Origin of the sequence: Chryseobacterium soldanellicola, assembly GCF_900100115.1 — a bacterium.
In the GTDB taxonomy this organism is placed as follows: domain Bacteria; phylum Bacteroidota; class Bacteroidia; order Flavobacteriales; family Weeksellaceae; genus Chryseobacterium; species Chryseobacterium soldanellicola.
On the sequence record NZ_FNKL01000001.1, the window covers coordinates 173,015 to 230,685 of the forward strand.

Sequence of the window (57,671 nt, forward strand, 5' to 3'; positions counted from 1 at the left end):
AAAAACAGAATTATAATCTTTTTTATTTTTATTCTCACCATTAATTACTTTAATTTCCTCTTTATTGGGTGATCTCCAGTCTCTTTTGGGCAAATGAGCTTCGGGCTCGTATTTTTGTATAAATTTTAAATCTTTAAAAATAATTTCATTTGGAGACTGATGTGAATGATGAATCGTTCCCGAATTGATTTTCACTATATTATCAAGCTTCTCCGAATATATTTTAATACCTGATTTTAATTGCATAGCCTTTTAATATTGATTAAACATTCCGACATATACCATTGTAATATCAAAATTTTTATTTCCCAGCGTGCTTCCGTCATGAATGAAATTATCCGTTGGGGCAATATAATATTGATAAGGTTTGATTTCCAGCTTTATCACAGGATAATGAGGATAGAGTGCAAAAAACTTTTCGACAATATTCTCTGATGTAATCTTTTCAGAATCTAACCTTTGGACATATCCGTAAATTTGTTTTAATGTAAGATTCACAAAGTATAAATGCCGAGGTTCCTGACTGATATTTATAGATATTCTGTTATCTGATTTATAGGCAGTATGTGGTGTAAAATAAGTACTTTTATCTATATGCAGCCCTGTATATCTGATATGCTCATGATTCAGAAAATGAAAAGTCGTCGTATGCATATCCGGCATACATCTCGTAATCCGGTGAAATTTATAATTCTGATCCGGTGATTTTTGATTTAAAAATTTATTGATCTCGTTATTAATTTTCAGAGTTAATTTTTCATTTTCCTTGAATTTTGGCTGTACATCAAATAAAGACTGACATTCTCCGAGATTAAGTTGTTTAAATAAGGCTTTAAGGCTTTCGGGTATTTCACCAACTCCAAGTGTATTAAATATTTTGCTTTCAGCTTTAGCTGTTGATATTTTTTTATATTCTGAATCTGTAAGCTCGCGCCAATTTGTATCTGGCAAATAGGCATTGCTGTAATATTCTACCTCTGTTTTTACCTGATCTATAGGAATAATACCTGTGTTTATTTTTATCTGATTTTTCAAATCTCTGATATTATGATCAAAGATTTTGATACCTTCCTTTAAATTCATACCAGACTATAAGCTTTTAGTTTATTTTTTACAGTTTCCTTGATCGCAATCTCACTTGACATTTCCAATTCGCCAACAATTTCATCATAAGAAACTTTTGTAAGACCCATTTCTGCACATGCTTCTTCCGAAAGACTGTCTATAAGGTCATTCTGAAGAAATGTTACCAGTTTGATAATATCATGGCAATAGATCGTAGGATTATCAAAACCATTGTCGTTGGAAAATCTGTTTCCTAAGAAACCGCCTCCACAAATATCATAAACAGGGCAATTCAGACACTTTTCCGCTACCATTTCATGAGAATTTATATAAATCTGAAAAAGCGTATCGTTGAAGATATCCCCAATATTATTGGTGTGAATATTAATATTATTTCTTGTGATTCCTTCATAGCATGCCCTGATAGAATCTGCCACTTCAAGATTACCATTGGTTTCCAGAACAGCTACTCCATTCAATCTTCTCCCAAGCATCTGATCACCTTCATCTTCTCCTGCAATTAACTGGATAAGTGTTTTGAAAAATCTGATGTTCGGCCTGTTACTGTCCTGTTTCCAAATAGTGAATAATTCTATGAGCCAGTCGGCATATAGTGTGTATTGGTAAGTATTAATCTTATCTTTTTCTAGACCATCCGGGAGCTTATCAAAATGACCGTCCGGAAGGAGTATATTAAAACTATTTACGTCTAAACTCTTTATCTCATCATAAAGCTCGCGAGGAGAAATTTTCAAATTAACCACCGACAATATGCCGTGTAATCCGTTATTAATTCCCAGCTGAATAGCTTCCCTCACTTCATTATAAGAACCTTTCCCGTTGTGGAAAACACGATATTCATCATGATATTTCTGAGGGCCGTCCATACTGATCCCAACTCTTATATTAAGATTGTTAAAAAGCTGATACCATTCATTATTCAAGCCAACACCATTGGTCTGAATCACAAAATCAAAGTACACATCTTTTACAATATCTGTAAAAATCCGTATGCTTTCTCTATAAAAATCTTTGGATAAAAGTAAAGGCTCACCTCCGTGAAAGACTATCTGTAAATAGTTTAATTTATTTTCTTTACAATATGTATATAATTTCTCAGCAAAAACAGTTATTGTATCGACTGACATGAATTTAGGCTGTTTCAGATAAGTTTTATCTCCTAAATTATACATATAACAATACGAGCAGTTTAGATTGCATCTGCTCGCAACTTTCAGAACAAAAGAAGTAACCATATCTATATCAATAAATTAAAAGTTCTCCGTTATTAGCTAACGAAGAACTATAAATTTTAAAATCAGTAAATCTAAGCTCTTAAGAATTGATCAACCTTATTATAAGCTGCAGAAGCACCTGAAATTGCAACAACGTCACAATTGTTCGGTTTTGGACTGATAATTACCGGCCCGCCTCCAATACCAGTATTAGTGGTACCTCCGAAGATTGCTTTGTAAAGATCTACATTTTCTTTTTCAGATGACTGAATAGATTTTTTTAGAATACTCTTTTGTTCGAGATTACTCGTGATTTTGAATTTCTTTTTCATAAAAATAGTATTTGGTTATTAATTTACTTAACTCACCAAATATAGATAATTTATTTTACAATAAAAAATAAAATCACTTATTAATTTACTAATTTATTGGTTTAATTGATACAGCGAAACCACCACTTCTTACCATTTTAAAATTAATTTTGGATTTGCTTGTAATCTCTTTTTTGTAAATATTATAACTCTGAGGATTATTAATATAATCGGCGTCTTTTCCATCTTCATAAATCGTTGCTTCATATTTTTTGCCTTTATCCAGGAAAGAGAAATCTACGGTATAATCACGCTTGTTTTCGTCTGTAATTCCGCCAACGAACCAATTTTCTGTTCCTTTTGCCTTTCTCGCAGTGATTACATAATCTCCCGGTTCAGCAGATAAAATTTTCGTATCATCCCAATCTGCTGCTACATCCTTGATAAACTGGAAAGCATCCATATGTTTTTTGTAGTTTTCAGGTAAATCTGCAGCCATCTGAAGAGGCATATACATCGTCACATATAAAGCCAGCTGTTTTGCCAGCGTAGTTTTCACAAAACGTTTATCGCCCGGGAAATAATAATCCAATTTAGTCTGGAAAATTCCCGGCGTGTAGTCCATAGAACCGCCCATCCATCTTGTAAACGGCAAAATCGTCTGATGGTCAGGATTATTTCCTCCGAATGCCTCATATTCCGTTCCACGAGCGGCTTCTGCAGAAATGTAGTTCGGATACGTACGGCTCTCGCCTGTCGGACGAACAGATTCATGAGAATTGACCATGATTTTATATTCATTGGCTTTTTCAGCAATCCTGTAGAAATGATTGATCGTCCATTGAGAATAATGATGCTCTCCTCTTGGAATAATATCGCCGACATAACCGGTTTTCACGGCATCATAACCATATTTGTTCATCAATTGGTAAGCTTTGTCTGCCCATCTTTCATAATTTGTTGCCGAACCCGAAGTTTCGTGGTGCATGATTAGCTTAATTCCCTTAGAATGAGCATATTCATTCAACATTTTAATATCAAAATCCGGGTAAGGTGTGATAAAATCGAAAACAAATTCTTTTGAATGACCGAACCAGTCTTCCCAACCGATGTTCCAGCCTTCGATCAATAAGCCCTGAAATCCGTTTTCAGCTGCAAAATCAATATATTCTTTAACTTTTGTATTGTTGGCGGCGTGTTTTCCGGTTGGTGTTAATTTTGAAAAATCAGTTTGCCCGATACGTACATTTGACTCAGGTTGTGCGTATGCCCATTGCGATTTTCCGATGATCATTTCCCACCAGACACCCATATATTTTGTAGGATGAATGTAAGAAGTGTCTTTGTATTTTGTCGGCTCATTAAGATTAAAAATCATCTTTGAAGCCATTACTTCTTCTGCTTTTGGGGCAACAATAATCGTTCTCCAAGGCGTCACAGACGGGGTCTGAATATATCCTTTTGCGCCTTGTCTGTCAGCTGTCAAATGAGTTTTAAATTTAAAATTCTGAGCATCAACTTCCAGGTGAGAAGCGGGATAATCCAAAACGGCAGCTTCCGCAACATTGATATATAAAGGCTCTTTTCCTTCTTTTTTCAACATTAATGGAGATTGTACTGCATTTTTAACTAAAGATTGAGAAGCATTGGCATCAAAAGCTTTGTCCCATCTTGCGGGAATTTCAGAAATCTTTGTTTCCTGATATTGATATTCCTGAGAATCATAATCTGCAACGATCCACCAGGCTTTCATGTCTGTCGGGAAATCGATTTCAGAATCTTCCTCACGAATGGTGAAATAATTGAGGTTTTTCTGCTGCGGAAATTCATATCTGAATCCCAGTCCATCATTAAACAATCTGAATTTTACAATAATACTTCTGTCAGCCGACGTCTGGCTAAGTGTAACTGCCAATTCGTTGTAATTGTTGATATAACTTTTCTTTTCACCAAGAACAGGCTGCCAGGTTTCATTTTTGGAATCTCTTTTTTCGTCTGTTTTCGTAAAACCATTGTTCAGATCAAATTTTGCATCTTCAGGCTTTGCAATTTCGGAAGCGAATTTTATAGAGGTATCTTTGAAAAGTCTTAACCCTAATTTAGAATCTTCAACTACTACATTGCCGTTGTATTTCAGGTTGTAATAAGGTACTCCCTGTTTCAGCTGGAAATTCATTTCAAACTTCCCGTCCGGCGATTTTAAAGATTGTGCATTTACACCTACAAACATCATTGCGAGCAAAAGCGCTCCACCTGTAATTTTCTTCATATTGACAATTTATAAACTTTAAAAATAAAGAAAGTGCTGCCGAAAAGCAACACTTTGCTAAGTAAATTCGTTAAATTTTACAGTTTTGTAACTGTTAACTTATAATTTGCTGAATTATGTATATCTAATTCGATTTTATAATTTCCTGCAACATCAACTTTATAGTTTGGATCTCCGGTAACTGTATTTTCAGAGCTTAAATAAGTAACAACACCTGTCCCTGAAGTCAAAGTCTGATCCGAGGCCTGAGGCTGAAATTTAATTGTCCAGTCGTCATTTGCTCTTAATTTGAACAATCCTGTCGTATTCAAAGCAATTGAATTAATTACATATTTTTTCGTAGCTGGATTGTAAACAAAATCTGTATCTGATCCCCAACCTGTAGGCGTTGCATCACCGATAATCCCGAAGTTGGCAACTATGTCAGAATAAGTATTGGCGGCCCAATCAACTTTTATATAATGAGTTCCTACTACAGTTGCTGCTATATCTGCTCCATCAACAGCTAACTTACCTGTTAATGTACCATCATCTCCTTTATTTCCCGGCCAGTCTTCATTGATTGTAAATTTGTGTTTACTTGCATCACCAAGACTTGTAATATAAATAAATCCTCTATACTTTCCATCTTTTTCAGGAGAAAATAAGTTTGGAGAATTATTTGGAGTCCAGTCTGCGTAACCCGCTGCTCCGGCGTATCCTCCAGGTACATTAATTTTAGGGTATACCAAATCAGGATTTGGCGTGTAGGGAGTTGCTGCCAAACTGATCACATTAGAATAAAAGAAGGCGGAACCAACCTTTGTTTTTAGCCTGGCTTCAATTTGATTAACTGTATCCGGTGTAGCACCTAAACTATACAAAACTGCATTTAGCTCAGCGTGAGTTATTGATTTATTAAGGTCAGTTCCTGCATCGACTCCAATACTGTTTTTAAAATTGGTTCCTTTAATTCCAAACTCTATTTGCTGCGTCGGAACTACTGCAATATTAAATACGGGTTTTACCCAAGTGAAGCTTATCGCTGCATTGCCTCCTATAATCTCACTTAATACGACTGTTGTTTTATCAGAAGAAACTTTAGCTTGAGTTACTTCGTTTAAAATAGCCTGATCTTCATCTTTTTCGCAAGAAATAACCAGAAGACCTATGAAAGCTATTGTTAAAATTCTAAATAATTGTTTCATTTTAATGGCGTTTTTTTATTAATACCCAGGATTTTGGATCAGATTAGGGTTGGCTACAATATCTTTTGCAGGAATCGGATAAAGATTTCTATAGTTTTCTACAGCTTTACCATCTTTTATATTTCCTTTCCAAGGCCATAGATAATCTCCTGTCGTATATTTGCCAAATCTGATCAAATCAGTTCTTCTGGTCATTTCCCAAGATAATTCTCTAGCTCTTTCATCTAAAATGAAATCTAAATTAATTGAGCTTACATTTCCGTTTGTATTCCCGTAAGCTCTTTGTCTTAAGTTATTTACATACGTAATAGCCGTTGCAATATTTCCGTTCCCTCCCCTAAGAGTTGCTTCTGCGTACATTAAATAAATATCTGCTAAACGATATAAAGGAATATCTGCTTCTACCCAATTACTATTTGATCCTGCAGTTCCATCACTTTTAATATTTTTAAATTTAATGAAAGCATATCCGTCATTAAATGATCCTAAATCATTGATTTCAAGATTTTGTCCGCTTGTATAGAAATTACCTCTTTTGTCACTTCCATTTGTCGGGAACTTATCTACAAAAGCTTTTGTAGTTCTAATACCACTCCATCCTCCATTGATACCGAAATCGGCAGCAGGCATTGTACCGCCAACAGAAGCATGAACTAAATAAGTCGTCCCACCGTTTGTCTGAGTATTAACTCCATCAAAATTAACAGTGAAGATCGCTTCAGGGTTATTAACATTATTATCTGCTAAAAATAAAGAGCTATAGCTTGGTTTTAAAGAATATCCCGCTCCAATCACTTTATTACAATAAGTAATAACGTCATTATTCCTTTGTGTTCCCGTATATACAGCGGCATTTAAATATAATCTGGCTAACAATGACCACGCAGCTGCTTTATCAGCTCTGCCGTAAGCATTGGTTTTTGGATCTTTTAAATCATTTGAACAAGCCAATAGCTCCTGCTCAACATAATTAAATAAAGCCGCTCTTTCTATTCTCTGAGGCGGATTAACAGATCCCGGAAGATATTTTTCATCAACAAATGGGACATTCCCAAATAAATCTAGTGCATGATAGTAAGATTGGGCTCTTAAAAATCTTGCTTCTGCACGCATATATTTAGCTTCAGTAAGATTATCACCTGTGATATTATTTGAAGCTAATTTTTCATCGCTTACATTTCTAAGAAATTCATTACAAAAAGCAATTTCCGTATAAATTCTGTAATATAAAGCTGCGATAAATTCGTTTGAAGAATCCCATGTCATTTTATGAATTGTATGCAGGTTTCCATCATTCCAGCCAATAACTGCTTCGTCTGTAGAAATCACCTGCATGGTGTACATTAATCTTGTGTATTGAGAAAATCCCCCATTGATTCCATTGATGTCACTATCGGGATAATTACCTCCATCACCGCTTACTTGCCCACCCATTGCCAAGCCACCATATAGTTTTGCCAAAGCATTAGGATAATTTTTAAAATCTGTGAAAACACTTGCAGAAGTAACATCTGTAATTGGTTCTCTTTCAAGATCCTTAACACATGAAGCCACAGATAACAACCCTACAATACCAGCTGTTAAAATTATATTTCTTGTTATTTTATTTGATATCATCTTACTTACTAATTAAAATTGAAAATTAAAACCTAATGAATAAATTCTTGGCATTTGATAATATCCATTATCAATTCCTCCGAAAACTTCAGGATCGATACCTGAATATTTTGTGATAACAAAGACATTCTGAGCCATTGCATACACCTTTAAGTTACTTCCTTTAGTAAATATTTCACCAAAATTATAACCTATATTTACATTATCCAATCTCAAAAAAGATGCATTTTCTACATATAAATCTGAAAAATACTGAGGAACCGCAAATTGATAAACCGGTGCTGTTGCGTGAACGTTCTGTAAATATTCATTTGTAGATGCAGATTGTAATGAGCTATTGGAAGCGGCATTATTATATACATAATTACCTAATATTGCTCTTGCGCTTAATCCAAAATCCCAATCTTTTACAGAAAGTTTGGTTGAAAATCCTAAAATAGCATCCGGCGTTGTAGATTTATAATAATATTTATCAAAAGTATCTATTTTACCATCCCCGTTTCTGTCAACATATGCTCCATCTACAGGCTTTCCGTTGGTATCATAAACTTGTTGATACACCCAGAATGCATTAGGAGCATATCCCACTGCATGAGCCTGAATGGTATTTCCGGAGCCCCCTTCAATTCCACCAATAGGAATATTGAATGTTGCATCTGCTCTTTCTAATAGTTTAGTTATTTCCGGTTTATAATGAGTTGCATTAAAATTCAGCTCCCAGGTTGTTCTTTCATTTTTTACAGGAATTACAGTAATACTACCTTCAATTCCTTTATTTTTCATATTTCCTACATTCAGTAAGTTTTGATTACTTAAATCTCCGGCTGCAATAGGAGAAACTACCAACAAGTTTTTAGTATCTTTTTGAAAGACATCTATTGAACCTAAAATTCTGTTGTTCATAAAACCATAATCTATCCCTAGGTTTTTCGTTGTTGTGGTTTCCCATGTAAGATTTGGATTATAAATATTAGGTCGGTACATGAAGTAATATTCATTGCCGAATTGATAATTAGCGCCTGGCGAGCTTGGGTTATAAGCTGCGTACGCAGGATAGTTGTTCGGCCTGTTTCCATCTAAGCCCGGAAGTTCCTGTTGACCGGTCTTACCCCAACCTGCTCTTAATTTTAATGTACTTATTGTAGAAATGTTTTTAATAAAGCTTTCTTCATTCAATTTCCATGCAACTGAAACACCTGGGAAATTACCCCATAAGTTATCTCTTGTTCCATTAAAAAATCTTGAAGAACCATCTCTTCTCAATGATCCTGAAATGATATATCGATCAGCAATTGTAAAAATTGCTCTTCCGTAGAAAGAGATCAATGTATTCTGAGACTCAAAATCATTACTTATTTGTGTAGGCGCGTTTCCTTTATAATTAATAGTACCTGGAATAACTGTTTTAAAATCCTGATAAGAATAACCAGCAGTAATATCTACCCCCGTACTAATTGCAGAAATATTTTTAACATAATTAAAATAGGTTTCTAGCAATTTATTTTTTTTCTCCATGCTATAGCTGTTGGAGCTTCCCTTATCATTAAAACCAGATTTATATTGTGCATCAATGGTTTTCTGCCCGTCACTTTTAGTATAATCATATCCGGCATTTACATTAAAATGTAATTCAGGAAGGAAATGGAATTTATAATCTAATTGTACATTTCCCAAGCCTCTTGTTACCGATGACACATCATGAATTGCCATTAAAGAAGCCAATGGATTGGCGTTGGCATTTACATTCAAACCTCCGTTCAATAACCATTCATAATACCCTCCGTAATTTGAATTGCCAGAATATACCGATTGGGTAGGGTCAAAATACGTTGCAGATTTAATAACTCCCGCATCTGCAAACCTGTTGTCTGTAAACGTTCCTTTTGCGCTTACATTCACAGATAAATGATTATCAAAAAACTTTGGATTTAAATTTAAGCCTACAGAAGTTCTTTTAAAGGAGTTTGTTCTTACGATACCATTTTGTTCGTTATAACCAACTGATAATCTATAAGGTAAATTCTTGATTCCGCCTGAAAAAGCAACATTATTATCCGTTCCCCAAGCATCCTGATAAATCAGATCTTGCCAATTTGTATTTGCAGTTCCTAATTTTGCTTTATAAGCATTAGAAGCATATGTGTTAACAAAATTTCTAAATTCATCAGCATCAAGAACATCTACATTGCCCATTTTACTGGAAATAGAAGCTACTGTTGAAAAATTGACTTTAAACCTGCCTGCGCTTCCTTTTTTTGTTGTAATCAAAATAACCCCGTTGGTTGCTCTGTTACCATAAATTGCAGTAGCAGAAGCATCTTTTAAAATATCAAATGTTTCAATATCATTCGGGTTAATTAGTGATAAGGGATCAGACGCTCCGTTTACCCCGACAAAATCCTGTGGCACACCATCAATTACGATTAATGGAGAATTATTACCATTCAAAGAAGCGGTTCCTCTAATTCTTATAGCAGTTCCGGATCCCGGAGCACCACTATTATTAGTAATCTGCACACCTGGTGTTTTCCCCTGGATTAATTGTCCGGCAGAAGTTGCACCCCCATTGAAGTCTTTTGCAGAAACAGAAGTAATAGATCCTGTAACATCCGACTTTTTCTGCTTCCCATACCCAATCAGTACAACCTCTTCTATTTTTTTCTCTTTTGTTGTAGAGTCTTGTGTTTGCGCGTGTATCATTGTACTTGCCAATAAAAATGCAGGCGCAATTTTTAATACCGTTGTAAAATTTTTCACAATATCGTTTTTTATATAGTTTCGTTTTTTTAAAAATATTTGGCGATAAGCCAGTCTTGCAATTTATAAAAAAATTATAATTATCATAAAATTATTATAATTTAAGATAAATTTATGTACATTAAACGTTCATTTTTCATTAAAAACCTTACTTTCAGTAATTTATGTTAAATTATGCAAAACATAACAGTGCAGGACATTTAACAAAAAGTTAAACATTCGTTTAACTAAATGTAATATTACTTAGTTCAATAATCATTATAAGGTTTTTAAAATCGGGAGAAAGAGGGGTTTTCAGGAGAATTCCTTATCTTTGCAGTTAAAACTTTACTATAAATGTCAAACAGAAAGATGATTACGGCAGCTTTGCCTTACGCAAACGGACCGGTTCATATAGGGCATTTGGCAGGTGTCTATATTCCTGCGGATGTTTACGCAAGATTTCAGAGAAGATCAGGAAAAGATGTAGCGTTTATCTGTGGGTCGGATGAGCACGGAATTCCTATTACCATAAGAGCAAAAAAAGAAGGAGTTACTCCACAACATATTGTAGATCAATATCATGAAGTCATTAAAAAGTCTTTTTCAGATTTGGGAATTTCTTTTGATGAATATTCAAGAACGACTTCTAAAAAGCATTATCAGACGAGTCAGGATTTCTTCAGAACCCTGCATGATAAAGGGAAATTTACGGAAGAAGTTTCTGAACAGTATTTTGATGAACAGGCTAATGAATTTTTAGCCGACAGATATATTGTAGGAACTTGCCCGAATTGCGGTAACGAAAACGCTTACGGAGATCAGTGCGAGAGATGTGGTTCTACCCTTTCTCCGTCAGAATTGATTAATCCAAAATCAATGTTGAGCGGAAATGTCCCTATTTTAAAAGAAACAAAAAACTGGTATTTACCATTAAATGAATACGAAGATTTCCTTAATGAATGGATCATTGAAGGCCATAAAGACGACTGGAAACCCAACGTTTACGGACAGGTTAAATCTTGGTTAAATGACGGTTTAAAGCCTCGAGCCATGACCAGAGATCTGAACTGGGGCGTTCCTGTTCCGCTTCCGAATGCAGAAGGAAAAGTGCTTTATGTTTGGTTTGATGCACCGATCGGATATATTTCTTTCACCAAAGAATGGGCTGAGAAAAACGGAAAAGACTGGAAAGATTACTGGCAAAGTGAAGAAAGTGACTTAGTTCATTTTATCGGAAAGGATAATATCGTGTTCCACTGTATCATTTTCCCTGCCATGATGAAGGCGCACGGAGATTATATCATGCCGAAAAACGTTCCTGCTTTTGAATTTTTGAATCTTGAAAACGATAAAATTTCAACATCAAGAAACTGGGCAGTTTGGGCGCACGAATATGTTGAAGATTTCCCTGGACAGCAAGATGTTTTAAGATATGCTTTATTGTCTTCCGCTCCGGAAACAAAGGATAATAATTTTACATGGAAAGATTTTCAGACGAAAAATAATTCTGAATTGGTTGGAATCTTCGGAAACTTCATTAACAGAGTTGCGGTTTTAGTTCATAAATATTATGATGGAATAATTCCACAAGGAGATGTAAATTCACCTGAATTAAAGGAAATCAATAAGTCTGCAAAAGAAATTTCAGGATTCTTAGAAAATTATGAATTCAGAAATTCTTTAACATCTTTAATGAATTTGGCGCGTTTCGGAAATCAATATCTTCAAACAGAAGAACCTTGGAAAACTATTAAAGATAACCCAGAAAAAGCAGCACAATCTTTATTTGTCGGAGCCCAGATTGCTGTTGCTTTAGCTCAATTATGTGAACCGTTTATGCCTTTCAGCTCTGAGAAGCTATTGAATATGTTCAATGTTGAAAAAGCAAGCTGGAGTGATGTTGAAACGAAATCTGTTTTAATTGAAACGGGTCATAAGATCAACGAATCATCTCTTCTTTTCTCAAAAATAGAAGACGATGTCATTGAAGCGCAGATTCAAAAACTAGAAAATACAAAACAAAACAATAAAAAAACAAACCCTAACGCAAATCCTATGAAAGACGAAATTTCTTTTGATGATTTTACGAAAATCGATCTAAGAACGGCTACCATTTTAGAAGCTGAAAAAGTAGAAAAAGCGGATAAACTGTTGAAACTTAAAGTAGATACAGGTGTAGACGTAAGAACTGTCGTATCAGGAATTGCAGAAAGTTTCACTCCGGAAGAGGTAATCGGAAAGCAGGTAATGATTTTATTAAATCTTGCGCCAAGAAAAATCAGAGGAATTGAATCTCAGGGAATGTTATTATTAACGACAAAAGCAGACGGAAAGTTATCTTTTGTAACACCTGATGAAACTGTTGAAAATGGTATCGAGATTGGATAGCATTTCACTATTTCAGATAAAAAAAGACGCATAAAAATGCGTCTTTTTTGTTTTCTTGTCATTGCGAGGAGCAAAGCGACGAAGCAATCTCTTAATAATCTTAACACTTAAATTATTTCTTAATATTTAAAATTTTAACCATTAAGGTTTATTAAGATTTTAAGGATAGTTAAGTTTAAACTTATTTTTAAATTAAGATTGCTTCGTCGCTTTGCTCCTCGCAATGACAGTTATTTCTTCATAAGTCTTGCAAGATAAGAATCCTCATCCTGCACTATTTTTTCGATGGTGAAACCATTATTTTCTGCTGCATTTTTCAATGTATTAAAATCAAGATAAAGCCATTTTATAGGATCTTCGGATTCTCCTTTGTAATGCACGGTATAATCCAGTTCACCATAATATCCGTCTGCGGGAATATAAACTCCGCCATCTTCATCACGGTCGAACATATACAAAATATCGGTGCTGTCAATTAAAACCTGACCATTTTCGTTTAATAATGGATGCAATTTTTTAAGGTAGATATCAATTTTTGTTAAGCTTTCAAAAATTCCTGTTCCGTTCATTAATAATAAGATCGTATCAAAAGTATCTCCTGAAAAATCAAGAATATTTTTGCAGATTGTTTTTTGAACTCCTCTTAATTTAGCAACTTCAATAGATTTTGGTGAAATATCCAGTGCTAAAACATCCAAATTCATTTCATTTTGAAGATACAAAGAATGCGATCCTGCTCCAGATCCGATATCCAGAACTTTTCCCTGAGATAACTCGAGGGCTTTTTGTTCGATCTCATTCATTTCTTCAAACTCCCGGAAAAGATAGTCTACAGGAAGCTCGTCCAGTTCGGAAATTGAAGTTTCAGTCTGCAGATCTTCCGGATTTTCGTTGTGAAAATGATCCCAGATCGCCTTACCCATTAAATCTTTCATAGCTGTTTTTTAAAGGTTGTAAAGATAAAGGTTTTTGAATTGTTTTTTTTAACACAGATAACACAAATGTTTTCACAAATAACACTATAAGAATATTTATTCTGAAAACATCTAGCTAATTTCCAATTACGTTGTTGAGATCCTTTCAGGATGACAAAGTGTGTGGTTGATTTTGTTTGATAATAATAATTTAATGAAAAGACAAATATCCTAGCCCCGAACGCAGCATTTGTTTGAGCTCATTTTTCAGTTTTCGGCGGCGGCTTTGCCGCCGCCGAAAACTGAAAAATGAGCGAGTGCGGAGAGCGGGAAAAGCTCCTAAAGTATAACGTGAATTGTGAATAATCAATGTGTGAAGTTAAAACAAGAAAAGACAAAGCCCCGTCTTAATCAAAAGAACAGGGCTTTGCACATGAAAAACAAGGTTTCTTTATATTACAGGACCTGCAGCATCTTTCAGTTCTTCTGCAATTTGTCTGTTTTCTTTTACTCTTCTTTTGGCAATGACGGATTTTCCGCGTAAAACCCTTATAAATCTGCCATACTTGAAACGTTCTTCTCCGAAATGGTGCGTCATCACGTATCCTAAAATCGCAAACCCCGCCCAAATTATATAACCGAAAATCTTCTTATTGGAAGCGATAATTGCATTGAGCTGAATTGCTTTTATATTGGAAGCTACATTTTGTGGACTGACCGTTAATCCATCCATATAAACTGCCAGATTCCCCAGGCTCTCTATCTGAAACCGATACTGAAACCATGAAAATAATGCTGAAAATAAGCCTACCGTCAGGAAAGTCCGCCATACCAGAAACAATCCGATTGCGGCCAGCATATCGTTTAATTCAAGCTTATCTAAAGTGTAATACCAAACTCCGATGAACAAAGCTGCCATTCCGTAGCCTTTTAAAAACATGGGAAGATACCAGCTTTCATAATTAAATTCCAGCACCATCGAAAAATACATGATGATCGAATAGCCCAACATCGCGGAAAAGCCCAAAAAGATGTAAATTTTTAACGGAATATCTTTTTTAAACCAAATTACCGCAATGAAACCCGCTAAAATAATCCCGGGAATCATCAATAAGCTTAATTGCGCATTGGTGAGCTGATCATACCCCAAAACTCCGACTGCATATATATTCTGAATAGAAGTCGTTCCCAGAAACATCCCAAGACAAAAAAGCATAAATAAGCCATGTAAAACATTATTTTTTGAAAATATCCTGAACGATAAATAAGGTCTTTTTAAATGAATTTGACGGGTCACCAACAGTGCAAAGCTCACAAAGGCCGCAATACTCGCATTAATAATTTTATCTGAATTCAGCCAATCCTGCTGTTTCCCAAAAGAAAAAACATACGCCGAAAACATAAATGTCGAAATGAAAAATATAATACTCAGCCAATCAATATAATACAACGGAACTTTAAGCGCAAAATATTGATCATGCATAAAAATCCATTGTATTAAAGCCAAAATAAAGCACAAAATTGAAATAATAATAAAAAACTGCTGCCAGTTATACAAAATCGAAACTTTGACCGCATAATATCCAACGATCTGATTCATCACCAAAATAAAGGTGTAAAATACACCATAAAACATTCCTCGGTTCCCGATCATTGCCATTACAGGTAAAAATAATTCTATCGCTACAATCATTTTTAAAAACCCAAGAACCAGGGAAGATGCAATAATAACGGAAGGTTCTAAAGTTGTTGCATTTATGTAATTTAATATTCCCAAAAGAATTAAAACAGTGGCAATTTTATCTCGTATTTTGAATCTCAGTTTCAATCTGAGAACGATGGGCATACTCGCTCCCATCCCAATAGTAGTCGCATAATTCGCAAAAATATAATTCTCCGAAAGTGCACCCGTACCACCGACCATGTAGCTGATATTTCCGCTGTAAACCCCGCCAAGAGGCATCACAACTGCCATTAATAAAACAATTAATAAAAGCTGCACCGGCTTTGGCACCCAATCGTGAAATAATCCTTTGTTATACATTTTGTTACATGTTTAAATTTGTGAATTCTCAATAAGCCAATTGTGAATTTGCCCTGTTAAAATTGACAACTCACTTTTCACTATTGACAATTAATTTATCTGCACATTTATGTTCATTCCTGCACTCAGTTTATCGATATCCTCTTTTTTGTTGAAAGCTGTAAACTCTATTCTCACAGGGATTCTTTGCTGAACTTTGATAAAGTTTCCTGTTGAATTATCCGTCGGAACGTTTGAATATCTTGAACCTGTAGCTGCAGAAATTGCCGTTACAACACCTTCAAATTTTTGTCCGCCCAATGCATCTGCTGTCATCATCATTTTTTCTCCGACCCTGATATTTGGCATCTGACTTTCTAAAAAATTGGCGGTTACCCATTTTTGCCCATTTAAAACAATGGTTGCCACTTGCTGTCCGGGTTGGATTAATTGTCCTTCAGAAATCACTCTCCTACCCATCACACCATCGTAAGGTGCCGTAATTACGGTGTAAGAAAGGTTGATTTTTGCCATATCCAAAGCAGATTTTGTTCTTTTAATTTCGGCATCGATAATTCCGAATTTGCTTTTTACTTCCGTTGTAGAAAGATTGGCGGATTGTTTTTGGTTAACCAGCATTTCGTAAGCTGCTTTTTGAGCGTCATATTCCGTTTTTACCTGGTCGTATTGCTGTCTTGTCACGGCTTCCGAAGCCAGAAGATTTTTGTATCGGTTTAAATTCTGTTCAGCATTCCAAAGTCTTGCTTTTGCTCCTGCAATATTAGATTCCATCACATTGACGTTGTTGGAAACGGTGTTTACAGACGAACCGGTGGCTACACGCTGAGCCAAAGCATTTTGATAAGCTGCTTCTGCCTGACCGATCTGTGTTAAAATTTCACGGTCATCTAAAACAACCAAAGTATCGCCTTTCTTAACGTTTTGATGTTCAATGAATTTTATTTCTTTGATATAAGCTGAAACCCGGGTATTTATAGGATTGATAAACTCCTCAACCTGAGCTGCTTCCGTGTAGGTTTTATCTCCAATGTGGAAATATTGACGAACCAGCCAGTATAATCCAAAACCAATGATCAGAAAAACAACGATATTTGAAATAATTGCTTTTAATTTATTCTTTTTGGTTTCTTTTTTCTTTGTTTCAGCACTTGATGTCGTTGTTTCAGTTGGCTGTATATTTTGAGTATTTTGTTCCTTGTTTTCCATTGTTTTGTTTTTAGCTTTTAAAAAATTAAAGAGTTCCTGTAGATTTCAGAAGATTATAATATTGATACAAGACGTTGATTTCAGCATTGGCATAATCCAGCTCTGACTGTAATTTCTGATTTTGCGCGTCAATCATTTCGGCCTGTACTGCCAATTGATTCAGATACTTAGCTTCTGTAATCTTGTAGTTTTCTTCAGCTAATCTTTTAGCATCGTTAAGAATTTCAGCCTGTTGTATAGATTCCTGATATTTTACATAAGCTGCATTTACTGCCATATTGATATTATCCTCGACCAGAATCATGGCATCGCCCGCCTGTATCTTCTGAAGCTGACCAAGCTTTACTCTTTCCTTTGTTTTAAACAGATTATCAATAGTATAGCTCAAAGAAACACCCGTTTGCCAGCCTCCCGCATACATATCCAAAACTGGATTTCTATTGGTGATCGGCCTTTGTAAGCTATATCCTCCGAATCCGGCTACAGTAGGCATTTTATCGGTTTTAATGATTTCAATATTTTTATCGGCAACATCGATATTTGTTTGGGCTGATTTTATCTGAGGATTGCTGCTGTGTGCGAGATCAAGATAATAATCCATCCCAATTCCTGATTCTTTGTTGTTTAAATCTTCAACCGGAATAATCTCAGTATCAACAGGTAAGCCCAAAGCAATACTTAAATTATAATTAAGAATTTTTTTATTATTGGTTAAAGTTAAAATTCCCTGATCTAAGTTTTTGATTGCCAACTCACCACGAATAACTTCATTTCGAGTAACCATTCCCTGCTGATAAAATTTCTGGATATTTTTCAGTCTTTCCTGAGCCAGTTTTTTGTTGTTTTGAAAAACAGATTCCTGATTTAAAATTTTATAAACATCCAGATAACTTGAAATCACTAAAAATTTCACATCCTGCTTATTTTTTTCAAAATCTAATTTTGTTAATTGTTCACGAAGTCCGGCCAGTTCGATAGATTTATTCACCAATCCACCTTTAAAGATCAGTTGAGTAGCCTGTACAGCATACGAGCTCCCGTAATGCGGCATCGGAATATTGGTTGAATTTGAAAAATCTTTGTCGATCGCAAGTACATCACCTAAATAAAATTGGCTCATAGATGCTGTAATTGTAGGCAGTTTCTGAAGCTTAGCAATATTGATATTCTGTTTTGCAATATCAATATTCTGAGCAGAAACTTTTAACTGCTGATGATTCTGAACTGCCAGCTCGGCGACTTCATCCGCTGTCATTTTCCTCATCTGTTGTGAAAAAAACAACGCCGGAAATAAAGCGATCACAAGTGATATTGCTGTTTTTATATTGTGTACCATTTACCTTGTTTTTACATAGGCAAAGTTATGGTAGCACTAAAGTCAATCAAATGCTTGAGATTTGGAAAAAGATGTTCAGATGTAAGATTTCAGTTTTCAAACTGATGCCGGTATTGTGACGGGCTTACCTCCAGATGTTTTTTAAAAAAATGAGAAAATGAGTATTGATCGCTAAAACCAAGCATATTTGAAATCTCTGAAACCGGTTTATTTGAAGAGTTTAAAAGCACTTTTGCCTCATTAATAACAATAGCAGAAATAATCTGGCTGGCAGATTTTCCTGTAATTGATTTAACAACTGATGAAAGATGTCTGGTTGTAATAGACTGCCGCTCGGCATAAAACTCTACAGTTCGTTGTTTTTGATGATTTTCTGCGAGATCCGTTAAAAAAATAAAGACAATTTCTTCCTGTCTCGACATCTGGTTTACAGCATGGCTGTCTTCTTTGGAAATAATTCCTGCCATTTGATAGCAGAAAACCGAAAAAAGATGCTCTACAACTTCTTTTTTATACAATATTTCTGTTTCTGTATCTAAAATATATTTGAGAAAATTTACACTTTTCCAGACTACTTCCATTTCAGCGGGATCAAAAGGAACGCCGCGATTCATTTGTTGCCTAAAGTACCGATAACCAATTAACCGGTTGAACCTCAATGACAAAGCTGAAATAAACTCTCTTTTATAAGAAACCATTCTCGACTGAAAATCGTCACTTACAGAAATCATTTCATACACGGTCTGCGGATCTGTTACCATAAACATATTGGCAGAAAGCTCCAGGTCACTGAAATGCTGACGAAGTTTTATGCTTCCTGTTTTAATGAAAATAAATGCCGGATTTTCAGGACGAAAAGGCTTATCGACAGCTATTCTCTCGAAAATATTATGTTGCGTAAAGATTTCAACTCCGAATTTTTCCAGGACAGACATAGCACAAATTTAATCAATATATACAGTGATTACAAAAATTTATTATTTTAGTATTTACAAATTTCCTATTATGAGAAAAATTGATTTATTATTTGCAGAATATAGCGAAAGTCACAGAAACGCGACAAATAAATTCATCCACTGGATTTGCGTGCCTTTAATTTTTTGGACAATTTTGGGATTTATTTCTCTTATTCCTTCAAAATCAATTGGCTTCAGATATATTGGTGAAATTAGCTACGTGAGTCTTGCTGCAATGGCTCTCGTTACCGTTTTTTATATGAGGCTTTCTTTTTTAATTGGCTTAATCATGATTTTTATAATGACTTTAATGGAAAGTTTTGCTTACGGAATCAATATCCGCTTCAAAGAAAATTCATGGATCGTTTATCTAGCCGTTTTTATTGTTACTTGGATTTTGCAGTTTGTCGGCCACAAAATTGAGGGCAAAAAGCCCTCTTTCCTGAAAGATCTACAATTTCTTTTGATAGGACCAATTTGGCTTTTAAGCTTTATCCTTAAAAAACTGGGAATCAAATATTAATCTTCCAAAGCATAGACCGCAAAGCTCGCCAGCCAATGATCTCCACCGTAATTTCCCTGGAAAAGTAATGGCAGTCCGTTATTCAAAAAGACATTGGCTGTTTTCTGAAAATCCTTTTTCAATGGATGATTATCGGGAAGCGACTTGGCAATTCCCTTCATACACCAGGCTTTTGTAAAAGATAATCCAACCAGATGAACGGTCTGATAATCGTTCAGATCACTTACAACCGGAATCTTTTCAATATTCTCTAAACTACGTTTTTCATAGAAATTATTTAACCATTTTACAAAATCTTTTTGAGGCAAAACTCTTCGCATTAAATCTGCAATTTCCAAACTCGGCGAAAAGAAATCCGAACCGTCCGGCTCAAGATAAGCAGGCGTTTTCGTATTATTTAAATAAAAATATTTTGCCCTTTCTATCAGTTGATTTTCAAAATCCTTATCGTGATTTGCTCTTGCCCAATCGAGCGCAAAGACCATTGCAAAAGCGGTATTCGGATGAACTCCGGTTCTGTTGGGATAGGTTTGTTTTGGAAGATAAGTTTTCCAGGATTCTAAAATTTTATCCGTTAAAGGCTTTAAATTCTGATGCCAGATTTTTGCTTTCGAATCATCCCAGGTTAATAATTCTTCATCAAGCTTTAACAGCCAGGCCCAGCCGTAAGTTCTTTCAAATGTAGTGGTTAACTGATATTTTGTAAAATAGTCCGCCTCAGCTTGAAGATTTTCTTTTTTAAATGAATTATCCAACATTTTTTCAATGTCTTTGGCAATTAATAAATCCGGTTTTGTCTTTAGCAAGCGAACCAGCATCCAATGCCCATGAACAGAGCTGTGCCAGTCAAAACAACCATAAAAAGTCGGATGCAGATCTTTCGGACTTAACGGAACTTCATTTACCGTGTTGATAATATGCGCGGTTTTATTAGGATATTCCTGATTGATGCAGTGAAGCGGTTTTTCGGATAATTTAATAGCCATTTCATCTGTCAGCTTCGGAATTTCCTGAGCGTACATCAAAAAAGGAGAAAGTATAAGGACTAAAAGACTCTTTTTCATTCAATAAAAATATAAAATAATTTAATTTTTTAATGGCTTAGACAAATAAAAACATCAATAAGTAAAGTTTTTCCATGAATTGATATTAATTATTAAAAATTTGACACTAAATCTTAACTTAAGCATAGTTTTTGATAAGAATTCACCAAAACTTATTCATGAGAAAATTACTTTTACTATTATTCTGCCTTCTGCTTATTCATTGTAAGAAAACTGAAATGATCGCTAATGAATCACCACAAGCGATGATGGTTTCGGTCCCTGAAGAGTCAGACAAAGCAATTTCTGCGGCTAGAGCTACCGATGTTTCTCCTCCGAATGCAATTTCCGAAAAATTGATGCCTGATAATAAAGTTGATAACACTTCTAATTCACCAAATAAAATTGATACGATCTCCAAAAAAATCATCAAAAACGGAGAAATGAAAATTCAGGTCGGAGATATTAAAAATGCTCAGAATCAGGTCGATGAAATTCTCAAAAAAAACAAAGCTTACCTTCAAAAAGAAGAATTCCAGAATACGGATACGAATGAAAATTTAAATTTAACCATAAGAGTCCCGCATGCCAATTTTGATGCGCTTATCAATTCGTTTTCAGATGGCGTGGGTTCTGTTTTATCAAAAAATATATCATCAAATGATGTCACGGAAGAATATACCGATGTTTCCATAAAATTAACGAATAAAAAAATCTATCTTGAAAAATATCGAGATATGCTGAAAAACGCAGCTACGACAAAAGATATTTTGGAAATTCAGGAAAACATCCGTGAGCTGGAAGATGAAATTGATGTCTCTGAGGGGACACTGCGTTTCATCGACGACCGGGTAAATTACAGTACCTTGAATTTAAGCTTATATAAAGAAAAAGTGAGAAGTTCTGCCACTTCAAAAATAGGTTTTGGAAGTCGGTTCGGTGATTCTTTAACTGAAGGCTGGAATAGTTTCGTTGCTTTTTTCCTTGGAGTGATCTCTTTGTGGCCATTCTTATTGTTGATTCCTTTGATCATTTTTGTTTGGAGAAAATGGCGGGCAAGAAAAAAATAAATACAAATCCGAATATTGGTTAATATTCGGATTTGTATTTTTAAGTCAAATTTTTAAGCATTAAAATGATTTTTCACTTTTTCTAAAACCTCTTCATCAGACATTTGTTGCGCTGTATCCAAAGTAATATCCAGATTTTTGAACTGAGCCGTATCATGAAGATAATGCTTCAGCTCTTCCTGAATTTTTCCCGGACCAGTAATATACACTTCCTGGGAGTTGGTCAGCAAATGCTCTACCTCTTTAAAGAATTTCACTTTGTTCGTTCTTTCCGCGTTGTTTCCTGCGTTTTCACTTGAATTCCCATGTTGGATTTCCGCTTTTACAGGACTACAAAGGAAAAATTTAAATGCATTTTGAGCATCATGATTTTTTACGACAACAGCTTTTTCACTATCAATCCAAAGTCCAGCTAATTTTTTTTCAGACATAATTTTAATTTTTTAAAGTTATGCTTGATATAGTCAAGAATGATGCAAAGGTTGCGTTAACGCATGTTAAAGTTATTTACCTAAAACGAATACCGCCGGAATTTTATGCAGTTCGGGCTTTTGTTTCTGCCATTCTTTGATGGTTTTTGTTTTGATCAATTCGTGTTCGGGATCATTGATATTTGCGGCGATACAAAGTTTTGTATGAGGAGAAAGAAATTTACATAAGTCTTCAAAAAGCGGATTATTTCTGTACGGTGTTTCCATGAAAATCTGGGAATAGCCTGTCTTCTGAACCATGCTTTCCAAATGTAAAATCTGTTTTTTCTTTTCACCTTTTTCAATCGGAAGATAACCATTGAAGGTAAATTCCTGTCCGTTGAAACCGCTGGAAATCAGTGCCAAAATAATCGAAGAAGGTCCTGAAACAGGAATAACTCTAATATTTTTCTCGTGACACCATTTTACGATCAGATTCCCGGGATCGGCAATACAGGGAAGTCCGGCTTCAGAAAGCAATCCAAAATCCTGCCCTTTTAACATCAGTTCCTGAGCTTCTTTGATATCGGCATTTTCAGTGTATTTATCTAATAAAAATAACTTTAAATCTGCCTGTTTTTTCTCAGGTGCAAAAAATTTAACTACTTTTCTGGCCGTTTTTTCGTTTTCTACAAAGAAATAATCAGTTTGCATGATATAATCCTTTAGCACAGGTGAAAAATGCGTGATAGAGGTGTTTTCAGATAAATAAGCAGGAAGTAGAAAAAGCATTTTTAATTATGAATTATGAGTTATAAGTTTGTTGATCGTTGCTAGTTATTTATTTTTAGATGATTGAGAATCGCGTCGCATCCTTTGTCAAGCAATTGGAAAACATCTTCAAAATCGTTCATATCGCCCCAATACGGATCCGGAACTTCGGCATTTTCATGATCTCCAAATATTTCTAAAAATAAGAAAATTTTCTGACGTTGCTCTTCATTTTTAGCTTTTGAAATAACATCTTCATACACATCAATATCCATACAGTAGATCTTATCAAAGTTTTCTAAATCTTCATTAGTAATCGGCCTTGACCTTTGTTTTGAAATATCAATTCCGTGGTTGGCAGCTGTTTTTATCGCTCTTTTATCCGGATGTTCGCCTTCATGCAAGGAAATTGTTCCGACAGAATCTACAAAAAAGCTATCCGGAACTTTTGTCTTCATAATTCCTTCTGCTAAAGGGCTTCTGCATATATTTCCCAGACAAACCATCAATATTTTCATGTTTTTCTGATTTAAAATTTAAGCCTAAATGATAAAAAATTCTTATTATTAGGCAAAACTAAATAAAAAATGAAGAATAAAAATTATTCTCCATTTTCAATATTTTAATTAATTATTTTAATGTTTGATTTTTTCTGTAAGTTCTTTTACATATTTCTTAACCTCTTTGTCGATCTTAGAAACATCTTTAATCGTTTCACAGGCATACATTACCGTTGAGTGATCTTTACCGCCCATTTCTTCACCAATTTTAGTGAAGGTAGCGTTGGTAAATTCTTTCGCGAAATACATTGCCAGCTGTCTTGGTAACGCAATTTCTCTTTTCCTTGTTTTAGATAAAAGCTGCTCTCTTTTGATTCCGAAATAATCACATACAACCTCCTGAATATAAGGAATATTGATGATTTTTTTCTGGTTGGCAGCAATTTTATTAATCGTGTCTTTTAATAATTCAAGACTTAAATCCGACTTATAAATTGTGGAGTAAGCAATCACGGAATTAATAACTCCGATTAATTCTCTAACGTTGGTTTTTGCTTCTGCAGCAAGAAAATCCAACATATCTTCTGTTAAAACAATCCCGTCTCTGCTTAATTTATCAACGATAATTCTCTTACGTGTATCAAGATCCGGAGATTTGATTTCTGCGGAAAGTCCCCATTTGAAACGGGAAACAATTCTGTCCTGAATATCCATGATATCCACCGGCGCCTTATCAGAAGTAAGAATGATCTGCTTTCCGTTTTGGTGCAAATAATCGAAAATATGGAAGAAACTATCCTGAGTTGCTGATTTACCTGATAAAAACTGAATATCATCGATAATCAGAACGTCTACCATTTGATAAAAATTAGCAAATTCTGTCTGTTTATGAGCCTTTGCAGCCGAAATAAACTGCTGAATAAATTTCTCCGAAGACAGATAAAGCACCACCTTATCGGGAAACTGGCTTTTCACCTCCAAACCTACCGCTTGTCCTAAGTGGGTCTTTCCAACTCCATAGCCTCCATATAAGAATAATGGGTTGAAAGCCGTTGCACCAGGTCTTTTTGCGATAGAACGCGCTACTGTTGCAGCAAATTTATTACTTTCTCCTTCCACGTAATTGTCAAAAGAGAAATCTGATTTTAGATTAGAATCTATATTTACTTTTTTGATTCCGGGAACCACAAACGGGTTTACAATATTTCCGGAAAAGCCTTGTGGCATTGTTTCCTGGATCTTAGGAGTGGGAACGCTTTTCCCTTTCATATTCATGGTAACGGGTTTTTCCATGCCAGACGGCTTGTTTTCCATTACAGAATACCATAATTTCACTCCTTTTCCTATATTTTTCTTCAGGGCAGCAGAAAGCAAGGACAGATAATTATCCTCAATATATTCCTTGTAAAAATCACTTGGCACCATTAGTGTCAGATTGTTGTCAACCAAAGAGATTGGCTGTACTTTATCAAACAATAAGTCAAAAGATTTTTCAAGCTTTTTCAAATCAGAATTGTCTTCAGCTGCGTTCAAATTATCGCGCATGAACTGAAGGCACCTCTGCCATATCAACATTAAATTTTCATCCATTATTTGCCCCGATTAAATTCTTGGTTAGTACTTTTTTTAGAAGGAAGACAAAGGTCCAATTTTTTATTTTCAAAAAAAAATTTTGGAGGTATTGATTATTTAAAAATATATTTGTATGTATAAGTAAAGAGCAAAAATGATACACACAACACACTCAATACGAGTACGTTACGGAGAAACAGACCCTATGAAATATGTATATTACGGCAATTACGCCGAGTATTTCGAGATTGGCAGAGTTGAGCTTTTCCGAAGCATAGGAATGTCTTATAATGAGATTGAAAATCAAGGCATTTGGTTACCGGTTTCCGAGTACAAAATTAAGTATTTGAAACCTGCTTTATATGATCAAAATTTAACAATTCATACGTACATAAAAAAAATCCCCGGGGTGAAAATTGAATTTGAGTATGAAATTTTTAATGAAGACAATGTAAAAATCACTGAAGCCTCGACAACGCTTTTCTTTTTAGACGCAAAAGCCAATAAAGTGATTAAATGCCCTGATTCTTTAATGAAACTTATTGAAGAAAATTGGCTAAAAGGTTAAAAATTTTAAGTTGACTGTGAAAAAATTATCCAGATTTCATTCTACTTTCTTACAGACAATCTCCTATCTTTGATCTAACTAAAAATATTTTTTACAATGAAGATTGCATTTTTGGGCCCGCAAGCCAGCTTCACACAGCTTGCGGCTACCCAACTTTTCGCTGATGATGAACTTTTACCGAAAGCAAATATCTTAGACTGTTTTACGGCTGTTGAAAATGGAGAAGCTGATAAAGCGGTTGTACCATTGGAAAACTCAATTGAAGGAACAGTTTCTATGACTCTGGATTATTTGTATAAAATACCTGAAATAAAAATTGAGGCCGAGGCTGTAATGCCGATTGCGCATCATTTGATGATTCATCCGGCTAATGAAATCCATGAAATTGAAAAAATTTACTCTCATCCGCAGGCATTGGCGCAAAGTTTTCATTTTTTGAACACAAATTTCAGAGATGTTCAAAAGCAGGATTTTTCTTCAACTGCGGCGGCTGCAAAATATATTTCAGAAAACCCGGATCTTAAAAGAGCAGCTGTTGCCAATCAGTTTGCGGCTCATTTATATGGTTTGAAAATCATCAACCGTAATATTCAGGACTTTGAGCAGAATCACACAAGATTTATTGTTATTTCAAAGCAAAACACTCCATATATGAATAAAAATCTCAGTGTTTTAGGCGAAAAATCAGGTTTATTAATTACACTTCCAGAAGATCATCCGGGTGGGCTGCACCAGGTTTTGTCGGTTTTTGCCTGGAGAAAAATGAATCTCAGTAAAATAGAATCAAGGACGTTGAAAACCGGGCTTGGAAATTACTTTTTTTTCATCACTGTTGTCGGAAAATGGGATGCGGTTTTATATGAAAATGCTTTAAAAGAGCTAATTGCATTAAATACAGAAGTAGATTTTCTGGGAAGTTATAGAGAATATCTCTTGAAAAGCTAAAGGTTATATTAAATTAGCATCACCTAATTTATATTAATAAGAAAAAAATTATAACAACAATCCCTGCTATCCCAATATTGATAGCAGTTTTTTTATTTAAAAAAGAAAATTATTCATTGATCCGAGATTTATTATTAATAAATTTAACCTAAAAACAGATATTATTTTTCACATGCCTATGGATAATGAAATTATCGGTTAAATTTTAACTTTTAAAACTTTTAATGTTAAAAATATTTCATTAAATTTACATTAATATTAAAAATTTCCCAATGTGAGGGCATGATATTTGATATATTTATAAAAAAAAACTAACTAAACAAAGCCATTAACTATTAAACATTTGTAACATGAAAACTAGAATTTGTAGCGCAATTCTTTTGCTAATTGCTATTTCAGTATCTTCCCAAATAGGGATTAACACTCCAGACCCCAAAGCAAACTTAGACGTTAACGGGACAATGAAAATCAGAAATACACCTGTTGTTCCGACTCTTCCAGGATATCAGATTCTGGCGCTTAACCTTAACACAACGGGCGATTTTCAGGTAGCCCAGTTAAATCCGCAGCTGCTTATTGACGCAACTGTAAATACCATTAACACTACGAATGCTAACACCTCTGTATATGCTGCTAGAAAAACAACCGGAATTAATTTACTTTCTTTAGGTATTTTTCCTTCAGGTTTTAGATCGGTAAATTTTTTACAGTCTGAAAGAACAGTAGGTGCTGCTTCACTATATTCTGATACCGACTTTACCTATACGACTCCCAGCAACGGTGTTTATGCGATAGGATTTTCATTCCGGTACGGAACAGGTTTACAAGCTGCATTATTGGCAAATTCTCCGGGAGTCGGCATTGTGAGAACAAGAGCGGGTGTTGCCACACTTATTGACAGCCGTACTTTCAGTGGTGCTAATCTGCTAGTATTAAGCCTGACGATTTCAGAAACGAGTGTAAGCTCGCTTTATACACTGCAGGCTGGTGACAAGATATCTTTCGGACTTACAGGATCCGGGCTGCTTGATGCGGGATTGCTTGGTTCCAGCACAGGCTCTTTTTATATTTATAAAGTATCAAACTAATAATTTAATCATTCTGCACACAGCTAATCCACCGCAAATTATGTGGTGGATTACTTTTAATCAATTTTATCTTCAAACATTGGTTATATTTGAGTAAATAAATCATAATGGAGTTTACTCTCATCATCATATTAATTATTGTTGTCCTTTTTATTTTTAATAATTTAAACAGCAAAATTCAAAGATTAGAAAAAAAAATTTCTGAACTTACCCAGACTTTTCCCGAGAAAAGTGAGCAATTGACTGAGAAAAAAATAGCTCCGCAAAATGGCAATCAGGAGGCTGCATTTAAAACTTCTTTTGAAAATACTGTTCATTTACAGGAAACAGAAATTAAGCCTCAAAAAGACTGGGTCACTCCTATTTTTGATTTTTTTAAGCAAAATGCCTTAACAATTATCGGGATCTTCACCCTTGTTCTGGGCATCGGTTATTTTGTAAAATATGCAATCGATAAGAACTGGATCGGTGAAACAGCAAGAGTCGGAATTGGCCTTGCGATTGGTGTAGGAATTATTGTAATTGGTCATTTTCTAAGAAAAAACTACACTGTATTTTCTTCTATAATTACCGGCGGCGGGATCGCAGTACTTTATTTTACCACGACAATTGCCTTTCGGGAATATCATTTATTTACCCAAAACACAGCTTTTGTCATTACTTGCTGTATCACTCTGTTTTCCATAGTATTATCTTATTATTATAAGAGCGAAGTTCTGATTATATTCTCTTTATTTGGCGGATTTTTAGCTCCGTTGATGATTAGTACCGGACAAAGCAACTATCCTTTTTTATTCACCTATCTTACTGTTTTAAATATCGGAATGTTAATTATTGTTTTTCTAAATAACTGGAAAAGTGTAGGTTGGATTGCATTCTTTTTCACCAACATCTATCTTTTTTACTGGACGTCTGAAAAAACAGAAATAATAAGCATCTGCTTCTATATTATCACTTATATTATTTTTTACATTTTCGCCTTATTGGATTATTATAAGAAAAATATACTTTCATCCTGGAATATCTTAATGTTAATATTGATAAATTTCTCAAGTATTATAGGTTTGGTTTATATTTTTAATAAATTACAATATGAGCCTGTCATCATATTTCCTATTATTTTTTCTTTTGTCAACGGTTTTTTACTTTTCAAAGAGTACAGAAGGAAAAAATTCGGGATCAATTATTCGGTTTTTGCAGGAATTACCATAAGCTTACTTACAGCTGCTTTTGCATTACAGTTTAAAACTCATTTAATTACAAGCGTTTGGGCGATCGAAGCTACTTTATTATTATATATCTGGAAAAAATCAGGACATAGCATTTTTAAAATCTGTTTTTATGTTTTATTTCCTTTAGTCATTATTGCTCAGATATTTACATGGGTAAAATATTTAGATTCTCAAAATTTGGAGATCATACTCAACCCTATTTTCTTAACGAGCTTTGTGACGGCTATAACGACATTTTTTAATATATTTTTACTTAAAAATTATTCTGAAAAAGAAACTACCAGCTTTTTTGAAAATTTATTCTCAGTTGTAAGCTATACGGTGATTTATTTTGCGCTTTTACTTGAAATTATTTATCATATTTCTGAAAAGCCGGCAGCGATAATTTGGAACATTTCTCTGCTGTTCAGTATCTATTACCTCTTTATTTTATTGTTATTCCGTAAAAAACTGGAGATCAGCAAAACATTACAGACCGGATTTATTTATCTTTTTATACTGTTACTTATTAATCATGTTTCTTTTTCAGGCTTAAGTCTTGTAAGCGGTATTTTAGTAAAGAAAATTTCAATTAATTATTATTTTTTACATTTATCTTATCTTATTCCTTTTGTTTGGACAGGCTGGAAAATTATATCACAAACTGATTTCTTCAAAGGAAAATTTTCTTATTGGGTAATTGGATTTATATTAACTTTTGTTATCAGCTTTGAGCTCTATCATTTATATATTTTAGGAAATGCAAAAAATCTGTCTCAATCTTACAGCTTAATCAAACACTTCAATATTTTGTATTTACCAATAATCTGGGCAGTTTTGGCGAGTATTTTTATTTATATCGGCTTAAAAAAAGATATTCCGGAATTCAATAAAGTTGGGTTTGTATTGCTCGGGATTATGATTTTAAAATTATATGCGCATGATGTCTGGCAAATGGATAATGTTTCGAGAATTATTGCATTTATCATCCTTGGAATTATTTTATTATTAAGTTCGTTTACTTTTCAAAGGCTGAAAAATATCATCACAAATCTGGTTGAGAAAAAAAATGAAAGCGTCGAAGATGAGAATTCGCAATCTCAATAAAAATCTTTATTTATAAATAATTTTTAAATTATCACAAAAATTTATTCACATTCTGTAAAAAATAACTATATTTATCAAGTTTTTAATATATTCCATAGATTATGAAAAAATTACTCTACTCTTTTTTAATATTGTCTTCTGCGACTTTATTTGCGCAGAAAAATCCTGCAACAAAATTTGCAGTTGCTAATGATGTAGTAGGAACTGTCGATATGTTTAACGGTAAAAAAGACATCATTCAAAGTATGAATGTTTATAAAACTTCTGCAAATTTACCCCAAAACTTAAAAAAATTCAGTTATCTGGCTGACCAGGGAATTGTAGAATTCAAGCTTAAAAAAGGCTATGAAAATTTAGACAGAATTACTTTGGCGCAGCTAAATGAGCAACAGAATATAGCAAAAGACACCCCCGTTCTTATTGACGGCTATGAATTTACAAATACCGGCACAAATGTTTTTGGTGACATCCTTGCCAATGTAGAAGTGAAAGATTACAACGGTAAAAAATCCTTATTTATCACGACAACTCAGAAAAAATAATTTTCCAAGATCATATTAAAAAAGGATACTCAATTGAGTATCCTTTTATTTTAATATTTATTATTCCATTTTTTCTTAAGCTCATCGTAAATTTTCTTTTCTGTAGCGTTATTTCCTGGTTCATAAAGCTTTACATCTTTAATTTCCTGCGGAAGAAAATCCTGATCAACAAAATTACCCTCAAAAGAATGTGCGTACTTATATTCTTTTCCGTAATCCAGATCTTTCATCAGCTTTGTCGGCGCATTCCTCAAATGCAACGGAACAGGCAGATTTCCAGTCTGTTTCACTAAAGCTAACGCGTCATTGATCGCCATATATGCAGAATTACTTTTTGGAGAAACCGCCAGATAAACCGCTGCTTCACTTAAAATAATTCTTGCTTCAGGATTCCCGATAACGTTCACAGCCTGAAAACAGTTATTGGCAACCACCAGCGCATTCGGATTGGCCAAACCAATGTCTTCAGCTGCTAAAATCAACATTCTTCTTGCTATAAATTTAATATCCTCACCGCCAGCGATCATCCTTGCCAACCAGTAAACAGCGCCGTTTGGGTCACTCCCACGCATGGATTTTATAAAAGCTGAAATGATATCATAATGTTGTTCGCCATTTTTATCGTAAAGTGCCATTGTTTCCTGCAAAACATCCATCACATCATCATTTGTAATGACTTTTTGTTTGGAATTGATAAATTGGTTAAGAACCAGCTCAACAGAATTGATCAATTTACGGCCATCGCCTCCAGAATATTGTATAAATGCCTGTTTATCAGCTATTTTAAATTCTGTATTTTCATCTTTATTAAATCTCTCAAGAGCAATGTCAATTAATTCTTCCAGCTTTTCATAGCTCAATGCTTTCAGAATGTACACCTGGCTTCTTGAAAGCAAAGCTGAAACTACCTCAAAACTAGGGTTTTCCGTAGTGGCACCAATTAAAACAATCCAGCCTTTTTCAACCGCATGAAGTAAAGAATCCTGTTGGGATTTATTAAAACGATGAATCTCATCAATAAATAAAATCGGCGATTTTCCTGAAAAAAGGTTCTGCTTTTTGGCATCCTCAATTACATCACGAACATCTTTTACCCCCGAAGAAACTGCAGAAAGCTTATAAAATTTTCTGCCCGATTTTTCAGAAACAATTTCTGCAAGTGTCGTTTTACCCGTTCCCGGAGGTCCCCAAAAAATCAGGGAATTCAAGGCATTATTTTCAAGCATCTTTCTGATGGTCCCCTTTTCGCCGGTAAGATGCTCCTGCCCTAAAACATCATCCAACGTTTTAGGTCTTAATTTTTCGGCTAATGGAATATTTTGATTCAAGATAATTTTAATTTTTGAATAAATGTTTCAGATTTTATACAATTGAAACTTATAACAAATTTAAACTAATTTTCATTTTTTTACCCTATTTTTGCATTGTTTTGAAACTTACATTCAATAAAATCATCACTTCGCCGTTGGTAATCTTGATAAAATTTTACCAGTGGTTTATCTCGCCCTTACTTCCCAAAAATTGCCGTTATGAGCCAACCTGTTCACATTATATGGTAAAAGCTTTGCAGATGCACGGTATTTTTAAAGGATTTTGGCTGGGAATAAAAAGAATTTCAAAATGCCATCCATGGGGAGGAAGCGGCTATGATCCGGTTCCCCCTAAAATTAAAATCAATAATCAAATTATTAAAAAAGATGAATAATATTTTTTTCAGAATGTACTTCGTATTATTTGCGTTCATTACCCAATGTCTTTTCGCACAGAATTACCAGGGAGGCCTTTCTGACGGCACTTTAAAAGTTAGCTCACAAAATGTTCCCGTAAAAATTTATGCGACAACAGAACTTACGGCACTTGATGATTTTGCAGATAAAAAAACTGAAAATAATACGTTAGTCATTTTAAATAAATCAAATCTTGAGCAGGATTCTTATGGCTACAGCTCTACGATTCTTAATAAATTTAAAGCTTCAAATTATCAGTTCTTCGACAAAAATTTTAAATTAATTGAAACTCCTGTCACTCAGGAAAATATTGAAACCTTTAAATATGCGGTAAAATCGAGCAGGCCCATTACCGGCTCAGACAGTGTTCAGCTGAAAACACCATTTAAGATCTGGGATCCTTCAACGGGAATTCATTTAGGGCCGATCACACTGCACTTTTATAGCCTGATGTTTATTTTTGCTTTCGGTTTTGGATATGTTTTAATGACTAAAATTTTCAAAATTGACAATGTAAATCAAAAATATTTAGAGCCACTTTTCACATGGACGTTGATCGGGACCATTCTTGGAGCAAGAATGGGGCACGTTATTTTCTACCAGCCGGAATTATTCAAAGAGGATTTCTGGAGTGTATTTTTACCGATAAGTACTAAAAATGGTTTAAAATTTACCGGTTTCTCAGGGTTAGCAAGTCACGGAGCAACAATTGCATTGATTTTTACAACACTTTATTATTCATTTAAGATCATCAAGAAAAACCCTTTCTGGGTATATGACAGGTTGGGAATTGTCGTTTCTTTGGGTGGCGCTTTTGTAAGAATGGGTAATTTTTTCAATTCAGAAATTGTAGGAAAACCAGTTGATCCCAACTCACCTTTCGCATTGCTTTTTCCACAACAAAGCAGTGAATATGGGCTTACCGTACCACGCTATCCTACTCAATTATTTGAAGCTTTCGGATATGTTTGCTTATTTGTTTTATTGTGGATTCTGTATAGAAAAACGAATAAAAAATATCAGCAAGGCTGGTTATTCGGATTGTTTTTTATCATTCTTTGGGCAATCAGGTTCTTTGTAGAATTCCTGAAAATGCCTCAAGGTAAAGAGTTTATTGAATTTGCAGGTTTGAATACCGGACAAGTTCTTTCTATACCTTTTATGATTGCCGGAGCAGTAATTATGTTGTATTCCAAGAAATTTAAAATCACTCAGGCTGAAAACGAGAAACCTGAATAATTTCAACTAAAATAAAAATTTAAAAGGCAAATTTACTCAATCGTAAATTTGCCTTTTTTATATTCTTGATGATAATTGCTGTTACAATTTTAAAGCAAATTTTTTATTGAGCTTATTAAAAACATTTCCTAGTTCGTCAACAACATCACTTGGCAACATTGATTCCTTTGAATGTCTTTCTGCCGCAAAATCTGCTGCTTTTCCATGAAGCCAGACTCCGAAAATGGCAGCATTTTCTTCTGAATAATGTTGTGATAAAAGTGAAGTTATAATTCCGGTTAAAATATCCCCGCTTCCCCCTTTAGCTAATCCGGAATTTCCTGTGATATTGTAAAAAACATTTCCTTCAGGCGTTACAACCTGTGTATGATGATCTTTTAAAACAATATATATTCCCAGTTCCTTCGCATTTTTTCGGGCCAGTTCTACCCTTTCGAAAGAGTTTTTTGTGTTTCCGAATAATCTTTCAAATTCTTTTGGATGTGGCGTTATGATTGATTTTTTCGGAATTAATTTTAAATGATTCTTATCTTTTGAAATACTATTTAAAGCGTCAGCATCCAAGACTAAAGGCTTAGAATAATTCTTTAAAAACGTTAAAAAACTTTTCTCTGTTTCTTCCTCGGTTCCTAATCCGGGCCCAATTCCACAAGCTGAGTTTTCGTCAACCTCAAAATTATTAATAAATTGACTTCCGCCTTCAGTAAACATAGCTTCCGGACAGGAAGTCTGAAGTATTTCGTAACCACATTTAGGTGCATGAATAAAAGTCAATCCCGAACCTGTTTTCATAGCAGATGTTGTTGAAAGTACGGCCGCTCCAATCTTTCCGTAGCTTCCGGCAATAATAGTTACTTTTCCATAGCTGCCTTTGTGGGAAAATTCATCTCTCGGTTTAAAAATATTCTCTATAATCTCATCATCTATTGTAAAATATTCCGTCTGAGTATTTGATATGTATTCTCCGCTTAAATTTATATCTAAAATAATAACTTTACCTGTAAATTTTCCTGTTTCGGGATGAAGAAAACTTTTTTTCCAAAATTGAAAGCTCAAGGTATAATCTGCTTTAAAAACAATTGCATTTTCAGTTACAATAGCATCAGTAAAAAGTCCGGAAGGCAGATCAATAGATATTTTAATATTTTTCTTTTCATTTAGTTTTTCAATTACATTTTTAAAGCTACCATCTATATTTCTCGATAATCCTGTTCCGAAAAGAGCATCAATAACGATGGTATCCTCAAAATTATATTCATCAATTTTACTAAAATCATGAATAAAAATTCCTGAAAAATCACTTAATCTCTCAAAATTAATCATAGCATCATCGGAAAAGCTACCTTTCAGATCATCCACAAAAACATCTACATCATAATCATTAAGATGAAGCATTCTGGCAATCGCAAAACCGTCGCCGCCGTTATTTCCGTTTCCGCAAAAGACGGCAAATTTGGTATGATTTTTACAATTTTCCGAAATCCAGCTTACACAAGATTGCGCGGCCCGTTCCATTAATTTTGTCGGTGTAATGGGTTCATTTTTGATGGTAAATTCATCCGCTGACCGAATTTGTTCTGCCGTGAAAATTTTCATATGTAAAGTTCTTTTTTTGTTTAATAATCGCTTAACAGCAATTTACAAAAGAAATTTTAAACTCATGAAAATAAAAAACTGAGACGTTAATAATTGAAATTAAAAATAATCTATAAATAAAATTATTCACAAATTTTTAATCATAAAAACTTGAAAAATATATTTTTTTTGTAACTTAAACTCCTATTTCAGTTTAAATAATACTTAAAAAAATAAATTATGGGATTTGTTAAAGAATTCAAAGCATTTGCATTTAAAGGAAATGTGCTTGACTTGGCCGTCGGTGTTATTATTGGGGCTGCTTTTGGGAAAATTGTCACCTCTTTGGTTGATGATGTTATCACGCCATTAATCTTAAATCCTGCACTGAAAGCTGCCGGAGCCGAAAATATTGCTAAACTCTCCTGGCACGGAATCGCTTACGGGAATTTTCTTTCGGCGGTCATTAGTTTTCTGTGTATTGCCGTCGTTTTGTTCTGGATTATAAAAGGAGCTAATAAAATCACTCATAAAGAAGTACCTGCTCCTGCAGGACCAACGGAAGAGCAAAAATTATTAATGGAAATCAGAGATTTGCTTAAAAACAAAAATAACATATAAAAATATTCAACCAAATCACTTCAAATTGAAGTGATTTTTTTATTTTAATTATACTTTAAAGTATAAAATTAATCAACATAATCAATTTGATAAAACATTTACGAATAATTTAAAAAGCATTGATTTTTATTTATATTTGCTTACAACAGATGTAAAAATTATGGGATTTTTAAAAGATTTTAAAGAATTTGCCTTCAAAGGAAATGTTATTGATTTAGCAGTAGGGGTAATCATTGGTGGCGCTTTCGGAAAAATTGTTTCATCACTTGTCGCGGATGTAATTACTCCGTTATTATTGAATCCGGCATTAAAAGCTGCTGGCGCAGAAGACATTACAAAATTATCATGGCATGGTGTTGCTTATGGCAATTTTCTCTCAGCGGTAATCAGTTTTTTATGTATTGCGATGGTACTTTTCTGGATTATTAAAGGCGCTAATAAAATAAGCCGTAAAGAAGTCCCGGCCCCTGCAGGGCCTACTGAAGACCAAAAATTATTAATGGAAATCAGAGATTTGCTTAAAAATAAAAACAACTTATAAAAACAAAACACCTCAAATTGAGGTGTTGTTACTTTTTATCATTTTCAGATTAATGAATCTGTAAAATACTTGAAATCTGTTCCGCCAGGGAAAGTCCGATTCTGTCCTGCGCTTCCATTGTAGATGCGCCTGTGTGAGGGGTTAAAGAGATTTTAGGATGCGTCAAAATATCTTTTGAAGGAGTTGGCTCGTTGATGAAAACATCTAATCCGGCAAATTTTACCTTCCCTGAATCTAATGCTTCGATTAAAGCAGCTTCATCGATCACTCCGCCTCTTGAGCAGTTTACGATTGCCACGCCATTTTTCATCATTTCAAATTCATTTTTCCCTATCATATATCCTTCTTTTTGAGCGGGGACGTGAAGTGTAATAAAATCCGAATGCTTTAAAACTTCATGTAAAGGTTCAGTTTCAATATCAACATTAATGAACTGATTGTTATAAAATTTCACTTTAATACTGGCTTTCCCAACGTTATTATCAGCCGCAACCACTCTCATTCCAAGGCCTAAAGCTATTCTTGCGACTTCCTGCCCGATTCTTCCCATTCCAACAATTCCGATGGTTTTTCCTCTTAATTCGATACCTTCTGTATATGCTTTTTTAAGACTTGCAAACTCGGTATCACCTACTAATGGCATTTTTCTGTTTGAATCCTGCAAAAATCTTGCTCCTGAAAATAAGTGTGCAAAAACCAATTCAGCCACCGATTCTGAAGAAGCAGAAGGTGTATTGATCACATGAATTCCTTTTTCTCTGGCGTAATCCACATAGATATTATCCATCCCGACACCACCTCTGCCGATGATGTCAATCGATGGGCAATTATCGATAATATCTTTTCTCACATGTGTCGCACTGCGCACCAACAACGTACGAATTTTGTGCTCATTTATATATTCTACTAAAAATTCCTGCGGAACTTTTGTAGTAATCACCTCAAAACCTTTCTCAGTTAATGCATCAATCCCAGATTGATCCAAGCCATCGTTTGCTAAAACTTTCATAAATACATCTCTATTTAAATGAAAAATTTAAAAATTAAGAAAGTGAAAATTTTTAACCACTTTAATCGTTTAATCTTTAAATCCTTATTTTATTTAATCTTCCTTAAAAACCTCAATTGTTACCTGCTTTTCAACCAGATCAGTAAATTTACCTTTATATCTTGTGGCTCTTACCAGATGATTGTCGATCCAATGGTAGTTTCCGCCTCTCGGTTTTCCACATAGAACGCTGTGATATTTGAAACCGTGCTTATCCAGCCAATCGATTGTGATCTGCTTTAAATTTTCCGTTCTTGAGGTGAAAAAACAGATCTGATGCCCTTCATCATACCATTTATTGATCGTTTCCAGGGCGTCCGGATAAGGTTCACAAGTTACCATTCTTTCAGGCTCTTCATTGGGAACGTCATCTGTAATGGTTCCGTCGATATCGATTAAATAATTTTTAATCCCGTCCTTAAGTATCGGACTTATATGTTCTTTATATTCTAATTCCATCATTAAAAAATTGAATTGCAAAGTTACGATTTCTGGCTTAAACTGAATCGTTAAACTTAGTTTATATTAAATTTTCACTATAAAAATTACTATTTAATGAATAAAACTTACATTTAAACTACATTTCTTATAATATGATTAAAAATTTTCTTTTTCATCATAAATTTTGAACGTTGCGATTTTTTTGAAGTCGTTAAATCATTCGAAAATATAAATCACTTTTTGTTTATATTTGATTATCACAAGATTATTATCATGAAAAAAGCATTAGCCTTAATTTTTTGTCTGATCGGATGGTTTGCTTTGATTGGTCAATATTACTTAGCCATAGAAAACAAAACTACTTCTATTTTGGAGACTAATTTTAGGTTTTTTACTTATTTCACCATTCTTACGAATATCATTGTAAGTATTTATTTAACAATTGTAGCTTTTAAAAAGGATAACAATGAAAATTCAGGAATTTTAACAGCAATTACAGTTTATATTACCATTGTTGGTTTTATTTATCAGATCATTCTTCGCGGAACGTGGCAGCCAACGGGTTTTCAAAGGATTATTGATGAATTGCTTCACAGTGTAATGCCTGTTCTTATGATTATTTTTTGGTATTTATTTGAAAATAAAACGGCTTTGAAATACATACAAATTCCAAAATGGATGATATTTCCGGTCTTTTATCTTATTATAATATTAATAAGAGGAAATTTTTCAGGATTTTATCCTTATCCGTTTGTGGATATGACCAAATTAGGTTTTACAAAAGTTCTGACCAATTCCCTCTGGATTACGATTTTCTTTATTGGTTTATCAATGCTTTATATCAGAATCGGAAAGGCTTTGAAGAGATAATTTTGCTTCCCACAGATTTGCAAGATTGCTGTCTTATTAAGAATGAAATTATCATAATCATTTGAGAAATCTGCGGGCGTAAAAAAATAATTTTCATCTCAGGAAATATGATGTTTTACCAAAAATTTCCAAAATACATTTATTAAACTTACATTTGTAGGAATGGAAGAATTCGTAGTTTTAGTAAATCCGGCGGATGAAGTTTTAGGCTTAATGGAAAAACAGCAGGCTCATGTCAACGGCTTATTACACCGTGCTTTTTCCGTTTTTTTATTTAATGATAAAGGAGAAATGCTTTTACAGAAAAGAGCTTCCGAAAAGTACCATTCTCCGGGGCAATGGACCAACGCTGTATGCTCCCATCCGAGAAATAACGAGTCTTATCTCGACGGTGCAAAACGCAGGGTAAAAGAAGAATTAGGCATTGAAACCGAGCTTTCAGAAAAATTTAATTTTATTTATAAAGCAGATGTCGGAAACGGGCTTTGGGAACATGAGTTAGACCATGTTTTCATAGGAACTTACAATTCGGAATTTAATCTGAATCAGAATGAGGTCGAACAAGTAAGATATATTTCTATTGAAGATCTTGATAAGGAAATTGCTGAAAATCCCGAAAAATTCACAGAATGGTTTAAAATAATTTTAGAAGAATATAAACACCATTTTTAAATTCATGATGAAAAAAACATTAGTCTTATTAATATTTTTAATAAGTTTTTACTCTACCGCTCAAAAAATTCCGGGCAAAACCTACGAAACAGACAATTACGCCATTACTTTTCCTGATACCTGGAAAACAACTGATGACAGCGGTATTATCAATATTTTTCCAACCAACGAGATCGGCGCGATCACCATTTCCGAATATCACGATTTAAACCTTCCGAAGGGAGAAACGAAAAAATTTATCCTTGCTCTTTATAAATCTGCCGACGAAGAAAAGAAAGTGAAAAACAGCAACGGTAAAAAAGGATATACAGAATATAATTACGAATATTTCGATGAAAAGGAAAAAGCTTTCTGGATTACAAAAGTATTTCAGAAAGAAAAAAACTTATACCTGATCACTATTAATTGTGAACAAAAATACTGGAACGGAAATTATATGAAGCTTTTCAATGAAGCTTTTGAAAGTTTTAAAATAAAGAAATAAATTTAAATATGAAGAAAACAGCCTTGTACGACAAACACGTTTCTTTGGGAGCTAAAATCGTACCTTTTGCAGGTTTTGAAATGCCTGTGCAATATTCGGGAGTTACTGAGGAGCATTTTGCAGTGAGAGAAAAAGCGGGATTGTTCGATGTTTCTCACATGGGACAGTTTTTTGTGGAAGGTCCGGGTGCTAAAGATCTTTTACAATTGGTTACCACAAATAACGTAGATGCTTTGGAAAACGGAAAAGCTCAATATTCTTGTCTTCCAAACGAAAACGGAGGAATTGTTGATGATCTTATTGTTTACAAAATCGAAGACGATAAGTATTTTGTGGTTGTGAATGCTTCAAATATTGAAAAAGACTGGGATCATATCGTGAAATTCAACAGTTTTGATGCTGTTTTAACGAATGCTTCTGATGATATGTCGTTATTGGCAATTCAGGGTCCAAAAGCTACGGAAATCCTTCAGAAATTAACGGAAACCAATCTTTCGGAAATTCCTTATTATAACTTCACAATGGGATCGGTTGCAGGGGTAAATGATGTGATTATTTCAAACACAGGCTACACAGGAAGCGGTGGTTTTGAGATTTATTTCAATAATGAAAGTGCTGAAAAGCTTTGGGACGAAATCATCAAAGCTGGTGAATCAGAAGGAATCATCCCTTGCGGATTGGCTGCCAGAGACACTTTAAGACTAGAAAAAGGATTCTGCTTATACGGAATGGATATCGACGATACGACTTCTCCGATTGAAGCAGGATTAGGATGGATCACAAAATTCGACAAAGAGTTTATCTCTAAAGATACTTTCGCAAAACAAAAAGAAGAAGGCGTTACCAGAAAATTAGTCGGTTTTGAGCTTACAGACAAAGGTGTTCCGAGACACGACTACCCTGTTGTAGATGCAGAAGGAAACGTGATCGGGAAAGTAACTTCCGGAACTCAGTCGCCAATGAAAAAGATCGGTTTAGGATTGGCTTATGTTGATAAACCTCATTTCAAGCTAGGTTCTGAGATCTTTATTCAGGTAAGAAATAAAAATATTCCTGCAAAAGTGGTAAAAACTCCTTTTGTATAAATAAAATATATTCTACAACAAAAGAGATTGTAAATTTACAATCTCTTTTTTATGTAATTATCTGAAAATCAAAAAAATTTACGCTTAATTGCTTGAATTAAAATAAGCTCTCAGCTTTGCAAGGTTTTCTTTGTCACTTCCAATAAAAATTTCATCATCAGTAAGAAAAACCGGTCTCTTTAAAAATGTATAATGATCCAGCAGCAATTCTCTGAAATCTTCTTCTCCCAAAGATTTTAAATCAAGTTCTCTTAATTTTATCTGGGTCGATTTTTTGCTGAATAACGCCTCGTAGGATTTTGTTATTTTATACATTCCGTCCAATTCTTCCTTGGTAATCGGCTCTTTTTTAATTTCACGAAGCGCCCAGTCTGAAAGTCTGAATTGTGCTAAAATTTTTCTACAAGTGTCACATGTATTAAGATAAAATACTTTCTTCATTATATTTTTAAATCTGTTATTTATTAAAAATGAACATACGAAAAAGTTCAATCAACAAAAGTAGGATTTAATAAGTGATATTAAAAATTATTAAATACCTTTATTCAATCAAATTTTTTCTATAGAATGGAGAACAAACCAATTAGTTTTCAGTTTATTTCAGAACCTTCTGATGTAAATTACGGAGGAAATGTGCATGGAGGGAGCGTAATGAAGTGGATCGATCAGGCAGGATATGCCTGTGCAACCACCTGGAGCGGAAATTATTCCGTAACGGTTTATGTAGGCGGAATCCGTTTCTACGAACCGATCAAGATCGGGGAAATAGTAAAAGTCGAGGCTCAGGTTATTTATACAGGTTCTTCAAGCATGCATATTTCGATCAATGTTTTTTCAAGAAACTTAAAGCAGCCGAATTTTGACAAGAAAACGCATTGCATCATTGTTTTTGTGGCAGTTGATGAAAACGGAAAAAAACTTCCTGTCCGAAAATGGGTTCCTGAAACTGAAGATGAGAAGCAAAAAGAAAAATATGCCATTCGTTTGATGGATCTCAGAACACAGATCGAAGACGAAATGAAACCGTTTTTGTAATGCTTAGAAAAGACTTTATACAGCTTTCATCAATTGGATTTCTGGGGCTATGCTCTCCTGGAATTTCTTCTATAATTAATCCTAAAAAACCTTTGGCAATACAGCTTTACACAATTCGCGATGCTATTTCCGAAAACCTTGAAAAAGCACTGGAAAGATTGGCAGCTCTTGGTTTTAAAGAACTTGAGATCTACGGCTATAACGGAACTTTCTTTGGGAAAAGCCGAAATGAATTTCAAACTATTCTAAAAAATACAGGTTTAAAAGTTATCAGTTCTCACCATACAACTGGAATTTTGCATCAGGAGAAAGGAACTTTATTAAACGGTTGGGAAAAATCTGTGGAAGATTTACACTTTATCGGTGCAAAATACATGGTTTGTTCTTATCTTTTTCCTGAAGAAAGAAATATAGAGAATTATAAAAAACTTCCCGAATTATTTGATCAATCAGGAGAATTGACCAAAAAATCAGGAATACAGTTTGCGTATCACAATCATGATTTTGAATTTGAAAAATTTGATGATACTCAAAATGTGTATGAATTTATCTTAAAAAATACTTCACCCGATTTAGTAAAAATGGAACTGGATTTATACTGGATTTCAAAAGCTGGTTTAGATCCTTTAACGTATTTTGAAAAATACCCGAAAAGATTTCCGTTGTGGCATGTGAAAGACATGAAAAAAGACAACAAAGATTTCACAGAGATCGGAAACGGAACGATTGATTTTAAAAGAATTTTTGAAGCTAAAGAAAAAGCTGGTCTGCAATATTGGTTTCTGGAGCAGGATTCGAGTGATAAGGATATTTTTGAAAGTATTCAAATCAGTAAAAAATATATTATTGAACAGTCCTATTTTAAATAATTTTGAATTAAAAGTTCATAAATAATGAAAAAAATTACAAATCTTATTTGTTTATTGATCATCATTTCTTTGCATTCACAAACGCACAGGTTTATTTATGAATTACAGTTAAAAATGGATTCTACAGACTCTGATTATCAAAAATTTAATATGATTTTAGACATTAATTCCAAAGAAGTTAAATTCTACGGCCGTAATCTTTTCGTTGCAGATTCTATCAATAAAAAATTCGGAAATATGGATAATAAACATGTTGATATGACCGGACAGATCGTTAAAAGAAAGATCAATACCTTTAATAATGAAAATTTCATCAATATTAAATTCGGATATTATTCTTATAAGACGAACGATAAAATCACCTGGAATATTTCTAAAGAAACCAAACAAATTCAGGATTATACATTGCAAAAAGCGACGGCAAAATTTGGAGGAAGAGATTGGATTGCATGGTTTAATAAAGATATTCCTTTTAATGAAGGACCATTTAAGTTTTCAGGGCTTCCGGGTTTGATTTTTGAGATTTATGATACAAAGAAAAATTTCATTTACAACCTTATAAAAAGTCAGGAACTACCGAGCATCTATCCTACCGATGATTTCCTTGAATCCAATTTTGGAAACAAAGCGATTCCCATTACGGAAAAACAGAAGCAAAAGCTTTCTTTAGAATTTTATAATGATCCCTTTTCATTTGAAAGAACAAATTTCAGCAAAACAAACAATAATCTGAATATTAATATCAATGGAAAGGAAATACATACAATTGACGAACTGAATTCTCAGACAAAAAATATGCAGGAAATCATTAAGAAATACAACAACCCCATTGAAATTGATAAAGCTATTCATTATAAAAATTAAAAATAAATAGTTATATTTGCAGCACAAGGAAATGGTGCTCTTCCTTACCCAACCGCTTTTCAGAAGCTGATGACGCCTGATTTTAAGATTATTAACAATAATTGATCAGGTAAAATTATGTCAGAACATCAACGAACAATCATTCAGAAAACCTTATTTCATACCAGATTTTTCTTTAGAAAATTTCCTGCCTTACCTTATATTTTAAAGTGGCTTTGTATTTCTCTCATCATCGGAATTCTTGTAGGAACTGCTTCTGCAGGCTTTTTACAGTCATTGGAATGGGCAACTAATTTCAGGGAAAATCACATCTGGATCATTGCATTTTTGCCTGTTGTAGGTTTTTTGATCGGACTTTTATATCATCATCTCGGAAAAGATATTGAAGCGGGAAACAATTTACTGATCGACAGCATTCATGATCCGAAGGAAATTATTCCTTTCAAAATGGCCCCTTTTGTCTATCTGGGAACCATCGCGACTCATCTTTTCGGTGGCTCGGCAGGTCGTGAGGGAACGGCTTTACAGATGGCGGGAGCGATTGCAGATCAGTTTACAAAACCTTTTAAGCTTACTAAAAACGAAAGAAAAATCCTGATTATTTCTGCAATTGCTGCGGGTTTTGGCTCTGTTTTCGGAACACCTTTAGCTGGAGCTGTTTTCGGATTGGAAGTTTTTCTGATCGGAAGAATTCGTTATAATGCTATTTTCCCGGCATTTGCATCGGCGATTATTGCAGATTTAGTAACGAATCTCTGGAAAGTAAAACATACTCATTATCACATTGATTTCATCCCAAAAATTGATTTTCTGCCTATTTTATACAGTGTTTTTGCAGGAATTGCTTTTGGAATCTGTGCTGCGACATTCAGTAAACTTATTCATTGGGCAGGTTCTTTTTTTAAATCAACAATAAAATATCCCCCATTACGCCCTGTTGTCGGCGGAATTATTGTTGCTGTTGCTGTTTTTGCGATGGGAACTACGAGATATATCGGGTTGGGAATTCCGACGATTGTAGAAAGCTTTGACAAACAACTTCCTTTATATGATTTTGCGTTGAAAATGATCTTTACGATTGTTACCCTTTCGGCAGGATTTAAAGGCGGTGAAGTTACTCCTCTATTCTTTATTGGCGCAACTTTGGGAAGTGCATTATCCTTAATTATTCCGTTGCCGTTTGGCTTGTTGGCAGGAATGGGATTTGTAGCGGTTTTTGCAGGAGCTACCAATACACCGCTGGCCTGTATGCTTATGGGAATTGAATTATTCGGGGCAGAATGCGGAATTTATGTAGCGATTGCGTGCGTGGTTTCTTACTTATTTTCAGGACATAACAGTATTTATACCAGACAAAAAATCGGGGAAATGAAGACGGGAAGATAGGTTTAGGGTTTAGCAAAAAAAATTCATAATTCATAATTCATAATTCATAATTCATAATTCATAATTCATAATTCATAATTCATAATTCATAATTCATAATTCATAATAATTACAAAAACCTTCTGAAAATCAAAAGGTTCTTGCGTATTAAATGTGGAAATGTTTATTTCTAATTGAAATAATTCGTTAAAATTGGGTTAGCAAGTAATTACCTGCGGGCAACCAATATATTGTACACAATATTTAGGACCGGTTACAGCTCCTGTACAGCTGCATCCGCATAAAGACAAATCCGGAGTTCCGATTTTACCTACTCCTCCGACAATGTTTTTAAGATCGTTTTTTCCTAATCTTTTAGCGTTTTTAAAAATGTTGTTTGACATGTGATTTGGTTTTGAGAGTTAAACAATATAATTTTAATACTTTCAAAGTTAAACAAATATATATTATTTACAACATAATTTATTTCAATTTCAAATAATTGATTGATTTCATTTCTGTTACTTTACTATAAAACGAAAAATAAAAAGAAAAATTATTTAAACAGCTTTTTATTCTGTGAATTCAAGATCTTTATCATGAGTTTCAGAAATCGTGAGAGAGGAGTAAAAAGCCAGACCAAAAACGATGGCACCAACGATCGCTGCGCTAATGATTACCGAAAAATCTTTCTTAAAAAAATCAAAGCCAAAAATCATCACAGGAACCAGTCCTCTTACCATATTCGGAACCGTTGTGGTGGCTGTATTCCTGATATTTGTCCCGAACTGTTCGGCTGCCAAAGTAACGAACATCGCCCAATATCCTGTTCCCAAACCGAGCCAGACGCAGAAAATATAATATTTTGTTTCTGTATTGGTATTTCCAAACAACATGATCGCAACACCCACAATGGTAAATGCAAGCATATAAAAAATCGCCATTTTTCTGGATTTTAAAGCATGAGAAATAAATCCGCTCATCAAATCACCGACAGAAATTCCTACATAAGCCCACATAATGGCTTTTCCCGGATTAATGTCTTTAATTCCGAATTCCGGGGCAAACTGATTCGCCAATACCGCCAAAATCCCAATACAATACCACGTCGGAAGCCCGACAGCAATACATTTTAAATATCTTATCAAACGATTTTTATTTGTGAAAAATGACAGGAAATTTCCTTTTGAGACAGCTTTTGTTTCGATATTTTTATAAATCCCCGATTCTGAAACGCTGATTCTTAAAAATAATAATAAAATTCCCAGAACTCCTCCGATAATATAAGAAATATTCCATCCGCCGGATAATTCTACGGTCAATTGGGCAACAACAGCACCCATTAATCCGAAACCAGCAACAACGGAAGTTCCGATCGCTCGTAAATTTTTCGGTAAACTTTCAGAAACAAGGGTAATTCCTGCTCCGAGCTCTCCGGCAAGGCCAATTCCGGCAATAAACCTTAAGCCTGCATACGAATACACCAAATGCTCTTTCGGAAAATACGGTAAAAACCCACACGCAATATTCGCTAAAGAATAAACCAGGATAGAACCAAATAACACGGATAACCGTCCTTTTTTATCGCCAAAAATTCCCCAGAAAATACCGCCGATCAGCAAACCTACCATCTGACAGTTAAGAATAAACGTACCATCGATATCAGGATTCAATCCTAAAGCTTTTAAACTCGGTATCCTTACGATACCAAACAAAAGCAGGTCATAGATATCTACAAAGTAGCCTAAGGCCGCAATAATAACCGGAATAGAGAAAATAAGTCTCGCTTTTGAAGACAAAGGAAGTTCTTGCATTTTGATTTTTAAATTTTGCTAAAAATAAAAAACCTTTCAATCTCTTGAAAGGTTTTTATAAAATATCTTTTTCTGATTATTATCTCGCAATATTCACAGCTCTCGTTTCTCTGATCACTGTTACTTTTACCTGTCCGGGATACGTTAATTCGTTTTGGATTTTTTCAGAAATGTCGTAAGATAACTGAGAAGCAACTTCGTCATTTACTCTTCCGCTTTCTACCATAACTCTCAACTCTCTACCTGCCTGGATTGCATAGGCGCTGGAAACTCCTTCGAAGCTTAAAGCAGCTGATTCCAAGTCTTTTAATCTTTGGATATAAGATTCTAACACCTGTCTTCTTGCTCCCGGTCTGGCTCCTGAAATCGCATCGGCAACCTGAATGATCGGTGACAATAACGAGGTCATTTCAACTTCGTCATGGTGAGCACCAATCGCATTGATAACTTCTGCATTTTCACCGTATTTTTCAGCCCACTGCATTCCTAATAAAGCGTGAGGAAGCTCTGATTCCTGTTCAGGAACTTTTCCGATATCGTGTAAAAGACCTGCTCTTTTCGCTAATTTTACATTTAAACCTAATTCGGCAGCCATTGTTGCAGCGATATTGGCAACTTCTCTCGAGTGCTGTAATAAGTTTTGTCCGTAAGAAGAACGGTATTTCATTCTCCCTACAATCTTGATCAATTCAGGGTGTAAACCGTGGATTCCCAAATCGATAATGGTTCTTTTACCAACTTCGATAATCTCCTCCTCAATTTGTTTTCTTGTTTTTTCTACAACCTCTTCGATTCTTGCAGGGTGGATTCTACCATCCGTTACCAATCTGTGAAGTGATAATCTTGCAATTTCTCTTCTTACCGGATCGAAACATGAAAGAAGAATCGCTTCTGGAGTATCATCAACAATAATTTCTACACCAGTTACAGCTTCCAAAGCACGGATATTTCTACCCTCTCTACCGATAATTCTACCTTTTACTTCATCAGATTCGATGTTGAAAACAGATACCGAATTTTCGATCGCCTGTTCTGTTCCGATTCTCTGAATGGTTTGAATAACGATTTTTCTCGCTTCTCCTTTTGCATTCAACTGAGCTTCTTCCATAATGCTCTGAACATGCGCCTGAGCTCTTGTTTTAGCTTCAGCCTTCATTGATTCTACCAATTCGGCTTTAGCTTCTTCTGCTGTGTAATTAGAAATTTTTTCTAAAATTTCAACTTTTTTAGACATAATTGTGTCTAATTCCTGTTGTTTTTTATCTAAAATCTCCGTTTTCTTAGCATAATCTGCAATCTGCTTATCAAGGTCTTTTTCAAGTTTCCCTATTTTGCTAAGCTCGTCATTTAACTTATGCTCTTTGTCTTTTGTTCTTTTTTCAATCTCCTGCATTTTCTTTTCGCGAGACTGAATATCTGCATCATGCTGAGATTTTAATTCTAAGAATTTTTCTTTAGCCTGAAGGTTCTTTTCTTTCTTTATGGATTCAGCTTGTACGGTAGCTTTTTCTATAAGGTTTTCAGCATTCTTTTTAGCATCATCTATAATGAATTTTCCTTTAGTATTCAATGAGCTTTTAGAGAATAAAATCCCTGTTACAGCACCGATTACTAAACAAACAACGCCGATTATAACTTCTATCATAATTTATATTGAGTTTTAATTGTCTTTACAATATTAATAAAAAAAGCCTACAACAATTCAGTGATATAGAGTAAACTCCTAATCAACACGATTTGAACTGATTTCCACTGTCTGTAATCCGGAGAACCGGCACGCCATTCGATGGACATTTGTTCGGTAATTGTTTAGCGTTGAGTTTACCTTTAATGTGTTAGAATTATTGTAGGCAGGTCTTTCTGGGAAAAAAAATCTATTTCCCAAATTCATTCAGCGATTGATTGATCTGAGCCAGTCTTTCGTTGGTTGAATGTATATTTTTTTCGTAGTTCATAGACACCACTTCAGCGTTGGTTCCCAATTTCAGGGCGCACATTGCCAAAGCATCTTGCTTGTCTCTCACATCGAAATTTTGTTCAAAATCTTTAATCATATTTTCGATCTGCTTCCCAACCTTACGCAAAGTCTCTTCCTCTGCTGCGGGTACATTCAGCGGATATACTCTTCCTGCAATGTTGATGGTTATTCTCCTTACCTCCATTATAATCCACTGTTTTGAAGCTGAGCAATACAGAAATCAATCTCTTTCACCAATCTGTTGATATGGTTTTTCATTAATCTATTGTGTTCAGGATTTCCTGATATTGCTGAATAAAGTTTTATATTTTTTTGTTCTTCTGCTAATACCTGACTTTTCTTTCTTTCCTCATCATATTTCTTCTTCAGATCTTCATGTTCAATATTCAATTCCGAGAACTTTTCAGTAAGATTTTTGTAATTCTTTTGTAAGATCAATATCTTTTTCTCTAATTCTGAAAAATTGTTTTCTAAATCTTGAAGCATTTCAGGTTTATATATTCTAACTATTAGCAAAAATAACAAAATATTAATACTAACAAAAATAAAACGCCTTATATTTTAGGCATGGCAACAAAAAAGGAGATGCAAAGCACCTCCTTCTGTATTTTTAGCTGTAATTTTCTTACTCAAATTTCAATACGAACATTACTGCTCTCGTCTGTAGTGTAGACATGGCAGCCGTCCAGTAAGGAGGTGTACCTGCATTATCAGTAACAATCTCGTTATTCATAATGAATGTCCCTCTGATTGCCGGAGTCAATTTAAATTTATTAAAGTAAAACTGAATTCCCATTTCTGCAGACCATGCAAAATTGTGGGTTGTAGATCTGAAAACCTGTTGTAAGTTATCATCCGTAGAATCTGAATTTGACTGTAAATTCACAATATAATTTACCCCTGCCGCAATGTAAGGTCTTGAATTATACCATCTTTGCCCATGCAGCTCCAACATTACAGGAACGTCAACCAAAGTAGATTTTACTTCTCTTATTCTATCTTTATCCGTTAAAGGAATCGGAACAAAAGGATCATTCGTCAAAGTACCTGCTGCGTATTGGTCATTCGATTGTGTATCGAAATGCAATTCTCTCTGAGCAAATTGTAAGCCTGGTTCTACTCTTAGATCCAAATAATCGTTCAGTCTCCATTTACCGATTAATCCGGCACCGAAGCTTTTACTATTTTTAGATGTAACGAGATTTTTGTTCCCATCCATACCGTATCTTGGGTTGAGTACTATACGGTAGTCCAGTATATTACCATTCAGATAAAAACCCCAGCTGAACGTCTGTTGATCAAAGTCTTCCAACTTATCCATTCTGTTTCGGGTTCTAAATTGCGCGTTTGCAAAAACTGCAACATTTACTGAGGCTAAAACCAGTGCTTTTAATAAAAATTTATTCATAGGTTACTTTGTTGCTTTATAAATTGTGGCTATACCTAAACTTAGTTTTTTATATTCAACTTTTTTAAATCCTGTATCTAAAAGAATCTGTCTCATTTTTTCCCCGAAAGGAAAAGCGTTTACAGAATCCGGAAGGTAGGTATATGCCCTATTATCTTTAGAAACCAGTCTGCCGATGGCAGGTAATATATTTTTGAAATAAAACATATAAAATGGTGCTAAAAAACCCTCAACCTTTGAAAACTCAAGTATATAAACACTTTTGTTGTCCTTTACTACCCTTCTTAGTTCCGCCAACCCTTTGGTTAGATTTTCAAAATTCCTTACTCCAAATGCAACGGAAACAGCATCAAATCTATTGTCCTCGAAAGGTAAATTTTCTGCATCGCCCTTTTGCATGGAAATTTTGCCGTCTAAATTAAGTTTTTTTATTTTAATAACGCCAACATTTAACATTTGTTGCGATAAATCTAAACCAATTACTTTGGCACGGGTTCCTTTTTCAATGGTGATTGCCAGATCTCCCGTTCCTGTAGCCACATCCAGCACTTCCTGCGGGCTGTCGCTTTTCATCATATTGACCAGTGTATTCCTCCATAAAACATCAATTTTCATGGATAAAACATGATTCAGAAGATCATATTTCGGTGCAATATTGTCGAACATATCCTCTACCTGGCTCTTTTTTGTAGCCTCAGAATTGTAGGGCGTTACTTTGTTGATATCGTTTGTCAAAACTTGTAATATTCTTTATAATAATTAAGATAATCCTGTTTTCTGAAGATTTTTGATCTCGATTCTACTTTCTGTATATTTTTGATCATTTTATCATAATCCTCGTCTACATTATAATAAAAGTCTTCTGTGTAAAGCTTGTTGAAGTGTCTGGCACCTCCATAATATTCTTTTCCGTCTATTGTGGTCTTATCAAGCGCCAAAAGTAATGAATCTTTTTTAAGATTGTATCCATAATATTGATCATTCACATAATAATCCTGATGGGCAATATTAATCAGCCCCCGGATTTTCTTCACATCGAATGCGGAATCATACATCATTTTTTTATTCTGATCAAAAACTTTGATAGAATTTTCCCCCATTTTTAAATCTACAGGCACGGTTTGCCCAGCCGCAATCGTACCTTCAGAGCCGTTATTAATCTTATAATAATAGGTATTAGGCGTAGGATTATCCACTACATAATAGTTTTTTTTGGCTAAAAAAAGGAAATAAATTGCAAAGGCAACACTAAACGCCGCAACTGCGATAAATAATCCTTTCAGGGACGGATTGTTTTTCATAGATTGTAAAGTACAATTTTTGCAAATTTAATAATATTTTTAATTCTTTCTTATTAATATTAATTATTAACTTTGCATCTTTAAAAAATCATTTAAACGAATGCCGAATACGATCATTATTGGTTCTGGATCTTATATTCCTAATCGAGTTATTGGTAGAGATTATTTTATGGATTCTGAATTCTATACCGACGAAGGTGAGAAAATAGAGAAGCCTACAGAAGAAATCATTTCAAAATTTGTAGAAATTACAGAAATTGAAGAGCGCAGATATATTGAAGATGACCTTACCAACTCTAAAATTGGCTACGAAGCTTCAAAGATTGCTATTGAAGATTCAAAAATAGACGCTGAGGAGCTTGATTATATTATATATGCAAGTAATTTTGGGGAAGTTACAGCTGCAGGGCTTGTTAACTTTATGCCGAATATGGCAGCAAGAGTAAAAAATCAGCTAGGTATAAAAAACAGGAAATGTGTTACTTATGACATGATTTTCGGGTGCCCGGGATGGGTTGAAGCAATGATTTTAGCTGATAATCTGATTAAAGCCAAAGCAGCAAAAACGATTTTGGTAGTTGGCGGTGAAACATTAAGCCGCGTTACCGATCCTTATGACAGAAATAAAATGATTTTCGCAGACGGGGCCGGAGCTGTTGTTGTAAAGGCAACCGATGACGAAAATGTAGGAATTATCGCTCACAATACCATTTGTGATAACGGTATCGAGCTGGATTATCTGGTAAGTGGCTGTTCCGTAAATAAAGAAGCAGAAGACAAGCTGTACATCAGAATGCTGGGAAGAAAAATTTATGAGTACGCTCTCAAAAACGTTCCTACAGCAATAAAAGAAACCATTGATGATGCCGGGCTTTCCATCGAGGATATCAACAAAATATTAATCCACCAGGCCAATGCCAAAATGGATTATGCCATGATCGAAAGGCTTCATAAGCTTTATGATATTAAAGATTACGACCATTCGATCTCTCCCATGACCATCCAGATGTTCGGAAATTCGTCCGTAGCAACCATTCCTACAATGTATGATTTAATAATTAAAGGAAAAATGGAAGGTCAATCGTTTAAAGATAAAGGTAACATTGTGATGACTTCGGTAGGTGCCGGAATGAATATCAATGCTATCGTTTACAGATTTCCTTAATAATATTTAATTTAAAAATATAAAAAAGCACAGGGAAAACTATTCTTTGTGCTTTTTTTAAACTTAATTATGCAAAGAAATTTTTTAATCATTGCTGCGATCTTTCTTCTTTTAGAAATCTATATCTATCAGGCAATAAGAACGTTAACAGATAATTTTTGGATAAGAACCGGTTATTGGATCCTTTCTTTAACCGTTTATGGGATTTTCGCCTACGAAATCACTCATTATCAAAGATCAGACAGAAGTACGGTGAAAGCACAGATCATGATCTCATTATTTGTCGTATTTATTTTGCCTAAAATTTTCATCGTTTTATTTTTATTAATTGATGATATTTTCAGAACCGGAAGTTATTTAATCGGTTTTGCACGTCCTACAGAAAATTTTTTCCCGGAAAGAAGAAAATTTTTAAGCTTGTTAGGACTGGGTCTCGGAGGTGTGCTTTCTGCCCTTTTTATCGACGGAATTACATTTGGGAAATACCGACACAAAGTAAGAAAGGTAAAGGTAAAATTTGCCAATCTTCCGAAAAGCTTTAAAGGTTATAAAATCATTCAGATTTCTGATGTTCACAGTGGAAGCTTTTCTGATCCCAGTAAGCTGGAACATGCAATTGAGCTTATCAACGAACAAAATGCCGATTTAATTTTATTCACCGGAGATATGGTGAATAATGTTGCGGATGAATTTAAGCCGTTTATTCCTTTATTTTCTAAAATTAAAAGTAAAGACGGTAAACTTGCGGTCCTCGGAAACCACGATTATGGCGATTACGTAACATGGAATTCTCCAGACGAAAAAAAGAAAAATCTCGATACATTGATCGATTACGAAAAACAAGCCGGATTTGATATGCTTCGAAATGAAAACCGGGTTATTGAGAAAAACGGTGAAAAATTATACATTTTAGGCGTTGAAAACTGGGGATTAAAGCCTTTTCCACAATTCGGAAGGCTTGATGACGCTTTGAAAGACGTTCCAAAAGATGCTACAAAAATATTAATGAGCCATGACCCTACTCATTTTGATTATGTGGTTAAAAAACATCCGACAGATGTTCATTTAACACTTTCAGGACATACACATGGGATGCAGTTTGGTTTAGATTTAAAAAACATCAAATGGTCGCCCGTTCAATACCGTTACCCAAAATGGGCTGATTTGTATGAAAGCGAAGATAAAATGCTGTATGTAAACAGAGGTTTTGGGGTGTTGGGGTATCCCGGAAGAGTTGGTGTTTTACCGGAAATTACGCTTTTTGAATTGAGTTAGAGTTTCGAAATACAAGATTCGTGATCAAAAAATCGAACCCGTATCTCGTATCCCGTATGCCGAAGCTGGAAACTCTAAAAAATATAATCCTTCATACGGGAAGTAGCCATCTCCTTCTCGTTGATCCAGGCAAGGAGGGCATCGAGTTTGTCCTCCATTTTTCTGCCCAAAAATAAGCTTCTGTAAAAGGGAATATCAAACTGATATTTTTTAAAATCGGTAAATTGCCATGAGTTTAAATAAATCAAAACAAACTCATCATTTTTCAGCGTTTCAAAAACCATATTCTGATAATATTTCATCGGCAGAATCTGAAACACAAAATCATTGTACGGTAACTGACTGTAAGGAGAAATGCTTTCCGGAATAATGCTTAATCCATCTTCTTCGTTAATTTCCGTGTCTCTTTTTAGACGTTTAAAAGGAAAAAGAATATTCGCATTATCAATATTGGAAACATAATTAAATTCCAATAATTTTAAATCTTTCTGAGCCAGCTTAACATCTTTCTGACGAATTCCACGGATCTGTTTTTCCAAAAGATCTTGGGTGAATTTCTTTATCTCTTCAATTTCCTGAAGGCTGGAATTTTTGTTGTAAAAAGCAATTTCATGTCCTTTAGATGAAATTGCTTTTATTAAATTCTGAAGCTTTTGAGCGATTGAAATCTCCACAAAAAAACTTGCTTTCGTATCGTGAATATCTAAAATTCTAAGAATAGCTTTTGTATTATTTTCAGTAATTTTCAATCTTTCCTCATCAGAAATTTCGACACCATTTTTAGCATCAGCTTCAATATTCAGCAGATTGAAAGTTAATAATATCATTTAAACTAAACTTTATATAAATTTTATAAATAATTAAAAATCAGTTGTTAAAATTAATTTCAATTAAAGTTAAACTTTAACTAATTAATTTTTTCCTAATTTTACTTTAAGATTTTTAATCATGTCTTTTGACATCTCAGAAATTCCGAAATCGTACGACAATCCCCAATCTTTTTTCGCTACAGAATCATCAATTGAAGCCGGCCACGAATCTGCAATTGCCTGTCTGAAATCCGGTTTATAATCAATCTCAAATTCTGGAATTTCTTTCTTAATTTCTTCCGCCAATTCTTTTGGAGTAAAAGACATTCCGCCTAAATTGTAAGACGAACGAACCGTTACACTTTCTTTCGGAGCATCCATTAATTTCAATGTTGCGTTGATCGCATCATCCATATATAACATCGGCATTCCTGTATTTTCAGAAATGAAACTTGTATATTTTCCTTCTTCGATTGCTTCATAAAAAATCTCAACAGCATAATCTGTAGTTCCGCCGCCCGCCGGAGTTTTCCATGAGATCAATCCCGGATATCTGATACTTCTTACATCTACTCCATGCTTGTCAAAATAATATTCACACCATTTTTCACCTGCCATTTTTGAAATTCCGTACACCGTTGTCGGGTTTAAAACCACATCCTGTCCTACATTTTCTTTTGGAATTCCTTTCCCGAAAACAGCGATTGAACTTGGCCAGAAAATCTTTTTAAGAAGACCTTCTTTTGCCATTTCACAAAACTGAAGAAGCGGTTCAAGATTCAGCTTCCAAGCAAAAATCGGCTGCTTTTCTGAAGTTCCCGACAATAATGACGCCAAATGATAAACAGTCGTAATATCGTAGTCTTTGATTACCTGTCTCACCAATTGCGTGTTGGTAACGTCCATTCTTTCGTAGTGCCCTGCAGCAGTGATGCCCTTTTGCCATCTGTCAAGCCCTGAAGCCACAACATTATCTGCACCGTGAATCTCAACAAGTCTGTTCGTAAGTTCGGTGCCAATCTGCCCCAAAGCTCCTGTAATAAGTATTCTTTCCGTATAGGATTCCATTTTTCTTTTTATTAAATTGATCGAAAGCAAAAATAAATATTTTAAATCCTATTTTAAAACAAATTTGTAAATTCGGTTATAAAATTTACAAATGAAAAAAATTCTTATTTCGGTTATTCTATCTTCACATTCTCTTTCAGCACAATACACGGATTTTAACATCGTAAAAGAAGTCAAGGTAAAAAACAAGGGAGTTGTCGTTTCTGCGCATCCTCTTGCGAGTGAAGCCGGTGCAAAAGTCCTTAAAATGGGTGGAAATACATATGATGCTATTGTCGCTACTCAATACGCGCTCGCCGTTGTTTATCCTCAAGCCGGAAATATTGGCGGTGGCGGATTTTTGGTTGGAGTAAAAAATAACGGTGAAAAATTTACACTGGATTATCGTGAAATAGCTCCCAAAAGAGCTTCCAGAGATATGTATCTCGACAAAAAAGGCAAAGCAAACACAGATTTATCTCAAAACGGAAGACTGGCGGTGGGAGTTCCGGGGAGTGTTGCCGGATTTTTTGCGACGTTAAAATATTGCAAGCTTTCTATGGATCAGTTAATTCAACCTGCGATCGATTTGGCTGAAAAAGGATTTGCCATTACCGAACAGGAAGCCAATTTATTAAATTCAAATAAAGAATATTTTCAGAAGCATAATCAATCTTACATCGTTTTTGTGAAAAATGTTCCGTGGAAATCGGGAGATATTTTAGTTCAGAAAGAATTGGCAGAAACTTTAAAATTAATTCAAAAACAAGGCTTAAAAGGTTTTTATGAAGGTAAAACGGCCGAATCTTTAGTTTCAGAAATGAAAAAAGGAAACGGAATTATCACCTTGGAAGATCTTAAAAACTACAAAGTTGCCGAAAGAAAAGCCCTGGAATTTGATTACAAAGGAAATAATGTGGTTTCCATGCCTTTACCCTCAAGCGGCGGAATTCTTTTAGCTCAGATGTTGAAAATGGCTGCTTATGAAAATTTAGAAAAATATCAGCAAAACTCAACAAAAGCAGTTCAGATTATGGTGGAAGCTGAAAGAAGAGCGTACGCCGACAGAGCCGAGTATATGGGCGATCCAGCGTTTATAGATGATAAAACTTCCTATTTAATTTCTGATGATTATTTGAAAAACAGATGGAAAAGTTTCAGTTTTACCAAAGCTACATTAAGTTCTGAAGTCGGAAAAATCATTAAACAGCCCAAAGAATCAACTGAAACAACCCATATTTCGGTCATTGACAAAGAAGGCAACGCAGCGGCAGTTACAACGACACTAAACGGCCTATATGGAAGTAAAGTTGTCGTTTCCGGAGCTGGATTTTTCTTAAATAACGAAATGGACGATTTTTCCGTAAAGCCCGGCGTTCCGAATATGTTTGGAGCCGTTGGTGGAGAAGCAAATTCCATCCAACCCAATAAAAGAATGCTTTCTTCAATGACTCCGACAATTGTTCTAAAAAACGGAAAACCATATATGGTCGTGGGAACTCCGGGAGGAACGACTATTCCTACTTCTGTTTATCAGTCGATTGTAGATGTTATTGATTTTAAACTGAATACTAATATTTCAATTAATTCTCCAAAGTTCCATCATCAATGGCTTCCGGAAGCGGTAGCTTTTGAAAAGAATTTCCCGGAAACTACCATTAAAGATCTGGAAAAACTAGGTTATAGAACCGAAAAATGGGACCAGATCGGAAGAACGGAAATGATTTTAATTGATGATAACGGGAATATTCATGCAGTTGCGGATGGCCGTGGCGATGATTCTGTGGCGGTGGAGTGATTTTTAAACATTACTTAGTTTAG

The 57,671-nt window shown here is 34.5% G+C and carries 56 protein-coding genes and 1 riboswitch (1 of these 57 cut by a window edge); of the genes, 23 read left to right on the forward strand and 33 right to left on the reverse strand.

The window, feature by feature from the left end:
* The 8 genes from BLT04_RS00760 to BLT04_RS00795 all read right to left on the reverse strand — a co-directional run.
* Positions 1-246 carry the beginning of a hypothetical protein gene (locus BLT04_RS00760; protein WP_089752711.1) on the reverse strand. It extends 627 nt beyond the left edge of the window, so the window shows 246 of its 873 coding nt (coding positions 1-246); the start codon lies at positions 244-246; the stop codon falls past the left edge of the window.
* Positions 247-252: 6 nt separating this feature from the next.
* Positions 253-1,083 carry a hypothetical protein gene (locus BLT04_RS00765; protein WP_089752713.1) on the reverse strand — a complete coding sequence of 277 codons (831 nt, stop codon included), beginning with the start codon at positions 1,081-1,083 and terminating at the stop codon, positions 253-255.
* A complete protein-coding gene (locus BLT04_RS00770; protein WP_089752715.1) occupies positions 1,080-2,321 on the reverse strand; it encodes a radical SAM protein in 1,242 nt (413 codons plus the stop codon). The genes BLT04_RS00765 and BLT04_RS00770 overlap by 4 nt, the downstream gene beginning before the upstream one ends.
* Before the next feature lie 71 nt (positions 2,322-2,392).
* Positions 2,393-2,632, reverse strand: coding sequence for a hypothetical protein (locus BLT04_RS00775; RefSeq protein ID WP_089752718.1), 240 nt, complete (start codon positions 2,630-2,632; stop codon positions 2,393-2,395).
* A gap of 88 nt (positions 2,633-2,720) precedes the next feature.
* On the reverse strand, positions 2,721-4,880 hold the full coding sequence (locus BLT04_RS00780) for a glycoside hydrolase family 97 protein (protein WP_089752721.1): 2,160 nt from the start codon (positions 4,878-4,880) through the stop codon (positions 2,721-2,723).
* A 77-nt stretch (positions 4,881-4,957) separates the two neighbouring features.
* Entirely contained in the window at positions 4,958-6,067 is a 1,110-nt protein-coding gene (locus BLT04_RS00785; RefSeq protein ID WP_089752723.1) for a SusE domain-containing protein, read from the reverse strand.
* An 18-nt stretch (positions 6,068-6,085) separates the two neighbouring features.
* Positions 6,086-7,684, reverse strand: a complete 1,599-nt coding sequence (locus BLT04_RS00790; protein WP_089752724.1) for a RagB/SusD family nutrient uptake outer membrane protein — start codon at positions 7,682-7,684, stop codon at positions 6,086-6,088.
* Positions 7,685-7,696: 12 nt separating this feature from the next.
* The gene (locus tag BLT04_RS00795) at positions 7,697-10,441 is read right to left on the reverse strand and encodes a SusC/RagA family TonB-linked outer membrane protein (RefSeq protein ID WP_089752726.1); all 2,745 of its coding nucleotides are present in this window, start codon (positions 10,439-10,441) and stop codon (positions 7,697-7,699) included.
* Between the two features lie 336 nt (positions 10,442-10,777).
* Between BLT04_RS00795 and metG the strand changes: the two genes are divergently transcribed.
* The gene (metG, locus tag BLT04_RS00800) at positions 10,778-12,811 is read left to right on the forward strand and encodes a methionine--tRNA ligase (protein WP_089752727.1); all 2,034 of its coding nucleotides are present in this window, start codon (positions 10,778-10,780) and stop codon (positions 12,809-12,811) included.
* A gap of 230 nt (positions 12,812-13,041) precedes the next feature.
* Here metG and BLT04_RS00805 read toward each other — a convergent pair whose 3' ends face one another.
* The 5 genes from BLT04_RS00805 to BLT04_RS00825 all read right to left on the reverse strand — a co-directional run bounded on the left by BLT04_RS00805 (position 13,042) and on the right by BLT04_RS00825 (position 19,246).
* The gene (locus BLT04_RS00805) at positions 13,042-13,746 is read right to left on the reverse strand and encodes a class I SAM-dependent methyltransferase (RefSeq protein WP_089752729.1); all 705 of its coding nucleotides are present in this window, start codon (positions 13,744-13,746) and stop codon (positions 13,042-13,044) included.
* Positions 13,747-14,176: 430 nt separating this feature from the next.
* Positions 14,177-15,769 carry an MFS transporter gene (locus BLT04_RS00810; RefSeq protein ID WP_089752730.1) on the reverse strand — a complete coding sequence of 531 codons (1,593 nt, stop codon included), beginning with the start codon at positions 15,767-15,769 and terminating at the stop codon, positions 14,177-14,179.
* A gap of 90 nt (positions 15,770-15,859) precedes the next feature.
* Positions 15,860-16,975, reverse strand: coding sequence for an HlyD family secretion protein (locus BLT04_RS00815; protein ID WP_089752732.1), 1,116 nt, complete (start codon positions 16,973-16,975; stop codon positions 15,860-15,862).
* 25 nt (positions 16,976-17,000) lie between these two features.
* Positions 17,001-18,311 carry a TolC family protein gene (locus tag BLT04_RS00820; protein WP_089752734.1) on the reverse strand — a complete coding sequence of 437 codons (1,311 nt, stop codon included), beginning with the start codon at positions 18,309-18,311 and terminating at the stop codon, positions 17,001-17,003.
* 89 nt (positions 18,312-18,400) lie between these two features.
* A complete protein-coding gene (locus tag BLT04_RS00825; RefSeq protein ID WP_089752738.1) occupies positions 18,401-19,246 on the reverse strand; it encodes a helix-turn-helix domain-containing protein in 846 nt (281 codons plus the stop codon).
* Between the two features lie 70 nt (positions 19,247-19,316).
* Between BLT04_RS00825 and BLT04_RS00830 the strand changes: the two genes are divergently transcribed.
* Entirely contained in the window at positions 19,317-19,790 is a 474-nt protein-coding gene (locus BLT04_RS00830; protein WP_089752739.1) for an Mpo1 family 2-hydroxy fatty acid dioxygenase, read from the forward strand.
* Here BLT04_RS00830 and BLT04_RS00835 read toward each other — a convergent pair.
* Positions 19,787-20,854, reverse strand: a complete 1,068-nt coding sequence (locus BLT04_RS00835; protein ID WP_089752740.1) for a DUF2891 domain-containing protein — start codon at positions 20,852-20,854, stop codon at positions 19,787-19,789. The genes BLT04_RS00830 and BLT04_RS00835 overlap by 4 nt on opposite strands.
* A 158-nt stretch (positions 20,855-21,012) precedes the next feature.
* Here BLT04_RS00835 and BLT04_RS00840 point away from each other — a divergent pair, with 158 nt between their 5' ends.
* Complete coding sequence (locus tag BLT04_RS00840) at positions 21,013-21,903, forward strand: DUF4349 domain-containing protein (protein WP_089752742.1); 891 nt, start codon at positions 21,013-21,015, stop codon at positions 21,901-21,903.
* Positions 21,904-21,956: 53 nt separating this feature from the next.
* On the opposite strand, the gene BLT04_RS00845 is transcribed toward BLT04_RS00840, so the two are convergent.
* The 4 genes from BLT04_RS00845 to dnaA form a co-directional block, all read right to left on the reverse strand.
* A complete protein-coding gene (locus BLT04_RS00845) occupies positions 21,957-22,334 on the reverse strand; it encodes a hypothetical protein (protein ID WP_089752744.1) in 378 nt (125 codons plus the stop codon).
* A gap of 72 nt (positions 22,335-22,406) precedes the next feature.
* A complete protein-coding gene (locus BLT04_RS00850; protein WP_089752746.1) occupies positions 22,407-23,105 on the reverse strand; it encodes an SAM-dependent methyltransferase in 699 nt (232 codons plus the stop codon).
* Positions 23,106-23,146: 41 nt separating this feature from the next.
* Positions 23,147-23,602 (reverse strand): low molecular weight protein-tyrosine-phosphatase, encoded by a 456-nt coding sequence (locus BLT04_RS00855; protein ID WP_089752748.1) that lies wholly within the window; start codon positions 23,600-23,602, stop codon positions 23,147-23,149.
* 117 nt (positions 23,603-23,719) lie between these two features.
* Positions 23,720-25,174: a chromosomal replication initiator protein DnaA gene (dnaA, locus tag BLT04_RS00860; protein ID WP_089752749.1), complete on the reverse strand. Its 1,455-nt coding sequence runs from the start codon at positions 25,172-25,174 to the stop codon at positions 23,720-23,722.
* A gap of 136 nt (positions 25,175-25,310) precedes the next feature.
* Here dnaA and BLT04_RS00865 point away from each other — a divergent pair, with 136 nt between their 5' ends.
* The 5 genes from BLT04_RS00865 (at position 25,311) to BLT04_RS00885 (ending at position 30,617) form a co-directional block, all read left to right on the forward strand.
* Complete coding sequence (locus BLT04_RS00865; RefSeq protein WP_089752751.1) at positions 25,311-25,724, forward strand: acyl-CoA thioesterase; 414 nt, start codon at positions 25,311-25,313, stop codon at positions 25,722-25,724.
* A gap of 96 nt (positions 25,725-25,820) precedes the next feature.
* Positions 25,821-26,669 (forward strand): prephenate dehydratase, encoded by an 849-nt coding sequence (gene pheA, locus BLT04_RS00870; protein ID WP_089752753.1) that lies wholly within the window; start codon positions 25,821-25,823, stop codon positions 26,667-26,669.
* Between the two features lie 350 nt (positions 26,670-27,019).
* Positions 27,020-27,757 carry a hypothetical protein gene (locus tag BLT04_RS00875; RefSeq protein WP_089752755.1) on the forward strand — a complete coding sequence of 246 codons (738 nt, stop codon included), beginning with the start codon at positions 27,020-27,022 and terminating at the stop codon, positions 27,755-27,757.
* Positions 27,758-27,864: 107 nt separating this feature from the next.
* Positions 27,865-30,075 (forward strand): DUF2339 domain-containing protein, encoded by a 2,211-nt coding sequence (locus BLT04_RS00880; protein ID WP_089752757.1) that lies wholly within the window; start codon positions 27,865-27,867, stop codon positions 30,073-30,075.
* A 101-nt stretch (positions 30,076-30,176) separates the two neighbouring features.
* Positions 30,177-30,617, forward strand: coding sequence for a hypothetical protein (locus BLT04_RS00885; protein WP_089752759.1), 441 nt, complete (start codon positions 30,177-30,179; stop codon positions 30,615-30,617).
* A 50-nt stretch (positions 30,618-30,667) separates the two neighbouring features.
* On the opposite strand, the gene BLT04_RS00890 is transcribed toward BLT04_RS00885, so the two are convergent.
* Positions 30,668-31,945, reverse strand: coding sequence for a replication-associated recombination protein A (locus BLT04_RS00890; protein ID WP_089752762.1), 1,278 nt, complete (start codon positions 31,943-31,945; stop codon positions 30,668-30,670).
* A 101-nt stretch (positions 31,946-32,046) separates the two neighbouring features.
* Here BLT04_RS00890 and yidD point away from each other — a divergent pair, with 101 nt between their 5' ends.
* Entirely contained in the window at positions 32,047-32,322 is a 276-nt protein-coding gene (gene yidD, locus BLT04_RS00895) for a membrane protein insertion efficiency factor YidD (protein ID WP_170828404.1), read from the forward strand.
* Positions 32,323-32,716: 394 nt separating this feature from the next.
* Positions 32,717-33,583 carry a prolipoprotein diacylglyceryl transferase gene (gene lgt, locus BLT04_RS00900; protein ID WP_228421906.1) on the forward strand — a complete coding sequence of 289 codons (867 nt, stop codon included), beginning with the start codon at positions 32,717-32,719 and terminating at the stop codon, positions 33,581-33,583.
* An 81-nt stretch (positions 33,584-33,664) separates the two neighbouring features.
* Here lgt and BLT04_RS00905 read toward each other — a convergent pair whose 3' ends face one another.
* Complete coding sequence (locus BLT04_RS00905) at positions 33,665-35,179, reverse strand: NAD(P)H-hydrate dehydratase (RefSeq protein WP_089752765.1); 1,515 nt, start codon at positions 35,177-35,179, stop codon at positions 33,665-33,667.
* 219 nt (positions 35,180-35,398) lie between these two features.
* Here BLT04_RS00905 and mscL (BLT04_RS00910) point away from each other — a divergent pair, with 219 nt between their 5' ends.
* Entirely contained in the window at positions 35,399-35,779 is a 381-nt protein-coding gene (mscL, locus tag BLT04_RS00910; protein ID WP_089752767.1) for a large conductance mechanosensitive channel protein MscL, read from the forward strand.
* 160 nt (positions 35,780-35,939) lie between these two features.
* Positions 35,940-36,320: a large conductance mechanosensitive channel protein MscL gene (gene mscL / locus BLT04_RS00915; protein WP_089752769.1), complete on the forward strand. Its 381-nt coding sequence runs from the start codon at positions 35,940-35,942 to the stop codon at positions 36,318-36,320.
* 49 nt (positions 36,321-36,369) lie between these two features.
* Here the strand turns inward: mscL (BLT04_RS00915) and BLT04_RS00920 are convergent, their stop codons facing one another.
* Positions 36,370-37,329, reverse strand: coding sequence for a D-2-hydroxyacid dehydrogenase (locus tag BLT04_RS00920; protein WP_089752771.1), 960 nt, complete (start codon positions 37,327-37,329; stop codon positions 36,370-36,372).
* A 93-nt stretch (positions 37,330-37,422) separates the two neighbouring features.
* The gene (locus tag BLT04_RS00925; RefSeq protein WP_089752773.1) at positions 37,423-37,827 is read right to left on the reverse strand and encodes an LNS2 domain-containing protein; all 405 of its coding nucleotides are present in this window, start codon (positions 37,825-37,827) and stop codon (positions 37,423-37,425) included.
* A gap of 255 nt (positions 37,828-38,082) precedes the next feature.
* Between BLT04_RS00925 and BLT04_RS00930 the strand changes: the two genes are divergently transcribed.
* The 4 genes from BLT04_RS00930 to gcvT all read left to right on the forward strand — a co-directional run bounded on the left by BLT04_RS00930 (position 38,083) and on the right by gcvT (position 40,920).
* A complete protein-coding gene (locus tag BLT04_RS00930; protein ID WP_089752775.1) occupies positions 38,083-38,679 on the forward strand; it encodes a Pr6Pr family membrane protein in 597 nt (198 codons plus the stop codon).
* A gap of 162 nt (positions 38,680-38,841) precedes the next feature.
* Positions 38,842-39,351, forward strand: coding sequence for an isopentenyl-diphosphate Delta-isomerase (gene idi / locus BLT04_RS00935; protein ID WP_089752777.1), 510 nt, complete (start codon positions 38,842-38,844; stop codon positions 39,349-39,351).
* 4 nt (positions 39,352-39,355) lie between these two features.
* Entirely contained in the window at positions 39,356-39,835 is a 480-nt protein-coding gene (locus BLT04_RS00940; RefSeq protein ID WP_089752778.1) for a hypothetical protein, read from the forward strand.
* Positions 39,836-39,843: 8 nt separating this feature from the next.
* The gene (gcvT, locus tag BLT04_RS00945) at positions 39,844-40,920 is read left to right on the forward strand and encodes a glycine cleavage system aminomethyltransferase GcvT (protein ID WP_089752780.1); all 1,077 of its coding nucleotides are present in this window, start codon (positions 39,844-39,846) and stop codon (positions 40,918-40,920) included.
* An 84-nt stretch (positions 40,921-41,004) separates the two neighbouring features.
* Here gcvT and BLT04_RS00950 read toward each other — a convergent pair whose 3' ends face one another.
* Positions 41,005-41,361 carry an arsenate reductase family protein gene (locus BLT04_RS00950; protein WP_089752781.1) on the reverse strand — a complete coding sequence of 119 codons (357 nt, stop codon included), beginning with the start codon at positions 41,359-41,361 and terminating at the stop codon, positions 41,005-41,007.
* 126 nt (positions 41,362-41,487) lie between these two features.
* Here BLT04_RS00950 and BLT04_RS00955 point away from each other — a divergent pair, with 126 nt between their 5' ends.
* The 4 genes from BLT04_RS00955 (at position 41,488) to BLT04_RS00970 (ending at position 45,074) form a co-directional block, all read left to right on the forward strand.
* On the forward strand, positions 41,488-41,955 hold the full coding sequence (locus BLT04_RS00955) for an acyl-CoA thioesterase (RefSeq protein ID WP_089752783.1): 468 nt from the start codon (positions 41,488-41,490) through the stop codon (positions 41,953-41,955).
* Positions 41,955-42,824, forward strand: coding sequence for a sugar phosphate isomerase/epimerase family protein (locus BLT04_RS00960; RefSeq protein WP_089752785.1), 870 nt, complete (start codon positions 41,955-41,957; stop codon positions 42,822-42,824). Before BLT04_RS00955 ends, BLT04_RS00960 begins: the two co-directional genes overlap by 1 nt.
* Before the next feature lie 24 nt (positions 42,825-42,848).
* Positions 42,849-43,688, forward strand: a complete 840-nt coding sequence (locus BLT04_RS00965) for a GLPGLI family protein (RefSeq protein ID WP_089752787.1) — start codon at positions 42,849-42,851, stop codon at positions 43,686-43,688.
* A gap of 18 nt (positions 43,689-43,706) precedes the next feature.
* Positions 43,707-43,774: riboswitch (Fluoride riboswitch) on the forward strand.
* A 31-nt stretch (positions 43,775-43,805) separates the two neighbouring features.
* Positions 43,806-45,074 (forward strand): voltage-gated chloride channel family protein, encoded by a 1,269-nt coding sequence (locus BLT04_RS00970; RefSeq protein ID WP_089752789.1) that lies wholly within the window; start codon positions 43,806-43,808, stop codon positions 45,072-45,074.
* A 197-nt stretch (positions 45,075-45,271) separates the two neighbouring features.
* Here BLT04_RS00970 and BLT04_RS00975 read toward each other — a convergent pair whose 3' ends face one another.
* The 8 genes from BLT04_RS00975 to BLT04_RS01010 all read right to left on the reverse strand — a co-directional run bounded on the left by BLT04_RS00975 (position 45,272) and on the right by BLT04_RS01010 (position 51,554).
* Positions 45,272-45,457, reverse strand: coding sequence for a hypothetical protein (locus BLT04_RS00975; protein WP_089752792.1), 186 nt, complete (start codon positions 45,455-45,457; stop codon positions 45,272-45,274).
* A gap of 168 nt (positions 45,458-45,625) precedes the next feature.
* Positions 45,626-46,867: an MFS transporter gene (locus BLT04_RS00980; RefSeq protein ID WP_089752794.1), complete on the reverse strand. Its 1,242-nt coding sequence runs from the start codon at positions 46,865-46,867 to the stop codon at positions 45,626-45,628.
* Between the two features lie 79 nt (positions 46,868-46,946).
* Positions 46,947-48,512, reverse strand: a complete 1,566-nt coding sequence (gene rny, locus BLT04_RS00985) for a ribonuclease Y (RefSeq protein WP_170828405.1) — start codon at positions 48,510-48,512, stop codon at positions 46,947-46,949.
* A 229-nt stretch (positions 48,513-48,741) separates the two neighbouring features.
* A complete protein-coding gene (locus BLT04_RS00990; RefSeq protein ID WP_089752799.1) occupies positions 48,742-49,029 on the reverse strand; it encodes a cell division protein ZapA in 288 nt (95 codons plus the stop codon).
* On the reverse strand, positions 49,029-49,331 hold the full coding sequence (locus BLT04_RS00995; protein WP_089752801.1) for a hypothetical protein: 303 nt from the start codon (positions 49,329-49,331) through the stop codon (positions 49,029-49,031). The genes BLT04_RS00990 and BLT04_RS00995 overlap by 1 nt, the downstream gene beginning before the upstream one ends.
* 139 nt (positions 49,332-49,470) lie before the next feature.
* On the reverse strand, positions 49,471-50,253 hold the full coding sequence (gene porT / locus BLT04_RS01000) for a type IX secretion/gliding motility protein PorT/SprT (protein WP_089752803.1): 783 nt from the start codon (positions 50,251-50,253) through the stop codon (positions 49,471-49,473).
* 3 nt (positions 50,254-50,256) lie between these two features.
* The gene (gene ubiE, locus BLT04_RS01005; RefSeq protein WP_089752805.1) at positions 50,257-50,988 is read right to left on the reverse strand and encodes a bifunctional demethylmenaquinone methyltransferase/2-methoxy-6-polyprenyl-1,4-benzoquinol methylase UbiE; all 732 of its coding nucleotides are present in this window, start codon (positions 50,986-50,988) and stop codon (positions 50,257-50,259) included.
* Positions 50,985-51,554, reverse strand: a complete 570-nt coding sequence (locus BLT04_RS01010; RefSeq protein ID WP_089752807.1) for a hypothetical protein — start codon at positions 51,552-51,554, stop codon at positions 50,985-50,987. The genes ubiE and BLT04_RS01010 overlap by 4 nt, the downstream gene beginning before the upstream one ends.
* A 100-nt stretch (positions 51,555-51,654) precedes the next feature.
* Here BLT04_RS01010 and BLT04_RS01015 point away from each other — a divergent pair, with 100 nt between their 5' ends.
* Together BLT04_RS01015 and BLT04_RS01020 are read left to right on the forward strand one after the other, a co-directional pair.
* Complete coding sequence (locus BLT04_RS01015; RefSeq protein ID WP_089752809.1) at positions 51,655-52,719, forward strand: 3-oxoacyl-ACP synthase III family protein; 1,065 nt, start codon at positions 51,655-51,657, stop codon at positions 52,717-52,719.
* A 69-nt stretch (positions 52,720-52,788) separates the two neighbouring features.
* Positions 52,789-53,994 (forward strand): metallophosphoesterase, encoded by a 1,206-nt coding sequence (locus tag BLT04_RS01020; protein WP_089752811.1) that lies wholly within the window; start codon positions 52,789-52,791, stop codon positions 53,992-53,994.
* 74 nt (positions 53,995-54,068) lie between these two features.
* Here BLT04_RS01020 and BLT04_RS01025 read toward each other — a convergent pair whose 3' ends face one another.
* Positions 54,069-54,821: a polysaccharide deacetylase family protein gene (locus tag BLT04_RS01025; protein ID WP_089752813.1), complete on the reverse strand. Its 753-nt coding sequence runs from the start codon at positions 54,819-54,821 to the stop codon at positions 54,069-54,071.
* 84 nt (positions 54,822-54,905) lie between these two features.
* The gene (locus BLT04_RS01030; protein ID WP_089752815.1) at positions 54,906-55,871 is read right to left on the reverse strand and encodes an NAD-dependent epimerase/dehydratase family protein; all 966 of its coding nucleotides are present in this window, start codon (positions 55,869-55,871) and stop codon (positions 54,906-54,908) included.
* A gap of 91 nt (positions 55,872-55,962) precedes the next feature.
* Here BLT04_RS01030 and ggt point away from each other — a divergent pair, with 91 nt between their 5' ends.
* A complete protein-coding gene (ggt, locus tag BLT04_RS01035; RefSeq protein WP_089752817.1) occupies positions 55,963-57,648 on the forward strand; it encodes a gamma-glutamyltransferase in 1,686 nt (561 codons plus the stop codon).
* Positions 57,649-57,671 lie beyond the last annotated feature (23 nt).

Excerpts from the sequence above, each read along its gene's own strand:
- BLT04_RS00765 (WP_089752713.1), bottom strand. The coding sequence starts at position 1,083 with ATGAATTTAAAGGAAGGTATCAAAATCTTTGATCATAATATCAGAGAT.
- BLT04_RS00770 (WP_089752715.1), bottom strand. The coding sequence starts at position 2,321 with ATGGTTACTTCTTTTGTTCTGAAAGTTGCGAGCAGATGCAATCTAAAC.
- BLT04_RS00775 (WP_089752718.1), bottom strand. The coding sequence starts at position 2,632 with ATGAAAAAGAAATTCAAAATCACGAGTAATCTCGAACAAAAGAGTATT.
- BLT04_RS00780 (WP_089752721.1), bottom strand. The coding sequence starts at position 4,880 with ATGAAGAAAATTACAGGTGGAGCGCTTTTGCTCGCAATGATGTTTGTA.
- BLT04_RS00785 (WP_089752723.1), bottom strand. The coding sequence starts at position 6,067 with ATGAAACAATTATTTAGAATTTTAACAATAGCTTTCATAGGTCTTCTG.
- BLT04_RS00790 (WP_089752724.1), bottom strand. The coding sequence starts at position 7,684 with ATGATATCAAATAAAATAACAAGAAATATAATTTTAACAGCTGGTATT.
- metG (WP_089752727.1), top strand. The coding sequence starts at position 10,778 with ATGTCAAACAGAAAGATGATTACGGCAGCTTTGCCTTACGCAAACGGA.
- BLT04_RS00805 (WP_089752729.1), bottom strand. The coding sequence starts at position 13,746 with ATGAAAGATTTAATGGGTAAGGCGATCTGGGATCATTTTCACAACGAA.
- BLT04_RS00810 (WP_089752730.1), bottom strand. The coding sequence starts at position 15,769 with ATGTATAACAAAGGATTATTTCACGATTGGGTGCCAAAGCCGGTGCAG.
- BLT04_RS00815 (WP_089752732.1), bottom strand. The coding sequence starts at position 16,975 with ATGGAAAACAAGGAACAAAATACTCAAAATATACAGCCAACTGAAACA.
- BLT04_RS00820 (WP_089752734.1), bottom strand. The coding sequence starts at position 18,311 with ATGGTACACAATATAAAAACAGCAATATCACTTGTGATCGCTTTATTT.
- BLT04_RS00825 (WP_089752738.1), bottom strand. The coding sequence starts at position 19,246 with ATGTCTGTCCTGGAAAAATTCGGAGTTGAAATCTTTACGCAACATAAT.
- BLT04_RS00830 (WP_089752739.1), top strand. The coding sequence starts at position 19,317 with ATGAGAAAAATTGATTTATTATTTGCAGAATATAGCGAAAGTCACAGA.
- BLT04_RS00835 (WP_089752740.1), bottom strand. The coding sequence starts at position 20,854 with ATGAAAAAGAGTCTTTTAGTCCTTATACTTTCTCCTTTTTTGATGTAC.
- BLT04_RS00840 (WP_089752742.1), top strand. The coding sequence starts at position 21,013 with ATGAGAAAATTACTTTTACTATTATTCTGCCTTCTGCTTATTCATTGT.
- BLT04_RS00845 (WP_089752744.1), bottom strand. The coding sequence starts at position 22,334 with ATGTCTGAAAAAAAATTAGCTGGACTTTGGATTGATAGTGAAAAAGCT.
- BLT04_RS00850 (WP_089752746.1), bottom strand. The coding sequence starts at position 23,105 with ATGCTTTTTCTACTTCCTGCTTATTTATCTGAAAACACCTCTATCACG.
- BLT04_RS00855 (WP_089752748.1), bottom strand. The coding sequence starts at position 23,602 with ATGAAAATATTGATGGTTTGTCTGGGAAATATATGCAGAAGCCCTTTA.
- dnaA (WP_089752749.1), bottom strand. The coding sequence starts at position 25,174 with ATGGATGAAAATTTAATGTTGATATGGCAGAGGTGCCTTCAGTTCATG.
- BLT04_RS00865 (WP_089752751.1), top strand. The coding sequence starts at position 25,311 with ATGATACACACAACACACTCAATACGAGTACGTTACGGAGAAACAGAC.
- pheA (WP_089752753.1), top strand. The coding sequence starts at position 25,821 with ATGAAGATTGCATTTTTGGGCCCGCAAGCCAGCTTCACACAGCTTGCG.
- BLT04_RS00875 (WP_089752755.1), top strand. The coding sequence starts at position 27,020 with ATGAAAACTAGAATTTGTAGCGCAATTCTTTTGCTAATTGCTATTTCA.
- BLT04_RS00880 (WP_089752757.1), top strand. The coding sequence starts at position 27,865 with ATGGAGTTTACTCTCATCATCATATTAATTATTGTTGTCCTTTTTATT.
- BLT04_RS00885 (WP_089752759.1), top strand. The coding sequence starts at position 30,177 with ATGAAAAAATTACTCTACTCTTTTTTAATATTGTCTTCTGCGACTTTA.
- BLT04_RS00905 (WP_089752765.1), bottom strand. The coding sequence starts at position 35,179 with ATGAAAATTTTCACGGCAGAACAAATTCGGTCAGCGGATGAATTTACC.
- mscL (WP_089752767.1), top strand. The coding sequence starts at position 35,399 with ATGGGATTTGTTAAAGAATTCAAAGCATTTGCATTTAAAGGAAATGTG.
- mscL (WP_089752769.1), top strand. The coding sequence starts at position 35,940 with ATGGGATTTTTAAAAGATTTTAAAGAATTTGCCTTCAAAGGAAATGTT.
- BLT04_RS00920 (WP_089752771.1), bottom strand. The coding sequence starts at position 37,329 with ATGAAAGTTTTAGCAAACGATGGCTTGGATCAATCTGGGATTGATGCA.
- BLT04_RS00925 (WP_089752773.1), bottom strand. The coding sequence starts at position 37,827 with ATGGAATTAGAATATAAAGAACATATAAGTCCGATACTTAAGGACGGG.
- BLT04_RS00930 (WP_089752775.1), top strand. The coding sequence starts at position 38,083 with ATGAAAAAAGCATTAGCCTTAATTTTTTGTCTGATCGGATGGTTTGCT.
- idi (WP_089752777.1), top strand. The coding sequence starts at position 38,842 with ATGGAAGAATTCGTAGTTTTAGTAAATCCGGCGGATGAAGTTTTAGGC.
- BLT04_RS00940 (WP_089752778.1), top strand. The coding sequence starts at position 39,356 with ATGATGAAAAAAACATTAGTCTTATTAATATTTTTAATAAGTTTTTAC.
- gcvT (WP_089752780.1), top strand. The coding sequence starts at position 39,844 with ATGAAGAAAACAGCCTTGTACGACAAACACGTTTCTTTGGGAGCTAAA.
- BLT04_RS00950 (WP_089752781.1), bottom strand. The coding sequence starts at position 41,361 with ATGAAGAAAGTATTTTATCTTAATACATGTGACACTTGTAGAAAAATT.
- BLT04_RS00955 (WP_089752783.1), top strand. The coding sequence starts at position 41,488 with ATGGAGAACAAACCAATTAGTTTTCAGTTTATTTCAGAACCTTCTGAT.
- BLT04_RS00960 (WP_089752785.1), top strand. The coding sequence starts at position 41,955 with ATGCTTAGAAAAGACTTTATACAGCTTTCATCAATTGGATTTCTGGGG.
- BLT04_RS00965 (WP_089752787.1), top strand. The coding sequence starts at position 42,849 with ATGAAAAAAATTACAAATCTTATTTGTTTATTGATCATCATTTCTTTG.
- BLT04_RS00970 (WP_089752789.1), top strand. The coding sequence starts at position 43,806 with ATGTCAGAACATCAACGAACAATCATTCAGAAAACCTTATTTCATACC.
- BLT04_RS00975 (WP_089752792.1), bottom strand. The coding sequence starts at position 45,457 with ATGTCAAACAACATTTTTAAAAACGCTAAAAGATTAGGAAAAAACGAT.
- BLT04_RS00980 (WP_089752794.1), bottom strand. The coding sequence starts at position 46,867 with ATGCAAGAACTTCCTTTGTCTTCAAAAGCGAGACTTATTTTCTCTATT.
- rny (WP_170828405.1), bottom strand. The coding sequence starts at position 48,512 with ATGATAGAAGTTATAATCGGCGTTGTTTGTTTAGTAATCGGTGCTGTA.
- BLT04_RS00990 (WP_089752799.1), bottom strand. The coding sequence starts at position 49,029 with ATGGAGGTAAGGAGAATAACCATCAACATTGCAGGAAGAGTATATCCG.
- BLT04_RS00995 (WP_089752801.1), bottom strand. The coding sequence starts at position 49,331 with ATGCTTCAAGATTTAGAAAACAATTTTTCAGAATTAGAGAAAAAGATA.
- porT (WP_089752803.1), bottom strand. The coding sequence starts at position 50,253 with ATGAATAAATTTTTATTAAAAGCACTGGTTTTAGCCTCAGTAAATGTT.
- BLT04_RS01010 (WP_089752807.1), bottom strand. The coding sequence starts at position 51,554 with ATGAAAAACAATCCGTCCCTGAAAGGATTATTTATCGCAGTTGCGGCG.
- BLT04_RS01015 (WP_089752809.1), top strand. The coding sequence starts at position 51,655 with ATGCCGAATACGATCATTATTGGTTCTGGATCTTATATTCCTAATCGA.
- BLT04_RS01020 (WP_089752811.1), top strand. The coding sequence starts at position 52,789 with ATGCAAAGAAATTTTTTAATCATTGCTGCGATCTTTCTTCTTTTAGAA.
- BLT04_RS01025 (WP_089752813.1), bottom strand. The coding sequence starts at position 54,821 with ATGATATTATTAACTTTCAATCTGCTGAATATTGAAGCTGATGCTAAA.
- BLT04_RS01030 (WP_089752815.1), bottom strand. The coding sequence starts at position 55,871 with ATGGAATCCTATACGGAAAGAATACTTATTACAGGAGCTTTGGGGCAG.
- ggt (WP_089752817.1), top strand. The coding sequence starts at position 55,963 with ATGAAAAAAATTCTTATTTCGGTTATTCTATCTTCACATTCTCTTTCA.